Annotated in this window: 53 protein-coding genes (2 of these 53 only partly in view); 23 read left to right on the top strand and 30 right to left on the bottom strand. The window is 56.8% G+C overall.

Features of this window, described 5'->3' with window-relative positions; genetic code table 11:
- The 4 genes from artI to artJ form a co-directional block, all read left to right on the top strand.
- Nucleotides 1-703, top strand: partial view of an arginine ABC transporter substrate-binding protein ArtI gene (gene artI, locus K7B04_RS13230; protein ID WP_064548676.1) — the 3' portion only. The gene continues 29 nt to the left of window position 1, outside the view; only the last 703 of its 732 coding nucleotides appear in the window; the start codon falls outside the window, past its left edge; its stop codon occupies nt 701-703.
- A gap of 6 nt (nt 704-709) precedes the next feature.
- Nucleotides 710-1,426: an arginine ABC transporter permease ArtQ gene (gene artQ / locus K7B04_RS13225; RefSeq protein ID WP_064548674.1), complete on the top strand. Its 717-nt coding sequence runs from the start codon at nt 710-712 to the stop codon at nt 1,424-1,426.
- Entirely contained in the window at nt 1,426-2,094 is a 669-nt protein-coding gene (gene artM, locus K7B04_RS13220) for an arginine ABC transporter permease ArtM (protein ID WP_167576316.1), read from the top strand. Before artQ ends, artM begins: the two co-directional genes overlap by 1 nt.
- A gap of 174 nt (nt 2,095-2,268) precedes the next feature.
- Complete coding sequence (gene artJ, locus K7B04_RS13215; RefSeq protein WP_163446970.1) at nt 2,269-3,000, top strand: arginine ABC transporter substrate-binding protein ArtJ; 732 nt, start codon at nt 2,269-2,271, stop codon at nt 2,998-3,000.
- 45 nt (nt 3,001-3,045) lie between these two features.
- On the opposite strand, the gene K7B04_RS13210 is transcribed toward artJ, so the two are convergent.
- From K7B04_RS13210 to K7B04_RS13155, 12 genes are all read right to left on the bottom strand, one after another.
- The gene (locus K7B04_RS13210) at nt 3,046-4,518 is read right to left on the bottom strand and encodes an ATP-binding protein (RefSeq protein ID WP_167576317.1); all 1,473 of its coding nucleotides are present in this window, start codon (nt 4,516-4,518) and stop codon (nt 3,046-3,048) included.
- Entirely contained in the window at nt 4,515-5,237 is a 723-nt protein-coding gene (locus K7B04_RS13205) for a response regulator transcription factor (protein ID WP_167576318.1), read from the bottom strand. The genes K7B04_RS13210 and K7B04_RS13205 overlap by 4 nt, the downstream gene beginning before the upstream one ends.
- A gap of 225 nt (nt 5,238-5,462) precedes the next feature.
- Entirely contained in the window at nt 5,463-6,599 is a 1,137-nt protein-coding gene (rlmC, locus tag K7B04_RS13200) for a 23S rRNA (uracil(747)-C(5))-methyltransferase RlmC (RefSeq protein WP_223802222.1), read from the bottom strand.
- A 41-nt stretch (nt 6,600-6,640) separates the two neighbouring features.
- Nucleotides 6,641-7,129, bottom strand: coding sequence for a YbjO family protein (locus K7B04_RS13195; protein WP_223802221.1), 489 nt, complete (start codon nt 7,127-7,129; stop codon nt 6,641-6,643).
- Between the two features lie 60 nt (nt 7,130-7,189).
- Nucleotides 7,190-8,035 (bottom strand): putrescine ABC transporter permease PotI, encoded by an 846-nt coding sequence (potI, locus tag K7B04_RS13190; protein ID WP_064548659.1) that lies wholly within the window; start codon nt 8,033-8,035, stop codon nt 7,190-7,192.
- Entirely contained in the window at nt 8,032-8,985 is a 954-nt protein-coding gene (potH, locus tag K7B04_RS13185; RefSeq protein ID WP_064548656.1) for a putrescine ABC transporter permease PotH, read from the bottom strand. The genes potI and potH overlap by 4 nt, the downstream gene beginning before the upstream one ends.
- A gap of 9 nt (nt 8,986-8,994) precedes the next feature.
- Nucleotides 8,995-10,128, bottom strand: a complete 1,134-nt coding sequence (potG, locus tag K7B04_RS13180; RefSeq protein ID WP_163446979.1) for a putrescine ABC transporter ATP-binding subunit PotG — start codon at nt 10,126-10,128, stop codon at nt 8,995-8,997.
- Between the two features lie 123 nt (nt 10,129-10,251).
- Nucleotides 10,252-11,364: a spermidine/putrescine ABC transporter substrate-binding protein PotF gene (potF, locus tag K7B04_RS13175; protein ID WP_065355638.1), complete on the bottom strand. Its 1,113-nt coding sequence runs from the start codon at nt 11,362-11,364 to the stop codon at nt 10,252-10,254.
- A gap of 406 nt (nt 11,365-11,770) precedes the next feature.
- Nucleotides 11,771-12,250, bottom strand: coding sequence for a YbjN domain-containing protein (locus K7B04_RS13170; RefSeq protein WP_065355637.1), 480 nt, complete (start codon nt 12,248-12,250; stop codon nt 11,771-11,773).
- Between the two features lie 128 nt (nt 12,251-12,378).
- Complete coding sequence (rimK, locus tag K7B04_RS13165; RefSeq protein ID WP_163446981.1) at nt 12,379-13,281, bottom strand: 30S ribosomal protein S6--L-glutamate ligase; 903 nt, start codon at nt 13,279-13,281, stop codon at nt 12,379-12,381.
- Between the two features lie 132 nt (nt 13,282-13,413).
- Entirely contained in the window at nt 13,414-14,136 is a 723-nt protein-coding gene (nfsA, locus tag K7B04_RS13160; RefSeq protein WP_167576320.1) for an oxygen-insensitive NADPH nitroreductase, read from the bottom strand.
- Nucleotides 14,120-14,398, bottom strand: a complete 279-nt coding sequence (locus tag K7B04_RS13155; RefSeq protein WP_065355635.1) for a DUF1418 family protein — start codon at nt 14,396-14,398, stop codon at nt 14,120-14,122. The genes nfsA and K7B04_RS13155 overlap by 17 nt, the downstream gene beginning before the upstream one ends.
- A gap of 210 nt (nt 14,399-14,608) precedes the next feature.
- On the opposite strand from K7B04_RS13155, the gene K7B04_RS13150 reads away from it, so the two are divergent.
- Complete coding sequence (locus K7B04_RS13150; protein WP_064548642.1) at nt 14,609-14,872, top strand: GrxA family glutaredoxin; 264 nt, start codon at nt 14,609-14,611, stop codon at nt 14,870-14,872.
- Nucleotides 14,873-14,904: 32 nt separating this feature from the next.
- Here the strand turns inward: K7B04_RS13150 and K7B04_RS13145 are convergent, their stop codons facing one another.
- Nucleotides 14,905-15,291 (bottom strand): inner membrane protein YbjM, encoded by a 387-nt coding sequence (locus K7B04_RS13145; protein ID WP_163446985.1) that lies wholly within the window; start codon nt 15,289-15,291, stop codon nt 14,905-14,907.
- A gap of 274 nt (nt 15,292-15,565) precedes the next feature.
- Between K7B04_RS13145 and K7B04_RS13140 the strand changes: the two genes are divergently transcribed.
- Together K7B04_RS13140 and K7B04_RS13135 are read left to right on the top strand one after the other, a co-directional pair.
- Entirely contained in the window at nt 15,566-17,254 is a 1,689-nt protein-coding gene (locus tag K7B04_RS13140; RefSeq protein ID WP_163446987.1) for an aspartate:alanine antiporter, read from the top strand.
- Nucleotides 17,255-17,529: 275 nt separating this feature from the next.
- Nucleotides 17,530-18,327 (top strand): SDR family oxidoreductase, encoded by a 798-nt coding sequence (locus tag K7B04_RS13135; protein ID WP_223802220.1) that lies wholly within the window; start codon nt 17,530-17,532, stop codon nt 18,325-18,327.
- Here K7B04_RS13135 and K7B04_RS13130 read toward each other — a convergent pair.
- On the bottom strand, nt 18,324-18,875 hold the full coding sequence (locus K7B04_RS13130; protein ID WP_163446991.1) for a TetR family transcriptional regulator: 552 nt from the start codon (nt 18,873-18,875) through the stop codon (nt 18,324-18,326). The genes K7B04_RS13135 and K7B04_RS13130 overlap by 4 nt on opposite strands.
- An 81-nt stretch (nt 18,876-18,956) precedes the next feature.
- Between K7B04_RS13130 and K7B04_RS13125 the strand changes: the two genes are divergently transcribed.
- Both K7B04_RS13125 and K7B04_RS13120 read left to right on the top strand, forming a co-directional pair.
- Nucleotides 18,957-20,159: an MFS transporter gene (locus tag K7B04_RS13125; RefSeq protein WP_223802219.1), complete on the top strand. Its 1,203-nt coding sequence runs from the start codon at nt 18,957-18,959 to the stop codon at nt 20,157-20,159.
- On the top strand, nt 20,159-20,971 hold the full coding sequence (locus K7B04_RS13120) for a Cof-type HAD-IIB family hydrolase (protein WP_167576322.1): 813 nt from the start codon (nt 20,159-20,161) through the stop codon (nt 20,969-20,971). The genes K7B04_RS13125 and K7B04_RS13120 overlap by 1 nt, the downstream gene beginning before the upstream one ends.
- A 69-nt stretch (nt 20,972-21,040) precedes the next feature.
- Here K7B04_RS13120 and K7B04_RS13115 read toward each other — a convergent pair whose 3' ends face one another.
- Nucleotides 21,041-22,276, bottom strand: coding sequence for an MFS transporter (locus K7B04_RS13115; RefSeq protein WP_223802218.1), 1,236 nt, complete (start codon nt 22,274-22,276; stop codon nt 21,041-21,043).
- 267 nt (nt 22,277-22,543) lie between these two features.
- On the opposite strand from K7B04_RS13115, the gene ybjG reads away from it, so the two are divergent.
- Nucleotides 22,544-23,152: an undecaprenyl-diphosphate phosphatase gene (ybjG, locus tag K7B04_RS13110; protein ID WP_064548552.1), complete on the top strand. Its 609-nt coding sequence runs from the start codon at nt 22,544-22,546 to the stop codon at nt 23,150-23,152.
- Nucleotides 23,153-23,222: 70 nt separating this feature from the next.
- Complete coding sequence (deoR, locus tag K7B04_RS13105; RefSeq protein WP_065355616.1) at nt 23,223-23,981, top strand: DNA-binding transcriptional repressor DeoR; 759 nt, start codon at nt 23,223-23,225, stop codon at nt 23,979-23,981.
- A 7-nt stretch (nt 23,982-23,988) separates the two neighbouring features.
- Here deoR and dacC read toward each other — a convergent pair whose 3' ends face one another.
- Nucleotides 23,989-25,191, bottom strand: a complete 1,203-nt coding sequence (dacC, locus tag K7B04_RS13100; protein ID WP_163446999.1) for a serine-type D-Ala-D-Ala carboxypeptidase — start codon at nt 25,189-25,191, stop codon at nt 23,989-23,991.
- A 231-nt stretch (nt 25,192-25,422) separates the two neighbouring features.
- On the opposite strand from dacC, the gene K7B04_RS13095 reads away from it, so the two are divergent.
- Nucleotides 25,423-26,043, top strand: coding sequence for a glutathione S-transferase family protein (locus K7B04_RS13095; protein WP_223802217.1), 621 nt, complete (start codon nt 25,423-25,425; stop codon nt 26,041-26,043).
- Nucleotides 26,044-26,048: 5 nt separating this feature from the next.
- Here K7B04_RS13095 and K7B04_RS13090 read toward each other — a convergent pair whose 3' ends face one another.
- The gene (locus K7B04_RS13090; protein ID WP_223802216.1) at nt 26,049-27,059 is read right to left on the bottom strand and encodes a LacI family DNA-binding transcriptional regulator; all 1,011 of its coding nucleotides are present in this window, start codon (nt 27,057-27,059) and stop codon (nt 26,049-26,051) included.
- Nucleotides 27,060-27,204: 145 nt separating this feature from the next.
- Here K7B04_RS13090 and K7B04_RS13085 point away from each other — a divergent pair, with 145 nt between their 5' ends.
- Both K7B04_RS13085 and K7B04_RS13080 read left to right on the top strand, forming a co-directional pair.
- Nucleotides 27,205-28,284 carry a cellulase family glycosylhydrolase gene (locus K7B04_RS13085; protein ID WP_223802215.1) on the top strand — a complete coding sequence of 360 codons (1,080 nt, stop codon included), beginning with the start codon at nt 27,205-27,207 and terminating at the stop codon, nt 28,282-28,284.
- 24 nt (nt 28,285-28,308) lie between these two features.
- Nucleotides 28,309-29,595 carry an ABC transporter substrate-binding protein gene (locus tag K7B04_RS13080; protein ID WP_064548542.1) on the top strand — a complete coding sequence of 429 codons (1,287 nt, stop codon included), beginning with the start codon at nt 28,309-28,311 and terminating at the stop codon, nt 29,593-29,595.
- A 34-nt stretch (nt 29,596-29,629) separates the two neighbouring features.
- On the opposite strand, the gene K7B04_RS13075 is transcribed toward K7B04_RS13080, so the two are convergent.
- The gene (locus K7B04_RS13075; RefSeq protein ID WP_223802214.1) at nt 29,630-30,013 is read right to left on the bottom strand and encodes a biofilm formation regulator BssR; all 384 of its coding nucleotides are present in this window, start codon (nt 30,011-30,013) and stop codon (nt 29,630-29,632) included.
- A 241-nt stretch (nt 30,014-30,254) separates the two neighbouring features.
- Between K7B04_RS13075 and K7B04_RS13070 the strand changes: the two genes are divergently transcribed.
- Together K7B04_RS13070 and rimO are read left to right on the top strand one after the other, a co-directional pair.
- Nucleotides 30,255-31,403, top strand: a complete 1,149-nt coding sequence (locus K7B04_RS13070) for a lipase family protein (protein ID WP_223802213.1) — start codon at nt 30,255-30,257, stop codon at nt 31,401-31,403.
- A gap of 173 nt (nt 31,404-31,576) precedes the next feature.
- Entirely contained in the window at nt 31,577-32,884 is a 1,308-nt protein-coding gene (gene rimO, locus K7B04_RS13065) for a 30S ribosomal protein S12 methylthiotransferase RimO (protein WP_163447011.1), read from the top strand.
- Between the two features lie 44 nt (nt 32,885-32,928).
- Here rimO and K7B04_RS13060 read toward each other — a convergent pair whose 3' ends face one another.
- From K7B04_RS13060 to iaaA, 10 genes are all read right to left on the bottom strand, one after another.
- Nucleotides 32,929-34,821, bottom strand: coding sequence for a PTS sugar transporter subunit IIA (locus K7B04_RS13060; RefSeq protein ID WP_167576326.1), 1,893 nt, complete (start codon nt 34,819-34,821; stop codon nt 32,929-32,931).
- A 10-nt stretch (nt 34,822-34,831) separates the two neighbouring features.
- Complete coding sequence (mngB, locus tag K7B04_RS13055) at nt 34,832-37,465, bottom strand: mannosylglycerate hydrolase (protein ID WP_223802212.1); 2,634 nt, start codon at nt 37,463-37,465, stop codon at nt 34,832-34,834.
- 29 nt (nt 37,466-37,494) lie between these two features.
- Nucleotides 37,495-38,589, bottom strand: coding sequence for a PTS fructose transporter subunit IIC (locus K7B04_RS13050; RefSeq protein WP_223802211.1), 1,095 nt, complete (start codon nt 38,587-38,589; stop codon nt 37,495-37,497).
- 30 nt (nt 38,590-38,619) lie between these two features.
- Nucleotides 38,620-38,943, bottom strand: a complete 324-nt coding sequence (locus K7B04_RS13045) for a fructose PTS transporter subunit IIB (RefSeq protein ID WP_064548527.1) — start codon at nt 38,941-38,943, stop codon at nt 38,620-38,622.
- Nucleotides 38,940-39,401, bottom strand: a complete 462-nt coding sequence (locus K7B04_RS13040) for a fructose PTS transporter subunit IIA (protein ID WP_064548525.1) — start codon at nt 39,399-39,401, stop codon at nt 38,940-38,942. Before K7B04_RS13040 ends, K7B04_RS13045 begins: the two co-directional genes overlap by 4 nt.
- A 223-nt stretch (nt 39,402-39,624) precedes the next feature.
- Entirely contained in the window at nt 39,625-40,536 is a 912-nt protein-coding gene (gene gsiD, locus K7B04_RS13035) for a glutathione ABC transporter permease GsiD (protein ID WP_065355603.1), read from the bottom strand.
- Nucleotide 40,537: 1 nt separating this feature from the next.
- Entirely contained in the window at nt 40,538-41,458 is a 921-nt protein-coding gene (gene gsiC / locus K7B04_RS13030; protein ID WP_064548521.1) for a glutathione ABC transporter permease GsiC, read from the bottom strand.
- 52 nt (nt 41,459-41,510) lie between these two features.
- Complete coding sequence (gsiB, locus tag K7B04_RS13025) at nt 41,511-43,049, bottom strand: glutathione ABC transporter substrate-binding protein GsiB (protein WP_163447023.1); 1,539 nt, start codon at nt 43,047-43,049, stop codon at nt 41,511-41,513.
- A 23-nt stretch (nt 43,050-43,072) separates the two neighbouring features.
- Entirely contained in the window at nt 43,073-44,932 is a 1,860-nt protein-coding gene (gsiA, locus tag K7B04_RS13020) for a glutathione ABC transporter ATP-binding protein GsiA (RefSeq protein ID WP_163447025.1), read from the bottom strand.
- A gap of 11 nt (nt 44,933-44,943) precedes the next feature.
- Nucleotides 44,944-45,882: a beta-aspartyl-peptidase gene (gene iaaA, locus K7B04_RS13015; protein ID WP_163447027.1), complete on the bottom strand. Its 939-nt coding sequence runs from the start codon at nt 45,880-45,882 to the stop codon at nt 44,944-44,946.
- A gap of 178 nt (nt 45,883-46,060) precedes the next feature.
- On the opposite strand from iaaA, the gene moeA reads away from it, so the two are divergent.
- Nucleotides 46,061-47,296 carry a molybdopterin molybdotransferase MoeA gene (gene moeA, locus K7B04_RS13010; protein ID WP_167576333.1) on the top strand — a complete coding sequence of 412 codons (1,236 nt, stop codon included), beginning with the start codon at nt 46,061-46,063 and terminating at the stop codon, nt 47,294-47,296.
- Nucleotides 47,296-48,057: a molybdopterin-synthase adenylyltransferase MoeB gene (gene moeB / locus K7B04_RS13005; protein ID WP_163447031.1), complete on the top strand. Its 762-nt coding sequence runs from the start codon at nt 47,296-47,298 to the stop codon at nt 48,055-48,057. The genes moeA and moeB overlap by 1 nt, the downstream gene beginning before the upstream one ends.
- A gap of 735 nt (nt 48,058-48,792) precedes the next feature.
- Here moeB and fsa read toward each other — a convergent pair.
- Complete coding sequence (fsa, locus tag K7B04_RS13000; protein WP_163447033.1) at nt 48,793-49,455, bottom strand: fructose-6-phosphate aldolase; 663 nt, start codon at nt 49,453-49,455, stop codon at nt 48,793-48,795.
- A 133-nt stretch (nt 49,456-49,588) separates the two neighbouring features.
- On the opposite strand from fsa, the gene K7B04_RS12995 reads away from it, so the two are divergent.
- The 4 genes from K7B04_RS12995 to K7B04_RS12980 all read left to right on the top strand — a co-directional run bounded on the left by K7B04_RS12995 (nt 49,589) and on the right by K7B04_RS12980 (nt 55,443).
- Complete coding sequence (locus K7B04_RS12995) at nt 49,589-50,491, top strand: glycyl-radical enzyme activating protein (protein WP_223802210.1); 903 nt, start codon at nt 49,589-49,591, stop codon at nt 50,489-50,491.
- A gap of 5 nt (nt 50,492-50,496) precedes the next feature.
- On the top strand, nt 50,497-52,929 hold the full coding sequence (locus K7B04_RS12990; protein ID WP_167576337.1) for a formate C-acetyltransferase/glycerol dehydratase family glycyl radical enzyme: 2,433 nt from the start codon (nt 50,497-50,499) through the stop codon (nt 52,927-52,929).
- Nucleotides 52,930-53,156: 227 nt separating this feature from the next.
- The gene (locus K7B04_RS12985) at nt 53,157-53,966 is read left to right on the top strand and encodes a Cof-type HAD-IIB family hydrolase (RefSeq protein WP_223802209.1); all 810 of its coding nucleotides are present in this window, start codon (nt 53,157-53,159) and stop codon (nt 53,964-53,966) included.
- 211 nt (nt 53,967-54,177) lie between these two features.
- Entirely contained in the window at nt 54,178-55,443 is a 1,266-nt protein-coding gene (locus tag K7B04_RS12980) for a DUF1479 domain-containing protein (protein WP_223802208.1), read from the top strand.
- On the opposite strand, the gene K7B04_RS12975 is transcribed toward K7B04_RS12980, so the two are convergent.
- The gene (locus tag K7B04_RS12975; RefSeq protein WP_223802207.1) at nt 55,410-56,513 is read right to left on the bottom strand and encodes a LacI family DNA-binding transcriptional regulator; all 1,104 of its coding nucleotides are present in this window, start codon (nt 56,511-56,513) and stop codon (nt 55,410-55,412) included. The two genes, K7B04_RS12980 and K7B04_RS12975, sit on opposite strands and share 34 nt — an antisense overlap.
- Before the next feature lie 298 nt (nt 56,514-56,811).
- On the opposite strand from K7B04_RS12975, the gene K7B04_RS12970 reads away from it, so the two are divergent.
- On the top strand, nt 56,812-57,671 hold the 5' portion of the coding sequence (locus K7B04_RS12970) for an MFS transporter (protein WP_167576341.1). Its footprint extends 442 nt past the window's final position; the window shows 860 of its 1,302 coding nt (coding positions 1-860); the start codon lies at nt 56,812-56,814; its stop codon lies beyond the right edge, outside the window.

Below are 57,671 nucleotides of genomic sequence, written 5' to 3'. Positions count from 1 at the left end.
TGCTAGCGTTAGCCTCTCCGCTGGTGCTGCTCAAACCATCCGTTTCGCCACCGAAGCTTCTTATCCTCCGTTTGAGTCGATGGACGCTAACAACCAGATCGTCGGCTTCGACGTGGATCTGGCGAATGCGCTGTGTAAAGAGATCGACGCAACCTGTACCTTCAGCAACCAGTCTTTCGATAGCCTGATCCCAAGCCTGAAGTTCCGCCGCATCGACGCGGTCATGGCCGGTATGGATATCACGCCGGAACGTGAAAAGCAGGTGCTATTCACCACCCCGTATTACGACAATTCCGCGCTGTTCGTGGGCGTGAAAGGTAAATTTACCGGCGTCGACCAGCTGAAAGGCAAAAAAGTGGGCGTGCAGAACGGCACCACCCACCAGAAATTCATCATGGATAAACATCCGGAAATCACCACCGTGCCTTACGACAGCTACCAGAACGCAAAACTGGATCTGCAAAACGGTCGTATTGATGCCGTCTTCGGCGACACTGCGGTGGTCACCGAATGGCTGAAAGCGAACGATAAGCTGGCGGCCGTTGGCGACAAAGTCACCGATAAAGGCTACTTCGGTACCGGTCTGGGCATTGCCGTGCGTCAGGGCAACACCGAGCTGCAGCAGAAATTCAACGCTGCGCTGGAAAAAGTGAAGAAAGATGGCACTTACCAAACCATCTACGCGAAATGGTTCCAGAAGTAAGACTTGATGAACGAAATGTTTCCTTTAGCGAGCGCCGCCGGCATGACCGTCGGCCTTGCCATTTGTGCACTGATTATCGGGCTCGCGCTGGCGATGTTCTTTGCGGTATGGGAGTCGGTAAAATGGCGCCCGATCGCATGGATCGGCTCCGCGCTGGTCACGGTGCTACGCGGCCTGCCGGAAATTCTGGTGGTGCTGTTTATCTACTTCGGCTCTTCACAGCTGCTGCTGACGCTGTCCGATGGGTTTAGCATCAACCTCGGTTTCGTGCAGATTCCGGTGCAGATGCAGATTGAAAACTTTGACGTCAGCCCGTTCCTGTGCGGTGTGATTGCCCTCTCCCTGCTCTACGCCGCCTACGCCTCGCAAACCCTGCGCGGTGCGCTGAAAGCGGTGCCGGTAGGCCAGTGGGAGTCCGGCCAGGCGCTGGGGCTGTCGAAAAGCGCCATCTTCTTCCGCCTGGTGATGCCACAGATGTGGCGTCACGCGTTGCCGGGGCTGGGTAACCAGTGGCTGGTGCTGCTGAAGGATACCGCGCTGGTCTCGCTGATTAGCGTGAACGACCTGATGCTGCAAACCAAAAGCATTGCCACCCGTACCCAGGAGCCGTTTACCTGGTACATCGTGGCGGCAGCCATTTACCTGGTGATTACCCTGCTCAGCCAGTACATTCTCAAACGCATTGACCTGCGTACCACTCGCTTTGAACGGAGACCAGGCTGATGCTCGAGTATTTACCGGAACTGATGAAAGGGCTGCACACCAGCCTGACGCTGACCGTCGCCTCTATCGTGGTGGCGCTGGTGCTGGCGTTGATTTTCACCATCATTCTGACGCTGAAGACGCCGGTGCTGGTGTGGGTGGTTCGCGGCTACATTACGCTGTTTACCGGCACGCCGCTGCTGGTACAGATCTTCCTGATCTACTACGGCCCCGGCCAGTTCCCAACGCTGCAGAACTACCCGGTTCTGTGGCATTTGCTCTCGGAACCGTGGCTGTGTGCGCTGATTGCCCTGTCGCTGAACAGCGCCGCCTATACCACGCAGCTGTTCTTCGGGGCGATTCGCGCCATCCCGGAAGGCCAGTGGCAGTCGTGTAACGCGCTGGGAATGAGTAAGAAAGATACGCTGGCGATTCTGCTGCCTTACGCCTTTAAACGCGCGCTCTCCTCCTACTCCAACGAAGTGGTGCTGGTGTTCAAGAGTACCTCTCTGGCCTACACCATTACGCTGATGGAAGTGATGGGCCACGGGCAGCTGCTTTATGGCCGCACCTACGATGTGATGGTATTTGGTGCCGCCGGGCTGGTCTACCTCGTCGTCAACGGCCTGCTGACGCTGTTGATGCGTCTGATAGAACGTAAAGCGCTGGCCTTCGAGCGTCGCAACTGATTTTTGCATAACCATTAAAACAGAAAACGGATAAGCCTCTGGCCTATCCGTTTTTTTTCACCGCCAATAAAATATTTAATCAAATATATTGCATATAAATTCACATAATGGCATTGTAACTCCATGCCACACGCAGGGCAGCATTCTATAAGCGAGACAGACAGGAGCTCATCCATGAAAAAATTAGTATTGGCCGCCTTACTGGCCACCGTAACCTTCGGCGCTCAGGCCGCAGAAAAAATCAGCTTCGGCGTTTCCGCGACCTACCCGCCGTTTGAATCCATGGATGCCAACAACCAGATTGTCGGCTTCGATATCGATCTCGCCAACGCGCTGTGTAAGCAGATGCAGGCCGAATGTACCTTCACTAACCATGCGTTCGACAGCCTGATTCCGGCGCTGAAGTTCAAGAAATATGACGCGGTGATTTCCGGTATGGACATTACGCCGGAACGTAGCAAGCAGGTGGCCTTTACCGACGCCTACTACGCTAACTCCGCGCTGGTCATTGCTAAAAAAGGTGAGTTCAAAAGCTTTGACGATCTGAAAGGCAAGCGCATCGGTATGGAAAACGGTACCACCCATCAGAAATACTTGATGGACAAGCATCCGGAAGTCAAAACCGTGGCCTACGATAGCTACCAGAATGCGATTATCGACCTGAAAAATGGCCGTATCGACGGCGTGTTTGGCGACACCGCGGTGGTCAATGAGTGGCTGAAAACCAACCCGCAGCTGGGTACCGCGACCGAGAAAGTAACCGACCCGCAGTACTTCGGCATTGGCCTCGGCATTGCGGTACGTCCGGATAACAAAGCGCTGCTGGAAAAACTGAACGGCGCGTTGAAAGCGATTAAAGCCGACGGTACCTACCAGAAAATTAACGATAAGTGGTTTGCTGAGTAAGCCATCTTTATCCCGGTAAGCGCCCTGCTTACCGGGTTCATTACTCTACAGCGGCACGAAAAAGCGAAAACAGGCGCCCGCCGCCGCGTCGACCAGACGAATACTGCCGCCGTGCAGCTCCAGCATCCTGCGAACGATCAGCAATCCCAACCCACCGCGGTTTTCACGCGCACTCTGCGGGCTTAACGCGGAAGGACGCTGGAAAAGCTGTTCCCGCAAAGCCGCCTCGACGCCCGGCCCGCTGTCCGCCACCTCAACCTGCAGGCGTTCATTTTCCTGCCACACGCGCAGCATCACCGTGCCACCCGGCGGCGTATGACGCACGGCGTTATCCAGCAGATTCGTGACGACTCGTTCAATCATCGAAACGTCGGCATTCAGTAACGGCAGCGCGCGCGGGATCTCAACCTTCAGCGTAAGTCGGCGCGTCTCAATCGCCAGATCGAATTTTTGCGCCACATCCTGCAGCAGCTCACCGATGGCAAAAGGTTCCCGCTGCGGCTTGATGCCGCCGTGCTCCAGTTTTGCCAGCTCAAACAATTGCTGTGACAGATGGCGTACCTTTTGCCCCTGGCGCAGCGCAATCGCCAGATACTGACGATTATCCTCCGGCGTCAGGGTATCGGCCTTCAGCGAAAGCGTCTCCAGATACCCCAACAGCGAAGTCAGCGGCGTGCGCAGGTCGTGGGAGATATTGGCGATAAACTCGCGGCGCTGCCGATCGCTGTCAGAAAGCTGGTCCCACTGACCGGCAATTTTGCGCGCCAGCTCGATAAAGGTGTTGCGCAGAATCGCCACCTCGTTCGAGGAATCTCCCTCCAGCGGTTGCTGAGCGAGTTGCCGGATAGCGCTGATACTGTCCCGGTCCAGCCCCTCAACATCTGCGGTAAGCTGACGTACCGGGCGGGTGACCCAGTACCAGATCATCACCCCCGCCAGCAGGCCAAACAGCGCCACCAGCAGCAGCGACCAGACCACGGTGCTCCACAGCGTTTTCTGCCAGGCGCTCTCCGCCAGCGCGTTGAAATTTTCCCCTTCGAGGACGATATAAAGATAGCCGCGCAGATTGCCGTTTTGCATCACCGGTGCTGCGCTGAAGACCTTGCGTTTATTCAGATTGCGCGGGTCGTCGCCGTACACCGGCCAGGCAGCGCCGCTCAGGAAGGTTTTTACCGGTTCAATGTCGAGCTGCTGGCGCTTGATGTGTCCGGGCGGCGCCGCGTCGGCGATAATCGTGCCTTCGGGCGACAGAAGATAGAGCTCGACGCTGGGATTGAAGGTCATCAGCCGATCGAACAGCATTTTCAGAGTCTGACCATTCACCTCGCCGCGCGCTTCCAGCAGCGGCTCGCGGTTGACGATCTGCTGCGCCAGCCCGGAGGAGAGACGCTGCACCATCGCATTACCGTACTGGTTGCTGTTATACAGCTGTATGCTGCAAGCGGCGATCGCACACAGCAGCAGGATGGCGGTGAAGACCAGCGTCAGACGCTGGCTCAGGCTCAGCCGTCGATTCATGGTGCAGACTCCGGTTTGTCAGTGGCGAACTTATAGCCTTTTCCCCAGACGGTGAGGATGATCTCCGGCTCGGCCGGATCCTTCTCTATTTTGATCCGCAGGCGATTGATATGGGTGTTGACGGTGTGTTCATAGCCTTCGTGCTGATAGCCCCAGACGTTTTCCAACAGCGACAGGCGCGAGAAGACCTCGCCAGGATGGCGCGCAAACCAGTACAACAGGTCGAATTCTCGCGGCGTAAGCTCGATTGACTCCCCATGCAGTCGTACCTCGCGGGAGAGCGGATCGATAGTCAGACCATGGCTGGCAATCGCCCCGCTTTCCAGACGGATGCTTTGCCCCATCGCCTCCTGACGACGAAACAGCGCTTTGACACGGGCAACCAGTTCCAGCACTGAAAACGGTTTCGGCAGGTAATCGTCAGCCCCCGTCTCCAGCCCCAGCACGCGGTGCGTTTCGCTGGTGCGGGCGCTGATAATAATCACCGGCAAATAGCGCGTCATCTGCCGAATACGGCGACAGATCTCCAGTCCGTCAACGCCGGGTAGCATTAAGTCAAGAATCACCGCGTCCCACACGCATTGCTCAAGCTGCTGTAACGCTCGCGCACCGTCCGCCTCATGCACAATCTGATAGCCCTCATCCTGCAGATTCAGGCGCAACAGGGTTGCAATATCCTGGTCATCTTCCACCAGTAAGATTTTTTTTGCGTTATTCATGACGCTCCACCTACGCTTTTTTTCAAGCTTAACTCAGGCGAGCGTCACGAGTTATCACATTTTATTTAAACTTCCGGGAGTGAAGGCTTAACGCTTAGAGCCTATCCCAGTAGGCGTAATTGTTGAAGCCAGTTTGGGGCCGGACAGCGCGCAGAAACCGGAGCGTACACGTAGTACGTGAGGATTTCGAGCACTGCCCGGCCCCAAAATGGCGAATAAAATAGCCTAATGGGATAGGCTCTTAACCAGCAGCGTCAACACCTCATAGTGCGCGGTATGCGGGAACATATCGAACAGCTGTACTTTTTCGATCCGGTATCCCGGCAGGTGGGTAATGTCTTTTGCCATCGTCTGCGCGTTGCAGCTGGAGTAAATAATATACTGCGGCGCCATCTCGCTGAGATAGTCGCATAACGCTTTACCAATGCCCCGGCGCGGCGGGTTGACCAGCACCAGTTGCGGAATATCCGCCTGGGCGGTGGCAAATTGCGTGGAGTCCAGCGCCTGGAAATGCAGCTTATCCAACCCCAACTCTGCCGCCGACTGCTTCGCACAGGCAATGGCTTCCGGGGCAATCTCAATGCCGGTCAGGGTCATCTCCGGCGTCGCGCAGTGCAGGCCAAAGCCGCCCACGCCGCAGAACAGGTCCCACATGTGATTCACCGGCAGCGCCCGTACCCAGTCACGCGCGGTAGCGTATAACGCGCTGGCCACCGTTGGGTTGGTCTGGAAAAAGCTTTGCGGGCGGATCCACAGCGGCACGCCGTTAAAACGCTCCGCCAGCGCCTGCTGTTCGGTAAAGAAAATCTCCTGCTCGCCTTCCATAATCGCCATATGCACCGGCTGGATATTCGCGGTGATCACCTTCAACTGCGGCAGTTGCGCCTGTAGCCACGGCAGCGCGGCGCGCAGCTGTTCCAGCTTGGTTTCTGACCGCAGTACGAAGCGCAGCATCATCCCACCGTCGAGCTGGCTTTCCGTCAACAGTAAATACTTCAGTTCACCGCGCTTGCGCGCCACGTTGTACGGCGTTAGGCCCGCCCGGGCAATAAACGGCTTAAGCGCGGCGAACACCGGCGCGAACGACGGCGGATAAAGAGGACAATCGGTTAAATCTTCCGGCGTGCCGTCTCGATGCAACATGCCGAGCAGCGGGCGCTCTACGCTGCCGCTGACCACCATTTTGGCTTTATTGCGAAAAGCCTGCTCCGGCCCGCAGACGGGTGCGCACCAGTCGCCGACGGTAGAATCCGCCAGCAGCGTCTGGAGATCGGCCATTTTAGCGGCAAGCTGTTCGGCGATGGGCCGCTCAATCCACTGGCAGGAACGACAGCGGTCGGCATCATAAAGTGCGCACTGCATAGAAAAACCTTGAGACGAATGGGGCGTGGATTGTATCACCGTTATTGTAAGCGGAAAAATCGCCGGGAGGCGGCGGGGATGAAAAGCAGGCATAAAACCAGCAGATCCGGCATTTTTTGCATCACCAGCGAGCGGAAGATCTCGCGCTTCGATTCACCGGCAATGCTGAACAGCTCCGGGTAGCCATAACCCAGCGAGGCCGCCCACAGGTAGCTGGCGGCAATCACCTGCGTTAGCAGATAGACCCAGCGCGCCCAGTTGCGCCCTTTGACCAGCGAAAAGGCGCAGGCAATCTCGATAAACACCAGCACCAGACTGGAGAGAAACACCAGCGTCAGTGACCAGGTCTGGACGCTGCGATGAATAAATTCGCCTATCCCACTTAGCCCCAACAGGTTGAACACCATCAACAGGTCGAGACAGCGGATTAAAATAATGGCGAGCGCGGCCACCTGCACTAAAGCAGGAACATTCAGACGGGCGTGCGACCGACGGCTTCGAGTAAACAGTTCCAATGTATCGCCTTCCATGAAAACGATGCCGCGAAAGTTCGCGGCATCGACTGCATATCCGTATCGATTTTAAGTGGATTATCCGCGTCTTGCACGCTGGATATCACGTACCCGCTGTTTTTCCGCGCGCGCCATCAAATACCAGGCGATAAATCCGACAATTCCGACCACGCCAAGGATCAGCGACGCCAGAGCGTTAATCTCCGGATTCACCCCCATACGCACGCTGGAGAAGACCAGCATCGGCAAGGTCGTCGCTCCCGGGCCGGAGACGAAGCTGGCAATCACCAGATCGTCCAACGACAACGTAAAGGCCAGCAGCCAGCCGGAAACGACAGCCGGCATAATCATCGGCAGCGTAATCACGAAAAACACCTTCAGCGGCGTGGCGCCAAGATCCATCGCCGCCTCCTCAATGGAGCGATCCAGCTCGCGCAGTCGCGAGGAGATCACCACTGCCACGTAGGCGGTACAGAAGGTCACGTGCGCCAGCCAGATGGTCAGCATGCCGCGATCCGCCGGCCAACCGATGGCGTGCGCCAGGGCGACGAACAGCAGCAGCAGCGACAATCCGGTAATGACGTCCGGCATTACCAGCGGTGCGGTGATCATAAAGGCAAAACCATTGGCACCGCGGAAACGGCCAAAGCGAACCATCACCATCGCGGCAATGGTGCCAAGCACCGCCGCCGCCGTGGCGGCCGCTGCGGCAATGGTCAGGCTCAGCCCCACCGCGCTCATCATCGCATCGTCACGGAACAGCTCGCCGTACCAGCGCGTCGACCAGCCAGCCCACACGGTGACCAGCTTCGAGCTGTTAAACGAGTAGATCACCAGCATCAGCATCGGCGCGTACAGGAAGGTGAAGCCAAGCACCAGAATCAGGATCCGCCACGGTGAGCGGACGACCGGTAGATTGTTCATCCGTGGTCCCCCATCTGTTTTTGCTGATATTTATGGAACCACATGATCGGCACGATCAACAGCAGCAGCATGACGATCGCCACCGCCGAGGCCACCGGCCAGTCGCGGTTGTTGAAGAACTCCTGCCACAACACGCGGCCAATCATAATGCTGTCCGGGCCGCCGAGCAGTTCCGGGATCACAAACTCCCCTACCGCCGGAATAAACACCAGCATCGAACCGGCGATAATCCCCCCCTTAGTGAGCGGCACAATCACGCTGAAGAAGGTTTTCAGCGGGCGAGCGCCAAGATCCAGCGAGGCCTCAACCAACGAATAGTCAATGCGGGTCAGCGCGGTGTAAATAGGCAACACCATAAACGGCAGATAGGCGTAGACAATGCCGATGTAGACCGCGAGATTGGTGTGCAGAATAGTCAGAGGCTGATCGATTACCCCCAGCCACATCAGGAAATTATTCAACACGCCGTTGTTTTTCAGGATCCCCATCCACGCGTACACGCGGATCAGGAACGAGGTCCACGACGGCAGAATCACCAGCAGCAGCAGAATGTTTCGCGTTGACGGCTTGCTGTGCGCTACCGCCCACGCCAGCGGGTAACCAAGCAGCAGGCAGCAGATCGTCGAGATGGCGGCAACCTGTAACGACTGGAGATACGCTTCAAAATAGAGCGGATCGTCGGTCAATTGCAGGAAATTGCCAAAGTTCAGCGCGATCGTCAGCTGACCGTCGGCCCACTCCATCAGGTCGGTATACGGCGGGATCGCCCGCGCCATTTCCGCCAGACTGATTTTAAACACAATCAGGAACGGCAGCAGGAACAGCAGGATCAGCCACACATACGGCAGCGCGATCACCAGCTTGCGCCCGTGCTTCATGTTGACCCGCGCCAGCCACAGGGCGAAGCCGCCCGGTTTGTGCGGACGGGCCGGTGGTTCATACGTACTCATAGCCCCTCCTTAAACCGTCAACACCACGCAGCTATCGGCTTCCCAGCACAGACGAACTTCATCGCCCCAGGTCGGTAACCCTTTCTGGTAGCGGTGAGCATTCTGCAGCTGTGCGCTGATCATCTGGCCGCTTTTGAGGCGGACGTGATAAATGGAGAGATCGCCAAGGTAAGCAATATGCTCAACTTCCCCCACGGCGAAGTTGTAACCATCCGCTGGCGGATCTTCACAGAGCATGATTTTTTCCGGGCGCAACGCCACGTACACCGGCACGTTATCGACCACCGAGGCGTCCGCATCCACCTTCAATGGATGAACCAGCCCCGGAGACTCAATCACCAGCCCGTCTTCGTCGCGCGCTTTCAGCAGCCCTTCGAAAACGTTGACCGAGCCGATAAACTCGGCGCTGTAGCGGGTGGTCGGGTGTTCGTAAATTTCTTCCGGTTCGCCAATCTGTACGAACTTACCGCGGTTCATAATGGCAATGCGGCCCGCCATGGTCATGGCCTCTTCCTGGTCGTGGGTGACCATCACGCAGGTCGCGCCAACACGTTCAAGAATATCAACCACTTCCAGCTGCATCCGGTCACGCAGCTTTTTATCTAATGCGCCCATCGGTTCATCGAGCAGCAACAGTTTCGGACGTTTGGCGAGGCTTCGCGCCAGCGCCACACGCTGACGCTGGCCACCGGAAAGCTGGTGCGGCTTACGCTTCGCGAACTCCTGCATGTGCACCAGCGCCAACATCTCGGCGACGCGGGCGCTAATTTCCGCCTTCGGTAGCTTGTCCTGCTTAAGACCAAAGGCGATGTTTTGCTCGACGGTCATGTGCGGAAACAGCGCGTAGGACTGGAACATCATGTTAATCGGACGCAGATACGGCGGAACCTGCGCCAGATCGACGCCGTCCAGCACGATTTGCCCGGCGGTTGGCTGTTCAAAGCCCGCCAGCATGCGCAGCAGCGTCGATTTCCCACAGCCGGAAGCGCCCAGCAGCGCAAAAATTTCGCCTTTATAGATAGTGAGATTAACGTCATCCACGGCGTGCTGGCCGTCGAAGGATTTAGTCAGATTACGGATTTCCAGCAGCGGGGTGAGCGCTTTGCGGGTTTTCGCCTGTGGGCGGGGAATAGCGTCGTTCAATCTGGTGCTCTCCGGCAAAAAACGAATATCGATATGACCCGGTTGTCATATCAACCTCTGGACACCCGCCATGTGGTGGATGTCCAGATTGGGGCAGTTGCACTGCCCCGGTGCATAACGGCATTATTTCCCGCTTTTCACTTTGGTCCATGCGCGCGTTCTGACGCGGTCGATTTTTGGATCCTGGACTTTCAGCGTAAACAGCTTGGCGAAGACATCAGCCGGCGGGTAAATCGCCGGATTGTCGCGAATCTCCGCGCTCACCAGCGGCGTAGAAGCCTTGTTGCCATTGGCGTAGAACACATGGTCGCTAATATGCGCAATCACGTCAGGACGCATCAGGTAATCAAGGAATTGATAGGCTTCGTCTTTGTTTTTCGCATCGGCAGGCATTGCGAAGACGTCAAAGAATGCCAGCGCCCCCTCTTTCGGAATGAAGTAGGAGACGTTCACGCCGTTCTTCGCTTCTTTCGCACGGTTCGCCGCCTGCCACACGTCGCCTGCCCAGCCGATGGCCACGCAGATATCGCCGTTAGCCAGATCGTTAATGTACTGGGAGGAGTGGAAGTAGCGAATATTCGGACGCAGCTTCAGCAGCAGGTCGGTTGCCGGGCCGGTGTAATCATCCGCCTTGCTGCTGTTCGGATCTTTGCCCAGATAGTTCAGCACGGTGGCAAAGATCTCTTCCGGCGCATCAAGGAAGGAAACGCCGCAGCTCTTCAGCTTCTCGAGGTTCTCTGGCTTCATCACCAGATCCCAACTGTTCAGCGGCGCGTCTTTGCCCAGTACGGCTTTGACCTTATCAACGTTATAGCCAATACCGGTGGTCGCCCACAGGTAAGGCATGGCGTATTTATTCTCCGGGTCGTGCTTAGCGACCAGCTTCAGGACTTCCGGATCGAGATTTTTCCAGTTTGGCAGCTTGCTCTTATCGAGCGGCTGGAACACCCCCGCAGTGAGCTGGCGTTCCAGGAAGCTTGCCGACGGCACCACCAGGTCAAAACCTGTGCTTCCTGCCATCAGTTTCCCTTCCAGCACTTCGTTAGAGTCGAATACGTCGTACACGACTTTAATCCCGGTCTCTTTCTCGAAGTTCGCCACGGTATCCGGCGCGATATAGTCGGACCAGTTATAGACATGCAGCGTTTTTTGTTCTGCAGCGAGCACGCTTGCCGAGGCAGCCATCAGCGCCCCCGTCACCAGACCTGTTAACCATTTTTTATTTAAGGCGGCCATATCTCTTATCCTTCTCGTCGCCCGTTAACAAACGGACTAAATATACGCAATTTAGAGTATGCAGAAATCATGCATATTTTTTCGTACTGCATGAAAGAGAAGAGACCGGGCTCCCCTGCAGTCATTGCTCGCGCTATCGATGCAAAATTCTCGCCAACAATGAGTATTGCCAGCAATAATTAGGGGGTGCACCGATATGTCGCAAGAATAACTGTAGCCCGAGCCGGAGGCTATAGGTCAGCGTAAAAAACGCCTTTTATCAATTTTTTATGCAAGATCACTCTATCTGATAAGCCAAAAGAGCCAATCAGGTAGTGAAAGAATCTTTAAAATAAGGTTAAAAGCAGAATAAAAGCGTGTAATACGCAGCCACCATGGCAGTGACTGCGCTATTTAGCGGGGAGGATTAGTGAAGAAAATGGTATTGAACATCTTCCGGCGGCTGTTCTTCTTCTTCCGGCTTATACAGCAGCTGCTGGGCGGACGCCTCGAGGATGACCATCGAGACCTGCTCTTCGCTTTGCTGCACGAAAGCCGCAAACTGTTCGAAGCTGACCCCAACCGCAGCGGATAAAGACTGGCAAACCACCAGCTTTGGCAGATTATCATCCTGCATATCGAGAAACGCTTTCACGGTCAGCGAGCTGGCGTTAATCGCAGACAGATCTGCCCCCACCGCCAGCAGCGCAGACGGCTTAACCTCGGCCAGCGCCGAGAAGAGCACGACGTTATCAATGAGGTCAATTTTGGCATCGAAGACGCCATCAAAATTTTGCATATGCGGCAGGTGCAGCGCCTGACAGGTGTCACACTCAAAAAAGCTCATGCCTATTTCGTCGAGCCACTGACGTAACGTATCCAGACTCGGGACGACGAGAGAATCCATATTGCCTATGACCTCATGCGGTAAAGTAACATTTCATAAAACACAAACGACCGGGACAGGGCCCGGCCTGAGAACCAGATTGCCATATAGCTTACGCAAAAAAAGCGTCACATACCATGAAAGCCGCACTAGCCACCGATTTTCAGGCAAAATCCAGGGTGTGCCTGTTGCTCGATCCACGCGATCATTTTTCCGGCAATATCGATACCGGTAGTGGTTTCCACCCCTTCCAGCCCCGGCGAGGCGTTCACTTCCATCACCAGCGGTCCGCGCGCTGCGCGCAGGATATCCACACCGGCTACATCAAGGCCCAGGGTTTGAGCCGCCTTAATCGCAATCTCGCGCTCGGCGTGAGTAATGTCGGCCACCGTGGCGACACCGCCGCGATGCAGGTTGGAGCGAAAATCGCCCTCCTTCGCCCGGCGCTCAATCGCCGCCACCACCTGATTGCCCACCACCAGGCAGCGAATATCGCGCCCTTTGGCCTCTTTGATGTATTCCTGCACCAGGATATGCGCGTTCAGCCCGCGAAAGGCGTCAATCACGCTCTCCGCCGCCTGTCGCGTTTCGGCCAGCACCACGCCGATTCCCTGCGTCCCTTCCACCAGCTTGACCACCAGCGGCGCGCCGCCGACCATGTCGATAAGATCGCTGGTATCGTCCGGCGAATGGGCAATACCGGTCACCGGAAGGTCGATGCCCTGGCGCGCCAGCAGCTGGAGCGAACGCAGCTTATCGCGGGCGCGGGTAATCGCTACCGATTCGTTGAGCGGGTAGCTGCCCAACATTTCAAACTGACGCAGCGCCGCCATGCCGTAGTAAGTGATAGCCGAGCCGATACGCGGGATCACCGCGTCATAATGCGGCAGCTGGCGCCCTTTATAATGAATGGACGATGCCGACGGATTGATATTCATGTAGCACGAAAGCGGGTCGAGGATCTCGACGATGTGGCCACGGCGAAGGGCGGCCTCGCGCAGACGTTTGCACGAGTAGAGCGTTCCATCCCGGGATAAAATGGCGATTTTCACCCTTTACCTCTCCAAAAAGACCGTAAAAAAAGCCGACGTAGCATACCGCTTTCCCCTGGCCGAATGTATGCGCCCTGACAAAGATTCAGCCCGATAGCGTTGCGCTTATCGGGCCTCCGGGTAACGCATGCTTTAGCGTGTCGCCCAGCCCTGCTTGTGGAGATAGTCCAGAATAAACGGTCGACTTTCTTTCACCAACGTACGGCGAATATGGTCGCTCCAGGTATCGCGGCGCGCGTTGGTGCTGCGCGACAGATAATACTGCGCCAGCTGTTCGTCGTACTGCGCCAGCACTTCGCGATCCATCGGTTGGTAGTGGTTTTCATGCACCAACAGCGTGGCAGGTAGACGCGGCTTGAGATCCGGATGGCTTGCCGGCCAGCCCAGGCACAGACCAAACAGCGGCAGCACGTGCTTTGGCAGCGCCAGCAGCTCGGTCACGGTTTCGATGTTATTACGCAACCCGCCGATATACACGCCTCCCAGACCCAGCGATTCCGCCGCGGTCAGCGCGTTTTGCGCCATCAGCGCGGTATCCACCACGCCCAACAGCAGTTGTTCCGCCAGGCCCAGCTGCGCATCAGGAAAAATCTGTAGATGACGGTTAAAATCGGCGCAGAATACCCAGAATTCTGCCGCCTGCGCCACGTGCTGCTGCCCGCCGGTCAGGCCGACCAGCTGCTCGCGCATCGCCTTATCGGTAATGCGAATAATCGATGTACACTGCAAAAAGCTCGAGCTGGACGTTGCCTGGGCGCTGGCGATAATCGCCTGACGCTGATCGTCGCGAATCGGTTCGTCGGTGAATTGACGAATGGAGCGATGGTTAAGCAATACCTCAATGGTCGGTGTCATCTTTGTTTTCCTTTTTTCGCGACTGGCCAGGATTCATCAGCTGCGGCGCTACGGCGCGGGCTATGCCGAGAAATAGCACGCCAGCGGCAGGCAGCATCAGCGCAATTCCCACGAAGATCATCACCACCGCCGCCAGCGGGCTGGCGAACGGCGCGGGCAGCGTGACGTACTGATTCAGCGACAGCCATGCCACCGCCAGCACAATCATGCCGATGGTCTCCAGAATTAAAACGCTTTTCGGTAGTGCTCCCAGCGAACGCATGCCTCTCCTCCTGTGAACCTGTCGCGTATTTTGATAGCCAATTCAGCTCGAGTATAACGGTAAGCGGGGGAAAAATAATTAGCCAAACATAGCCTTGATGAATCAGAACAACAGGCAGAACCTTCTTTCCCCCGCGCGTCCGGCGCGGCATGATAAGCGCCATTCGCCGACAGGCACATTGATTATTCCGCTCGTTTGAGGAGAGACACTATGTTTACCGTAATTTTTGGTCGTCCGGGCTGCCCTTATTGCGTTCGTGCAAAAGAGCTGGCGGAGAAACTGACTCAGGAGCGCGACGATTTTAACTACCGTTACGTGGATATTCACGCAGAAGGCATCAGCAAAGCCGATCTGGAAAAAACGGTGGGTAAACCGGTTGAAACCGTGCCGCAGATTTTTGTCGATCAGAAACACATCGGCGGCTGCACCGATTTTGAAGCGTGGGCGAAAGAGAACCTGGGCCTGTTTGCCTGATTCGCTTAACGAGACGTGACACGACGCCCGCCCTACAGCGGGCGTTTGTTTTCCCGGCGTTTGTCGTGCAGCAACGAACTGACGAACAGATAGCACAGCGCGCCGAGCGCACACCAGAAGATAGCGCTGAACAACCACGCCAGCTCCTGCCAGAAAGAACCGTGATTCTCGAGAAACAGTCGCGTCAGCAGCAGGCACAGCGGTGCGGCAAGAATCGCCCCCACCAGCGGCAACATCACCCGACGACGCGGAGAGATAAAGCTGGACACGGCGCCTGGAATAATAAAAAACAGCAGGCCGAGTTCAGGATTTCCGGATGCGCGAAATGCGCCCTTGACGTGCAGGACGAGTGAAAAAAAGACCACTATAAAAAGTAAAAAGCAGCATATTATACCGACCCAACCGCGTTCAGTTTTCACACGCATCTCCTGAAAAATTCTCTATCAAACCCCATTCATCACCCTTACGGGCGCCCAGTCAGATAAAGTTTTTGGCTTTCCCTGCCAAAACACTTCGGTGCTAAAAGCGATTGTTGCTAGCCGTAGCTTTCAGGAACGATTAAACTACTGACCGCTATTTTCTGGTTATTTTTTGGGTACAGGATAGCATTAAGCCAACCATCGCCCTTGGTCAACAGTAGACCAAATAACCCTTTCTTTCAACACGTTACTGGTAAACGATAAGTTAGATTCCGTGAATATAAACGTCGCAGATTTGTTAAACGGGAATTACATCCTGTTATTATTCGTGGTATTAGCGCTGGGGCTTTGTCTTGGCAAATTACGTCTGGGCTCCATCCAACTTGGTAATTCCATTGGCGTTTTAGTCGTCTCCCTCTTATTAGGGCAGCAGCACTTTAGTATTAACACCGACGCGCTGAATTTAGGCTTTATGCTGTTTATTTTCTGCGTTGGTGTTGAAGCCGGACCCAACTTTTTTTCTATTTTCTTCCGCGACGGTAAAAATTATCTCATGCTGGGGTTAGTGATGGTCGGCAGCGCGCTGCTGATTGCGCTGGGCCTCGGTAAACTCTTCGGCTGGGATATCGGTCTGACCGCCGGTTTGCTTGCCGGTTCCATGACATCTACGCCGGTTCTGGTGGGCGCGGGAGATACTCTGCGCCACTCCGGCATGGAGAGCGCTCTGCTGGCGCAGGCGCAAGATCATCTGAGTCTTGGTTATGCCCTGACCTACCTGATTGGTCTGGTGAGCCTGATCGTCGCCGCCCGCTATATGCCGAAGTTCCAGCATCAGGATCTGCAAACCAGCGCCCAGCAGATCGCCCGCGAGCGCGGTCTTGACACCGACACCAATCGTAAAGTCTATCTGCCGGTGATCCGCGCCTACCGCGTGGGGCCAGAGCTGGTTGCATGGGCCGACGGCAAAAATCTGCGTGAACTGGGCATCTATCGCCAGACCGGCTGCTATATCGAACGTATCCGCCGCAACGGCATTCTGGCGAACCCGGACGGCGACGCTGTCCTGCAAATGGGTGATGAGATTTCGCTGGTTGGCTACCCGGATGCCCATGCGCGTCTGGACCCGAGCTTCCGTAACGGTAAAGAGGTGTTCGACCGCGATCTGCTGGACATGCGCATCGTTACCGAAGAGATCGTGGTGAAAAATCATAATGTGGTGGGTCGCCGTCTGGCGCAGCTGAAGCTGACCGACCACGGCTGCTTCCTCAACCGCGTCATCCGTAGCCAGATTGAAATGCCGATCGACGATAACATCGTCCTCAACAAAGGTGATGTGCTACAGGTGAGCGGCGACGCGCGCCGCGTGAAAACCGTCGCCGATCGTATCGGCTTCGTCTCCATCCACAGCCAGGTGACCGACCTGCTGGCCTTCTGCGCCTTCTTTATCATCGGCCTGATGATCGGCATGATCACCTTCCAGTTCAGCAACTTTAGCTTCGGCGTCGGCAACGCTGCCGGATTGCTGTTTGCGGGCATCATGCTTGGCTTCCTGCGTGCTAACCACCCCACCTTCGGCTATATCCCGCAGGGCGCGCTGAACATGGTGAAAGAGTTTGGTCTGATGGTGTTTATGGCGGGCGTCGGCTTAAGCGCTGGCGGCGGCATTGGCAACAGCCTCGGCGTGGTTGGCGGCCAGATGCTGGTTGCGGGACTGTTTGTCAGCCTGGTTCCGGTGGTTATCTGTTTCCTGTTCGGTGCTTACGTCCTGCGCATGAACCGCGCGCTGCTGTTCGGCGCCATTATGGGAGCGCGTACCTGTGCACCAGCAATGGAAATCATCAGCGACACCGCGCGCAGCAATATTCCGGCGCTGGGTTATGCGGGCACGTATGCGATCGCAAACGTGCTGTTAACCCTCGCCGGTACGCTCATTATCATCATCTGGCCAGGACTAGGCGGCTAGCCCTGACTGGGGGAAAACAAAGAAAAGAAAATTTTTTTGCGCAACGCAGAACTTTTCCTCAGGGTGCGAGTCTTAATTAGTGCCACTGCTTTTCTTTGATGTCCCCATTTTGTGGAGCCCATCAACCCCGCCATCTTTGGTTCAAGGTTGATGGGTTTTTTGTTGCCTGAAATCCAGTTAAACCAAACAAAATCAATACATTAAACTCGCTTCGCTTGCATCCCCTCCCCCCTATCCCATACTGATAGAACACGCACCGAACCATGAGGTGACCTATGTTATTAGCAGGCAAAGTCGCGATTATCTTCGGCGGCAGCGGTGCTATTGGCGGCGCGGTAGCGCATGCCATGGCCCGCGAGGGCGCGCTGGTGCATCTCGCGGCGCGCCATCAGGATAAGCTCGACGCGGTGGCCGAAAGCGTGCGCGCGCAGGGGGGCACTGTCAGCACCTTTACCGTTGACGTACTCGATGAACAGGCGACGCAGCGGCGCGTCGCGCAGCTGGCCGAGCAGGCTCACGGCATCGACGTGGTGGTAAACGCGACCGGCTTTATGCATGAGCAGGGAAAACATCTGGAGCGGCTGTCCCTTGCCGAGTTCAGACAGGGAATCGATCCGTTTCTGGCAGCCCAGTTTATTATCGCCAAATCGGCTGCCCCCTATCTGGGTGGACGCCGCCAGGGGGTGATGCTGACCGTCGTCGCCCCGGCAGCCGCGATGGCAATCCCAGGACACCTGGGACATATCGTGGGCTGTGCGGCAACGGAGGCGTTTATTAAAGCGCTGGCAAGCGAACTAGGCCCGCGCAACATCCGCGTGCTCGGCGTACGTTCACACGCGATTATCGGGGCCGTAGAAGCGGGCTCCTATACCGGCGAGATCTTTCGCCAGAAGGCGCAGGCAATGGAACTCACCGTCGACGAATGGCTGGGCGGCGCGGCGCAAGGCACCCTGCTTAAACAATTGCCTACGCTCGAGCAGGTCGCCGGAGTGATAACATTTTTGGCCGCTGACGCAGCCGGAGCCATGACCGCGACCATCGTCAACGTGACCGCTGGCGCGACGCTAAGCTAGCGCAGCTTCTCTCCGGCAATGCGCCCTACCATGCTGCGAATATCCTCGCGCGTCAGCGGCTGGCGATCGGTGACAAAATGCAGCGTCATGCCTTCGATAAAGGCGTCCAGCGCGCGGGCGGTCGTCGGGTCGAACCACTGCGCCAGCGTCTGCTGGCTGCGCTTCATCCAGTTCTGCATAATCGCTTTCATCGACGGCGTACTGCTCGCCAGCGCGTACAGCTGATACATCAGGGTCATGTTCTTCGGTGTTGTCACCTGGCTGCTGAAGATGATTTCAGCAACGGCATCACAGGCTTCCGTGGTGTTGGTCACATCGGCGAAGAACGCCGTATACTCTTCCGACATCCGATCGGTAAAGGTGCGAAACGCCTCGCCCAGCAGCGCTTCAATGCCGTCGAAATAATAGGTCATCGACCCCAACGGCACATCAGCGCAGGTGGCGATTTTACGGTGCGTGACCGCATTAATGCCGTGCGTGGCGATCGTTTCCAGCGTAGCGTCAACGATGCGCTCCCGGCGCTGCGGGTCATTCGGTCGGCGAGCCATAATTCTCCTCATGCAGATTATGTACAAATGTACACAGTCTTGTTAGTGTTGTCTGCACACTTTCCGACCCGACGCGAATGGATGACAACGTTAACTTCCCGTAAAGCCCTGCAACTGCGGATGTGGGCGCTCTTTATGTTCTTCTTTTTACCCGGTTTATTGATGGCCTCCTGGGCTACGCGTACGCCTGCGATCCGCGATATTTTATCGGTTTCTACTGCTGAAATGGGCATCGTGCTGTTTGGCCTGTCGATTGGTTCGATGAGCGGCATCCTTTGTTCGGCTTTTTTAGTGAAACGATTCGGGACCCGCGCGGTGATTCGCACCACTATGTCGTGCGCCATCTTTGGCATGATGATCCTCAGCCTGGCGCTGCACTTTGGCTCGGCGTGGATCTTCGCTATCGGCCTGGCCATCTTTGGCGCCAGCTTTGGCTCAGCGGAAGTGGCGATTAACGTTGAAGGCGCAGCGGTCGAGCGCGAAATGAAAAAAACCGTACTGCCAATGATGCACGGCTTTTACAGCTTCGGCACGCTGGTTGGCGCCGGCATCGGCATGGCGGTCACCGCCTTGGGTCTTCCTGCGATGTGGCATATTCTGCTGGCGGCGCTGGTGGGTATTGCCCCCATCGCCATTGCCATTAAGGCCATTCCCGACGGCACCGGCAAAAACGCCGCGGAAGATGCACAGCACCAGGAAAAAGGCGTGCCCTTCTGGCGTGATATGCAGCTGATGCTGATTGGCGTAGTGGTGCTGGCGATGGCGTTCGCCGAAGGCTCAGCCAACGACTGGCTACCGCTGCTGATGGTGGACGGTCATGGTTTTAGTCCCACCTCCGGCTCGCTCATTTACGCCGGCTTCACGCTGGGTATGACCGTCGGGCGCTTTACCGGCGGCTGGTTTATCGACCGCTACAGCCGCGTCAGCGTGGTGCGCGCCAGCGCGTTGATGGGGGCGCTCGGTATTGCGCTGATTATTTTTGTCGACAGCGCCTGGGTGGCCGGCGTGTCGGTTATTCTATGGGGACTGGGCGCGTCGCTTGGCTTCCCGCTCACGATTTCCGCCGCCAGCGATACCGGCCCGGATGCGCCAACTCGCGTCAGCGTTGTCGCCACCACTGGCTATCTGGCGTTTCTGGTCGGGCCGCCGCTGCTCGGCTTCCTCGGCGAACATTACGGTCTGCGTAGCGCGATGCTGGCCGTCCTGGCGCTGGTTCTGATTGCCGCTCTGGTGGCGAAAGCGGTGGCGAAACCCGAGCCCCGCGTTGTAATGGAGAGTCATTGATGAGCGTTAAACTGATCGCTGTCGACATGGATGGCACATTTTTAAACGACAAGAAAACCTATAACCGCGAACGCTTCCGCCAACAGTATGCGCGGATGAAAGAACAGCAGATTCGCTTTGTGGTCGCCAGCGGCAACCAGTACTACCAACTGGCGTCGTTCTTCCCGGAAATTGTCGATGAAATTGGCTTCGTTGCCGAGAATGGCGGCTGGGTCCGCGACGCCGGAGAGGACGTTTTCAACTGTTCAATGCCGCGCGACCATTTCCAGCAGATTGTGGCGTTCCTGCAAACGCGCCCGGAAATTGAGATTATCGCCTGCGGTAAACAGAGCGCCTACACGCTGAAGCACTATGACCCGCGCTTCCACGACATTGCGGTGCACTATTATCACCGTCTGGAGCTGGTGGAGAATTTCGATAACCTCGACGACACCATTCTCAAATTCGCCCTGAATATTCCGGACGATAAAGTGCCACAAATGCAGACACTGCTTGATGACAAGCTTGGTCATATGCTCACCGCCGTCACCACCGGTCACGGCAGTATCGACCTGATCATCCCCGGCGTGCACAAGGCACACGGCTTGAGTCTGCTGCAGGCGCGCTGGGGCATCCGTAACGAGGAAGTGGTGGCTTTTGGCGACAGCGGCAACGATATTGAGATGCTGAAGCAGGCTGGCTACGGTTTTGCGATGGCCAATGCGTCTGAAGCGGTGAAAGCGGTCGCGAATTATCGTGCGGCGCACAATAACGAAGAAGGCGTGCTGGAGATTATTGATAAGGTGCTCAACGGCGAAGCGCCGTTTGCCTGATTAAGATCCGGCTCGGTTATCGGGCCTACTGGTCGATTATCGATCGTAGGCCCGATAAGCTGCGTAGCGTTATTGCGGCTGTAAGCCGCTGCCGACCGTTTTATCCCGCAGGAACATCACCATCAGCCCCAGCCACAGCAAACCACCGGCCAGGTTGAACAGGCTGAATAAGCCAATTCCCCCCAACAGGTACATGTGTTTACTAAGCTCAATGCCGACGGTAAAGATCAGCATTTGCAGCATGCCCATCGCCGCGGAGACCGTACCTTTGCTCATCTCGCTGGCAAACAGCGTCAAACGCACCAGCCCGGCGTTCGCCAGACCAATCCCGAAGGCGTAGCAGCTTAATCCGGCGGTCATCCACAGATAGGCATGAGACGACACCACCGTCGCCGCAGCGGCCAGAATAAGGCCAAACATAATGGGATATCCCCCCGCGACGATCAGCGCGCGCACCGTGCGGCGCGAAGTCAGACGCGCCAGCACAAGGTTTCCGAGGATCAGCGCGCCGAAAATCGGCACCTGCAGCAGGCCGTATTCATAGCTGCTCGCGCCCTCACCGCTAATAATAATCACCGGCGACTGCGCGATCCACGCCAGCAGCGGCAGGCTGACAAAACCCGTCGCCAGCGCGCCCGCCACGAAGCGGCCATTTTTCAGCACTTCGCGATAATCTCGCCCCAGCTCTTTTAACGACAGCTTCTCGCCAATGCGCGTCGCCGTCTCCGGCATCTCCTTATGCAGCCCGATATAAGCCAGGGCTGCCAGCACCGCGAAGAGCACAAACATGCTCTCCCAACGGGCGACGTGGATCCACGCGGCCCCCACCAGTGGCCCCAGTAATGGCGCAATCAATGCGACGTTGGCCATCAAGGCGGTTATCTTGATACAGGTCGCCTCATCGTAAGACTCCTGAATCGCCGCATAACCCACCGCGCCAATAAAGCACAGACTCACACCCTGTAAAAAACGCAGGAAAGTGAACTGCTCAATATTTTGCACCAGCAGAGTCGCCAGACAGGTGACGATAAACCAGACCACGCCAGTGAGCATGACCGGACGGCGGCCAATGCGGTCCGATAGCGGCCCCAGCAGCCATTGCAGGAACATACCGCCGGCAAGGTAGGCGGTCATCGAGGTCGGCACCCATTCATCGCCAGCGTTGAATTCCTTCACCACTGCGAGCATGCCGGGCTGGATCATATCGTTGCCGATATAGGTAGAAAACTCATAGAGCACGAGGCAAAGCGGGAACAGAATCGCCTTGCGCCCTAAGCGTTTCCGGGAAGAAGATAAAGTGTCCATATGACTCGTATGCATTCTAAAAACGCGCAAGTTTAATCAATGCACGCTAGTGGTGATAGTCAATTATCACGCAGCTTAACAATTTCGCACAAATTGATGTTGTTAAGAGTTGTTAAGATTGGCTTAAGGTAGTTGGCACTATACTCTACGCCATGCGACAGGCCGCCTTAAATTACGTATAGCGAATCAGACAATGCCGCTTTACCCGCCAGAAACGACTTTTTAAGGTAGCTGTCATATAAACGTCATCTATTAAGCCGGAACGCTATGCTGGAAAACCTGAACCATTCGCTGTTTTTGCTCATCAATGCCACCCCTGCCTCGGCGGCGTGGGAAATTTCATTGGCGACATTCATCGCGCAGGATCTGATCCTGATCGTCCCTCTGCTGGCCGCCGCCATGTGGTTATGGGGTGAACGTAAGCAGGTGCATGCTCAGCGTCATCTGGTGATTAAAGTCGCGCTGGCGATTGCCGTTAGCCTTACGCTGTCGTGGACGATTGGTCAGCTATTCCCGCACGAGCGTCCGTTTGTCGAAAACGTCGGCCATACGTTCCTGCATCACGCGCCGGATAACTCCTTCCCGAGCGACCACGGCACGGTGATATTCACCTTCGCGCTGGCGTTCCTGTTCTGGCACCGCCTGTGGTCCGGGCTGGTGCTGATGGTCGTGGGGATGGCGATTGCCTGGTCCCGCGTCTATCTTGGCGTACACTGGCCGATGGATATGCTCGGCGGTTTCCTCAGCGGCCTCGTAGGTTGCATGGTCGCGCAAATGCTGTGGCACTCCATTGGCGCATTGGTTTACCCGCGCCTTCAGCAGCTGCACCGCATTATCTTCTCTGTTCCGATTCGTAAAGGCTGGGTGCGTGACTAGCACTTCGCTCGCAGGTAAAATAACGCGCTGAGCCCCGGCGACCTGCCGGGGCATGTCCACCAGAGGCACTATGGAAACACGACGCGACGAGCGAATTGGCCAACTGATTCAGGCACTGAAACGTAGCGATAAGCTGCATCTTAAAGAAGCGGCGGCGCTGCTTGGCGTTTCTGAAATGACGATTCGTCGCGATCTTAACAGCGAAAGCGGGCCGGTCGTGCTGCTGGGGGGCTACGTGGTGCTGGAACCGCGCAGCGTGCCGCACTATTTACTGAGCGACCAAAAAACCCGCCTGGTGGAAGAAAAAAAGCTGGCGGCACGCCATGCCGCAAAGCTGCTCAAGCCGCACCAGATGGCTTTTTTCGACTGCGGCACCACCACTCCGTGGATTATCGATGCCATTGATAACGATCTGCCTTTTACCGCCGTCTGCTACTCCCTCAACACTTTCCTCGCGCTACAAGACAAGCCCAACTGTCGGCCTATTCTTTGCGGCGGCGAGTTCCACGCCAGCAACGCTATTTTCAAACCGCTGAGCGAGCAGGATACGTTGTCGCACCTGTGCCCGGACATCGCCTTCTATTCCGCGGCGGGTATCGACATCGAGATGGGCGCAACCTGTTTTAATCTGGAAGAGCTGCCGGTGAAGCACTGGGCAATGCGCCAGGCGCGCTATCATGTGCTGGTAGCGGATCACAGCAAGTTTGGCAAAGTGCGCCCCGCCCGCATGGGCGATCTGACGCGCTTTGATGTGATTGCCAGCGACACCAGTCCGGATGAAGAACTGGTGGCGCTGGCGAAACAGCAGCAAATCTCGCTGCTGTATTAATCAGGCATTACGAGAACCAGCTGCCGAACCACTCGTGGAACTTCATCAGCACGAAGTCCATCATCCGGCTAAAGAACCCGCCCTCTTCGACCGCTTCCATGACGATCAGCGGGCGCTGTTCGATGGTTTTGTCGTTGAGTTTAAAATCAATGGTCCCCACCACCTGCCCTTTGGTCAGCGGCGCGGTCAGCTGCGGCTGAGTTAAGCTGTAGCTGGCCTTCAGGTTTTTCAGCTGGCCTTTCGGAATCGTCACCGAACCGGCTTCCCCGGCCCCCAGATTCACTTCGCTCTTATCGCCAAACCACACTCGCTGGCTGACAAAGGTCGCATCCGGCTTAATCGGGGTGACGGTTTCAAAGAAACGGAAACCCCAGGTCAACAATTTTTCCGACTCGTTAAACCGCACGCGATCGCTCTTGGTGCCCAGCACCACGGCAATCAGGCGCATATCGCCCTGGGTGGCCGATGACACCAGGTTGTAGCCCGCGCCGGCGGTCGTACCGGTTTTCACGCCGTCGACGTTGAGGTTGGTGCTCCACAGCAGGCGGTTACGGTTCGGCTGGCGGATATTGTTGAAGGTAAACTCTTTCTCTTTGTGTACCGCGTACTCTTCCGGCACATCGTGAATCATGGCTTTGGTCAGCAGCGCCATGTCGCGCGCGGTGCTGTACTGCCCCGGCGCATCCAGGCCGTGAACAGTTTTGAAGGTGGTATTTGTCAGGCCAATTTTCTGCGCATAGCCGTTCATCAGGCTCACAAAAGAGTCCTGACTGCCTGCAACGTAGTCGGCGATGGCGATGCTGGCATCGTTGCCCGACTGGATAATTACCCCTTTATTGAGGTTCTCGACGGAGACCTGCTCGCCCGGCTTGAGGAACATCACCGAGGATCCGCGCAGCGCCGGGTTGCCGGTGGCCCACGCATCACGGCCAATCGTGACCATATCGGTCAGCTTGATTTTGTTCGCCTTCAGCGCCTGGCCAACCACGTAGCTGGTCATGATTTTCGTCAGGCTGGCCGGGTCCAGCTTCTCATCGGCATTGCCTTCGGTCAGTACCTTACCGCTGGCATAGTCCATCAATATAAACGCGCGCGCGTCGATAGCCGGCGCATCGGGCATCTGCTCCGCCGCCTGCACCGCCGGTGCAATCAAAAGTAAAAGCGCAGAGCCTGCCATCAGGCTCCTGAAGGCGTTAGCGTTACACATCATAAAAACCACCCAAGTATCCATTCCCAAAACACGCCACGACAGTGCCGTGCTGCACCAGGCCGTGAGTAATAACGTAGAAACTCTCTTAAAGAAACAGTGAGTTGGTAAAGTTTTTTAAGTTTACGCAAGATCCCCAACTTGTGCTTAAAACCTGACATTTTTTTTGATCAAGATTGCGTAAGCGTTAACTTTGCCGCACATTGAACCTTCGCTAAAAAAACGGGAGTGGTTATGGTTACGCTGTGGGGACGAAATAATTCAACGAACGTGAAAAAAGTGCGCTGGACGCTGGCCGAACTCAACCTGCCCTACGAGCAGATTATGGCGGGTCAGGGCTTTGGCGTGAACCGCGACGCGGCCTATCTGGCGCTCAATCCGAACGGTCTGGTGCCGATGTTGAAAGACGGTGATGACGTGTTGTGGGAGTCCAATACTATTGTCCGCTACCTGGCGGCGCAGTACGGAACTGACAGCCTGTGGCAAGCCAGCCCCATTCAGCGCGCCAAAAGCGAAAAATGGATGGACTGGGCCAACGAGACCCTGTCCCCGGTGCATCGCAAAATCCTCATCGGGCTGGTAAGAACCCCAGCGGAACAGCGCAATATGGCGGAGATTGAAGCGGCCATTGAAGCCTGCGAGCCGCTGCTGGACATTCTGGAGGACACGCTGGCGAAACAGACCTGGCTCTCCGGCGAAGCGTTCGGCGTGGGCGATATCGCCGTCGCGCCGTTCGTCTATAACCTGCTGGAAACCGTCAAGACCTGGCAGCCACGCCCACACCTCGCGCGCTGGTATCAGCAGCTAGCCGAACGCCCGGCATTCCGCGACATCGTGATGATTCCCGTCAGCTGATTTTTTCAGGTGCGCTGGCTGCTGCCGCGCACCTGCAACTTGCCCACCAGCCGGATATGAGCGGCGGTATCGTCGCCATCGCAGAGATAGCTCACCGCCATTCGACCCAACTCGTTATAAGCGAGCTGCACGCTGGTCAGCGCCGGCGTCAACTGATGGGCAATCCGCTGATCGTCATAACCACACACCAGCACGTCCCCAGGAATCGACACATTCAACGTTGCCAGCGCCTGATAGCAACCGAGCGTCATCCAGTCGCTGGCGCAGAAGATGGCCTGCGGCGGCTGCGGCAGGCGCATCAGCTCCAGCGTGGCTTTAAACGTGGCATCCAGCGACCAGTCCGTTTGCTTGATTAACGCTTCATCCACCGTAATGCCCGCATGCTCAAGCGTCTGGCGATACCCTTCCAGGCGCAGCACGCTGGCATCCATCCACTCATCGCCCATGATGTGCGCGATGCGCGTCACCCCCTGCGCCAGCAGATGGTTGACGGTCTGGCAGGCGTTAGCCCGGTCATCCGGCAGGAAAGTCGGCAACAGCGGGCGGTTGGGATCGTACTGGTTCAGCAGCACCACCGGCTTGTTGATTAACGGTTCAAAGGGTGAAAAGTCGAAGACGCGCGTTACCGAGCTGGCGAGAATGACTCCCGCGCAGTTGCGCCGCTCCAACTGACGGATAATCTGCCCGGCCAGTTCCATATCGTCGCCGTAATCGTAAACGGTCAGCAACGTATCACGCTGCCATGCCGTGCTGCTGGCCTCGCTAATGGCATCAACAAAGGGATCGTAATTCGGCATACCGCTGAGCAGCAGCGCAATCTCCTCCTGCCCGTCCTTACGGTGCGGCACGATAATTTTTTGATAGCCCAACGCCTGCGCCGCGGCATACACCCGGTCGCGCGTGGCATCACTCAGGCGAATTGCCCGACTATTGTTGAGCACCAGCGAAACGGTCGCCTGAGAAACACCGGCTTCCCTGGCGATATCACTCATCGTTATCTTATTTTTTTTCTGCATGATTACTCCTTATCGCCGCCGACTATAGCACAGTTATCCCACATCTTTTTTGTGAACGCCCCAGCAGAATGACAGCCTTGTGATTGCGTATCCACCGTCAGTTAATAAATATTAGCTAATAATTATTAGCAACGGAGAAACAGAAATGCATTCACAATGGACCGAATCTCAGGCGCAAGCATGGTTTAAACAACACGGCTGGGCCTGTGGGTTTAACTATCTGCCGCGTAGCGCGGTGAACTGGACCGAAATGTGGCAGGCCGACACCTTCGATGCCGCCGTCATTGACCAGGAGCTGGGCTGGGCGCACGAATACGGCTATAACGCCCTGCGCACCAACCTGCCGTTTATCGTCTGGGAAGCGGATCGCGACGGCCTGCTGGCGCGCATCGACACCTTCCTGAGCCTCGCCGCGAAACACGATATCCAGGTCATGCTGACGCTGATGGACGACTGCGGCTTCTCCGGCGACGAGCCGTACCTCGGCCCACAAAAACCACCGCGCGAAGGCGTCCACAACAGCCAGGCTGCCGCCAGCCCTGGCCGCGCTATCGTGATGGATCCACAGCAGTGGCCGCGGGTTGAAGCCTACGTACGTGACGTGCTGACCCGTTTTAAAGACGACGCGCGCATCACCATCTGGGATCTCTACAACGAACCGGGCAACCGCGGCATCAACCTGTCGCCAACGGAATCAACCGAGTATGACGAAGCGCTGGAAAGCTACGCCCTGGAGCTGATGATCGCCACCTTTGGCTGGGCGCGCGACGTGGGGCCAACCCAGCCGCTGACCGTTGGCGCATGGCATATCGATCACGACAAGTACGGCACGCTGGAACATCCGATCGACGCTGCCGCAATGGATCTGTCAGACATCATCACCTACCACAACTACAACACCGCCGCCCGCCAGCTGAGCGTGCTGGAGAATCTGGTTCGCCGTAATCGTCCCGTACTGTGTACCGAGTGGCTGGCCCGCCATATGGACTGCGTCTTCAGCGAACAGCTACCGCTGTTCTGCGCCTTTGATACCGGCTGCTATCAGTGGGGGTTGGTACAGGGCCGCACGCAAACCTGGATCCCATGGACCAGCGTCAATAAAAACCACCCTGATCCGCAGTCGCTCTGGTTCCACGATGTGTTAACGCCAGAAGGTAAGCCGTGGTGCGAGCAGGAAATGCAGCTGGTGAAAGGTTTAACGACCTGGCGTCGGCAGCAGCGTTAATCTTATGACACGGAGGATTCATCCATGAAAAAGTCGATATTGTTCCTGCTTGCCTGCTGCAGTTTCGGCGCGATGCCCATCGCACACAGCGCCGATCAGGTGGAACTCCGTTTTGCCTGGTGGGGCGGCAAGGCCCGCAACCAGGCGACCCTGAAAGCGCTTGAAGCCTTTGAGGCCAAGTATCCCAATATCAAAGTAAAGGCGGAATACACCGGCTGGGACGGCTTCTACTCGCGTCTGACCACGCAGATCAACAGCAATACCGAGGCCGACGTTATCCAGACCAACTGGAACTGGCTGACGCTGCTGTCAAAAACCGGCGACGGTTTTTATGACCTCAATAAACTGGCGAAGCCTATTGGACTCGATCAGTTTTCTCCGGAGTCGCTGGCCAGCACCACAGTGAATGGCAAGGTCAACGCCATTCCGGTTTCCGCCAACGTGATGCTGTTTTACTACAACGCCGCCACGTGGAAAAAAGCCGGCGTTGCGTTACCCAAAACCTGGGACGAACTGCTGAAGGCCGGGCCGGTATTTAAAGAGAAGCTGGGTGATAACTACTATCCATTGATTCTCACGGAGCAGGATTCTCTACTGCTGCTGAACTCGTATGTCTATCAGGGCAACCAGAAACCGATGGTCGATGAGAAAGCCCGCAAGCTCGGCTGGAACCATGCCGATCTGGTCGAGGCTTTCACCTTCTATCGTAAGCTGGTTGACGCCCACGCGGTGCCGGACGCCCGTACCATGGCATCGTTTGGCAAAGGCGTGGCCTATGAGATGAAACCGTGGATCAACGGTGAATGGGGCGGCGTCTATAACTGGAACGTATTGTACACCGCCGAGTCGCAGAATCTGGCCAATCCGGCGGATCTGGTGATGGGGCCGTATCCGATGCGCGAAGGGGCAAAAGACGCCGGCCAGTTCCATAAAACGGCGCTGATGCTGTCTATCAGCAAAAACACGCGCCACCCGGAGGAAGCGGCAACGCTGATTAACTTCCTGATGAGCGAGAAAGAAGGCGTTATCCCTGTGGCGCTGGAGCGCGGCGTGCCGCTAAGCAAGTCAGGTGAAAAAATCCTGCGCGACGCGGGCCTGTTAACCGATGACGACCCGGTGATTTCCGGGCTACTGCAGTCCGCCTCGCTGCCGAATAAGTCGAAGGCGCTGCCGTATCTTGAAGATCCGCAGTTTGGCGCCTTGTTCAGCTCCGCGCTGCAAAGCATCGATTACGGTAAAGCCACGATCGACCAGGCCGCGACCAACTTTGAAGAGCAGGCTAACCGCATTTTACGTCGCATTATGCGCTAGCACGACGAGCAGGGGGACGAATGTCCCCCTGGTTTCAGGTTTCCACCACGGGAGTCCCTGCATCCAGCTTACGAATGCTTTTCGTCAACGCCGCCAGACAGCGATCGAGCGTTTCTACGTTAACCGCGATATACGAGGGGCAATCATAGCGCCCACTCATCAGGCAAACCGCAGCAGAGGCCATCGCCTCGCCCGCCTGCCGCATCATTTCCAATTCGTTCAGTGATGTGCAGCGCTTAAGCGCGACCGCGTTATCACGCAGCTCGCTGCACAATTCAAGCAGGTTAGTACGCAGATGATCGTTTTCACCGACTGACATATACCCCTTTGCCTTCCTCAGTTGCAAATAGGCATCAAGGTCAATTCGCGCGTTGATGAGCCTCCCCACCAGCTTGCGTTTCAGTTTGCTTTCCGTCATGCATTTACCTCCCTTGCCACCCATTGGCATTCTCATTATGAGATTACTTAACGTACAAAATGCTGCGCGATATCAACAATTCATCATTTGCAACATTTTTAACAACAAACCAACCTTGAACATCGTCGGGACTGGAAAAAGCCTCGACCGCCCTGCCCCTATATCAGACTGTCATTGATGCCGCGTTAACGCGTCGCCGACTACACTGTGACTATTCAGACGACAAAAAAGGATGTTGTGCATGTTATTTCAGGAAAGAGTAAGGGTGACGGCCTGTGCATTAATGCTGTTATCCGCAAGCGCCTCCCCGGTTATTGCCGCGCCGACGCAGGCCAAAGAGCATGAAAATACGGTCACTCTGGCCGCCGACCATGGGCTTAGCGAAGCCGCCCAGCAGTATCTGATGCATTACCCTTCCCGTAGTGGCGTTGACGGGCATTCGCCGCGCGTGGACTCCGCCGCGGTGTTTATTCCAAAAGGGAAAGCGCCGGAAGGCGGATGGCCCGTCGTGGTCTGGGCGCACGGCACCGTCGGCGTAGCCGGCCAATGCGCACCATCGCTCAATGAACGTACCGTCCGCGATAAACAGTACCTTAATACCTGGCTTTCGCTGGGCTACGCCATTGTGGCGCCGGACTATGCCGGTCTGGGTTCGGAAGGCGTACACCACTATCTCAATGCCCGTGGGGAAGCGTGGAGCATACTGGATGGCGTTCGCGCCGCGCTGCGCCAGTTTCCGCTGAAGAATGAACTGACTCTGGTCGGTCAATCACAAGGGGCTCACGCGGCATTTTCCAGCGCAGGATTCCAGCCTCAGTACGCGCCGGAACTGAACATCCGCGCCACGGTATTAACCGGCACACCGTATTTTGCGATCGGAACCACCGCTGCTGATATTCTGCCGCCAGCAAAAGGGGATAATCAGAACGCCGGAGATCCTAAGATTCCGTATATCTTCTATATCTACCTCGCCGCAGCAGACGCCGATCCCTCGCTGAAGCCAGAAGATTATTTCCAGGACAGCGCGCTGCCACTGTTGGAACAGGCGAAAAATCTCTGTATCACACCGCTGACGCAAAAAACCATGCAGGCCGGTCTCAATGCCAGCAATACGCTTAAACCCGCGATAGAAAGCCTGTTAAGCAATGGGATCAACACCATGTTGTATCCGACAATGCATATTCAGCACCCGGTATTTATCGGTATTGGCAGCGCGGATATCAACGTTCCCACCGCCATGCAGCTGCGCTTCGCCGATGCCGTTAAAGCCGCCGGCACGCAGGCAGAAGTGCATGTTTATGAAGGGCTTGACCACAGCGGTACCGTCAATCCATCGCTGCGCGATTCCGTGCCCTTCCTTATCCGGGCCGATGTGGCGAAAAAAGAGTAATACGTCACCAGGCGGAAGGCATAATGCAGGCGCTTTTCTGGCCTGCATTCGTGCTCACGAAGCGCATTATTAACATATCGTTTTCCTGACAATCAGATGACCATCGGATATAGCTGTAGCGTTGGGGCATGATGTATACTCCGCGTTTTCCTGAGCAATGATTCGTACATAAAATGAGCAAAATTGGTTTTGTATCTTTAGGCTGTCCGAAAAACCTGGTCGACTCCGAACGCATCCTGACCGAGCTGCGCACCGAAGGTTATGAGGTGGTGCCCACTTATGAGGGTGCCGATATGGTCATCGTCAATACCTGCGGCTTTATCGACAGCGCCGTCCAGGAATCCCTGGAAGCGATCGGTGAAGCGCTACAAGAAAACGGTAAGGTCATTGTGACCGGCTGCCTGGGCGCCAAAGAAGATCAAATTCGCGAAGTGCACCCGAAAGTGCTGGAAATCACTGGCCCACACAGCTACGAGCAGGTTCTGGAGCACGTACACCACTACGCGCCAAAACCACAGCACAACCCGTTCCTGAGCCTGGTGCCGGAACAGGGCGTTAAGCTGACGCCACGCCATTACGCCTATCTGAAGATATCCGAAGGCTGTAACCACCGCTGCGCGTTCTGCATCATTCCGTCGATGCGTGGCGATCTGGTGAGCCGTCCGATTGGCGAAGTGCTGGCTGAAGCAAAACGTCTGGTCGACGCTGGCGTGAAAGAGCTGCTGGTGATCTCTCAGGACACCTCAGCCTACGGGGTGGACGTGAAGCACCGTACCGGTTTCCACAACGGCGAGCCGGTGAAAACCAGCATGGAAAGCCTGTGTGAACAGCTGGCAAAACTCGGTGTCTGGGTGCGCCTGCACTATGTGTATCCGTATCCGCACGTTGACGACGTGATCCCGCTGATGGCGGAAGGCAAAATTCTGCCGTATCTCGATATTCCGCTACAGCATGCCAGCCCGCGTATCCTGAAGCTGATGAAACGTCCAGGCTCGGTAGACCGTCAGCTTGCGCGCATTAAACAGTGGCGTGAAATCTGCCCGGACCTGACTCTGCGCTCGACCTTTATCGTCGGTTTCCCGGGCGAAACGGAAGAAGATTTCCAGATGCTGCTCGACTTCCTGAAAGAGGCCCGCCTCGATCGCGTCGGCTGCTTCCAGTACAGCCCGGTTGACGGCGCCTCCGCGAACGATCTGCCGGATCAGGTGCCAGACGACGTGAAGGAAGACCGCTGGAACCGCTTCATGCAGCTGCAACAGCAGATTTCCGCCGAACGCCTGCAGGAAAAAGTCGGCCGTGAAATTCTGGTGATGATCGATGAAGTGGACGAAGAAGGCGCCATTGGCCGCAGCATGGCCGATGCCCCAGAAATCGACGGCGCGGTTTACCTGAACGGTGAAACGAAGGTGAAACCGGGCGACGTGGTGCGTGTGAAGGTAGAAAACGCCGACGAATATGACCTGTGGGGTAGCCGGGTTTAATCTCGCATGCCTTTCTCTTGACGGGGAAAGGCATTTTTCATGCGCTACAAAAAATACTTCTGCGACCGCGACATAAACGCGGGATAGCTGGCGCACTGACTCAGTACGTCAATCACGTCATCATCAAGAATGTTGGTTAAATAGTCATAAATCAGCATGCTATCGACAAACGCATCCTCGCTAATCGCCAGCATAAAGACCATCTTCACCATTTTCCCGGCGTCCCATTCAATACCGTTGGGGAATACCGCAACCGTCACCATGGTGCTCAACGCGACTAAGCCCAGCGGATGGGGGATGGCGATTTTATCATCCAGCAGCGTTGAGGCACGCTCCTCTCGTTCCAGCACTGACGCCAGATAGCGTTCATCCACCCGCCCCTGACGAACCAGTTGAGCGGACAGAAAGTGAATTAACGAAGCTTTATCATGCTGATGCTCGGTAAAAACAAAAAAATGCTCTGGCGAAAAATAGTTCACCATGGCGGTCGGCGTGGTCTCCGCATGCAGAAAGTACTTCATATTTTCCAGTTGCCAGCGCTCGGGCAGCGGCGGCAGATGAATCACCCGCCGGTTTTTCTCCGCCACCGTGACGAAACTAATAACCAGATTCTCATCAATGCTTTCTGCGGCATTGTATTGCTCAACCGAGATGTAACGCGCAATCGCCAGTTGCGGATACATACGGGTTATTTTCTGGCACACCAGTCTTGCCGATGCGCCCCCCTGTTCGCTGACCACCAGCGTGCTCAGAGTCGCCTCCTTAAGATGCGTCTCTTCCAGGATGGCGCCAATATGCATCACCAGATAGCCAATTTCGTCATCGCTGATACGCCCGGAGAAAAAATGTTCCAGTTCGCTGAATGCCGCAAGCGTCATTTCATAAATGAGCGGATAGTGCCGTTTAATCTGTTCTATCAATGGGTTAACGATGGTGATACCGTTGTTAACCCGAATGCGCATCGCTTTAATATGATTGAGCAGGCTGGAACGCGATGCTTCGTCATAGAACACATCGCAAAACCATGAGGCGCTCACATAGCTGAGAAAATGATTCATCACCGCGCACTCGGCGGCGCAGTTTTCCGACAAGTCGTCCCCCGCATGTGTACAAAACGCAGCAAGGTTCATCGCAATATAGTCGATTTCACTTTGTAGCCCCGACGCGCCCTCACCGCAGAGCAAAGCGAAGATCTCTGCTGCCGCCGTTTTTATCGTCGGTTCGCCGCCGTTGAACGTAAAGTCCAATAGCCAGCTGCCGCGCTGCATGCGTCCGGATGCGATCGCGCAAATCAGCGTAAAAAAGCGCAGGTTCACATCGCTAATTTGTCGCCCATGCGCCACGACATAGCGGCTGAGCGCCTGTTTGATATCCGCCACCTGTCCGCGATTGTCGAACAGCGCGGCGAACTCCTCCTCCGGCTCTCTGGCCCGCAGTAAATGATCGTAGATACAACGACGCAGCGCGATTTCACTGCCCTGTAGCTTATAGCGCTCGGCGCCCTCGCAGTTGACGGCGATATCGTAAAGGGCAAAGTGACGTTTGAGCAGCGTGATGTCGTTGCGCAGCGTATAGAGGCTGATAAACCACGTCGACTCCAACTGCTCCAGCGAAACATCTTTATCCTGGCGCAACAGCGCCGTGAGCAACGCGCTACGCCGCTCGCGGGTAGAGCGCGTCTCTTTCCATGGTTTTTGCGACTGTTCCAGCAGCCTGCGGTGGCCCGCCGGGTTATCCACCTGAATAGAAAACCCCACTTTACGATCGTAGATGAGACGATTACCGGCTTGCATGATGATTTCGCCCAGCGCCTTCAGATCGCTACGAATAGTGCGGGTAGAAACATGCATCGCGTTTGCCAACGACTGCTGCGTCACCGTCCCCTGGGCTATCTGGATAAAGATATCTCTGACTCGCTTATTGGTGAACAGTCTCATCTTTCCCTCTTCAGCCGATCTCGATATAGAGCGTCTGCACATCGTTTGGCTTCAGCATGCGTCTCTCCGGCGCTGGCGTTTGCTCATCCAGCAGCACGCAATGCGCGTTTTCCAACGCGGGAATCGCTACCGACGCCGCCAGATTTGGGTTATAGAAACGGCACACCAGCCCATTGCCGTTTTCCGCGCATTTGACCACGCTCAACTGGGCATCCTGCGGGCCATCAGGCAGCGCCAGCACGCTGTGCTCCAATGGATAAGTGCGCTTTTCATCACTCAGGCAAAAACGCAGGCGACCGTTGAGGAAATCGCTGTCCTGATACACCGGGAACGCAGTCAGTAGCGCTTTTGAGATCTGCGCGTGCCGGGCATCATCAAACCGCCCCTGATAAATACGCCAGCTAAAATTAAAGCGGAGCGTTCCCATCAGTTGGGCATCCGGCGTTGCCACGACCGTTTCACCCGATGCTCGCCCCGGACGATAGAGCAGATTGGTTTTTCCCATGTAACCGAAAGAGCGGAACAGGGTGACGGCAATGGTATCAAAACGATCGCCGACGACTTCATACTCGCGCACGCCGTTGGTGTGCAGAGTAAAACCGTGGCTATCATCATGCAGGTTAACGTAGCTCTGCATGGGCTCGATAGCGACAGGCTTCTCGTGCCAGCCTTCATCTTCCCATACCCGCAGCGCGTCGCTGAGCTGTACAGGGCGCGTGACCGCGCCAAACAGCTGATCGGCACAGGAGACATGAGCCAGAATATCGGTGGCAAAATGCACGCACAGGCGATGACTCCGCACCCGGTTTTCCACCTCGACGGTAAAGTGAATGAGCGTATCCTGTCGCAGCGTAATCTGCACCGTCACAGGCATGACGCCATCAAGCTCGCCACGAGCGCGCGCCTCAAGATCGACGGGTACCGGCATCCGATAGTTAAGGCTCAACGCCTGCCGTACATCGCTGCATTCCCGCGACACTGCGGTGAGATGTCCTTCCGAGGTCACGGTCAGATCTTCACGCGGCGGCGAATAGTTATAGGAGTCGCCGTCATCACCGTTCTCGACCAACAGCATTTGCCGCGCATAGCGCTTACCGCTGGCTTTATCAGCGATCGTCAGCAGGCCATTTTCTTCAACATCAACACGATAGTGTTCATTTTCAATAAATGGTCGCGTATCGCGCTGCCGCTGGCTCTCTCCGTCGGCGCTAAAATCCAGATGCCAACTTGTGTAACCCAAGGCAGGCAGCGCGCTGCTGTTTACCGTTACCTTGCTGCGGTAAACCTGCTGCGGTTTATGGTACGGTTTACCTGGGTTAAGCCGGATGGTCTGATTGAGCACATAATCGGTCAGTTCCGTCTGCTCTTCAATCACGTACGGCAGCGCGCGCCCTGTCGCATCACGCAGCGTAAAAGGCACGCCCGGCAGCCAGGCTTCAAAGGTTATCTGCGGCGTCGCCGCCACGGTCAGCGGATTAAATACCGTAAAACAATAATCGTGTTCGCGCGGCGTACGCATCGCAATCTGCCGGGTATGAAGCTCCAGCAGGTTGCTGGCGAGATCGCGCGCCTGCTTATAGCGGGCGGCAATATCCCGGTTCGTGTCGTCGCTATTGCAGCCGCCAATGCTGTCATGCGCGGCATTGAAAAACATCAGCTTCCAGATATCGGCCATCACCCGAGCCGGATACTCATGCCCCAGGCTACGGCCAATCGCCAGCACCGGCTCCAGCGTATTAACCAGCAGCGCTTCGATATCGTTATTCATCTGCTTCAGGTCAGCCCGGCACGAAAAGATGGTTTTATGTACCCTTGAGTGTTTCCCCTCCGTCAGCTCTCCCTTCAGGACGCGAACGTCTGCGCCCGCCTCCTGTTCCAATGCGGTAATAAAGTCGAGCGGGCTACTGATTTGGTAATGACGCTGGTTGTCGCAGGCGTTGAACTGACGCACCAGTTCCGGCAAATTCTCGCGGATCGGCGCCTGGTCGAAACCATGCGGATACAGCAGGTTGGCACGGGCGCTGCGCGCTTCAATTGGCGTCATTTTTTCGTTCAAAAATGTCGTCAGGCTATCCGGCGTTTCATCCAGCAGGCCGCCGTAGTGGTATCCCCAGGGCATCTGCACGGCAAACACCGTATCGCCGTTGTCGCCCTGCCAGCAGAATTCCGTCTCATGCAGCGTATTGTCGGCAATTCCGCGCCAGAACAGCGCATGGTGAATGCCGAACTGGCGGTATATTTGCGGCATATTGCCGCCCTGGCCAAAGCAGTCGGGCACATAACCCAGCGCCATGCAGCCACCCGCCTCTTTGGCGATTTTCATTCCGTACCACAGGTTACGCACCACGGACTCCTGGTGAATCACCAGCTGATCGGTTTGCGTGTACCACGGCCCGGTCAGCAGACGCTTCGCCGCGATCAGGGCACCGAGATGATCCTTATCTTCCGGCGCCCATTGCAGGTAGCTCTCAATTAAGGCGCTTTGCGCATCGAGGAGGTAACAGGAGAAATCGGGGTTATTCTCCAGCACGCGCAGCACATTCTTCACGTGATTTAACAAATAAATACGCGAACGTGACGAGGTAAAATACCACTCCTGATCCCAGTGAGTATGGCTGTAAACATGCACTACTTTCTCTTTCATCCCACCCTCCCTTCAGCGGCCTGAGCCGATTAATCAAACTTAATGTCAATCTCTTCGCTGACCGCTGGCGCAGCGGCGTTTTCCTCAGCTGATTCGTCGTTAAAATTCACCAGCAGATTGGCGCCGATGGCGATGACTGCGGTTCCTACCAGCGCGCCGAGAAAATAGGCCCACGGATGGCCGACGGTGAAACCACCGTACAGCCCGCCCAGCGGTGGCATGATCGGATAGGCTTTGAACAGCGCCACGGTCATTGCGCCCAGCGCACCGGCCAGTACGTTAATCGGGATAAGCCTTGCGGGGTTACGCAGGGTGAAGGGGATCGCGCCCTCGGAAATACCGAGAATGCCCATAATGACCGCGCCGTTACCGGCTTCTTTCAGCGTCTGGTTAAAGTTATGGGGGCGCAGGAATCGCGCGGCGGCATAGCCGAGCGGCGGGATAATAATGGCCACGTTGACCAGAATCGCAGGCAGGTAGACGCCGCTCAGGAACAGCACGTTGGCGGTACCCCAGGCGGCTTTGTTGACCGGCCCCCCAAGATCAAAACAGATCATTCCCCCAAGTACCGCCGCCAGCATGACGGTGCTGGTGCCATCCTCGGTCATCTGCTGTACCCAGCCCATCAGGGCGGCATTAATCCAGCTCAGCACATCGCCAAGCAACAGCAGCATGATCACCACCTGTAAACCCACGGTGATAAACGGCAGAATAATCAGCGGGACGGAGCTGGAGGCCGAGCCGGTAATACGAATTTTGCGCCCGACCCACTCCGACGAATAGCCCGCCAGCAGCCCGCCCAGCACCGCGCCAAGGAAGCCGGAGCCGGTCATCGATGCAATCAAGCCCGCGGTAAAACCGGCTGCCAGCCCTTTTTTCCCGGCGATCGAAAAGGCTACATACGCGCCAAGCACGTAGTTCATCAGGCCGATAATTTTGAAGCCCACATCCTGAGTCAGGTACAGCCAGTTCATTAACCCATCGCTTTTGGCAAAAGCGTCCAGGTTAGGCTCGCCGACAATCAGGCCAATAATCTTGGCCACGGCCACCATCAGTGAACCGGCAATAATGACCGGTAAAGCGTAGGAAATCCCGGTCATTAAATGGTTTTTTATGTCTATCATTATCTTTTTCATGACATCACCATCTCTGTTTTATTGATTGCGACGCGCCTCAACGGCCGAAACGCATTTGGTAATCACGTCGGCCGCATGGCTGACGCATTGCCCAATCTTGACCCGAATAATGGTTTTTCCCGCAAACCGTTCTTCTTCTTCAATGGCGCGGTCGGCGGCAATCAGTACAAAATCAGCGTCGGCAATATCCTGCTCCGAAAGGCGGTCCATAATGCCCAGCGCCCCCTGCTGCTCAATATTGACCCGATGCCCGAGACGCGCCCCCTCTTTTTCCAGCGATTTAGCGGCCATCGGCGTATGGGCCAGACCGGCAATACAGGAAGTCACTCCCACAATATTCATATCTGCTCCTTTATTTCGATGCGTGACTGCATAAAGTGAAACAACTCATCTTCATCGTTGGCGGCGAATAAATAGGCTCTGAATTCGTCTTCAACAATTTGGCTGGCAAGGCTATTGATGATTTTTAAATGCAAAAACTGCGCGCCGGATTCCGGCACCAGCAGGCCGAAAATAATCTGTACCGGCTGACCGTCGAGGCTTTCCCAGGGAATCGGCTGCTGCAGGCGGATAAAAATCACCCCGGCCCGGGAGACGTTGGCGGTTTTGGCGTGAGGAATGGCTATCTGGTTCTCAAAACCGGTGGAGTATTGCTTCTCTCGCTCCCACAGATCGGCTTCAATTTGCGCTGCGCTTTCGGCCCAGCCCTGCGCCACGGCATGGTGGGCCAAAAAACGGAAAATAGACTGCTTATCGGCGAAAGTCTGATTGAGAAAAATGTTGTCCCGAGCAATGAGCATTGACCTACCTCTCCATGCGTTTATTCCCGATTAGATTGCGTCAATACTAGGCTTTCTGGTGCACGCAAACTGAGCGCCGTTTTCCGCCCGCAGGAGGAAACGCGTTCTTTATCACGAGGGGAAAAAAGCGAGCGGAGTCAAAAAAATGCCGCGATTTGTGATGGGAAACAGGTTTGCCCCGGCGTCGCTATGCTCGGCCGGGCTACGGGAAGAAATAGAGAGATTACCCTTTCAGCTTCGGATCCAGCGCGTCGCGCAGCCCATCGCCCAGCAGGTTAAACGCCAGCACCGTCAGGAAAATGGCCAGCGCCGGGAAGACCGCAACGTGCGGTGCAATCACCATATCAGCACGCGCTTCATTGAGCATCGCCCCCCATTCCGGCGTTGGCGGCTGTGCCCCCAGGCCGAGGAACGACAGGCTGGCGGCAGAGATGATCGACACGCCAATACGCATGGTAAAATAGACCACAATCGACGATACGGTGCCCGGCAGAATATGCTGGAAAATGATCGCGCTGTCGCTGGCGCCAATGCTGCGCGCCGACTCAATAAAGGTCTGTTGCTTGAGAACCAGCGTATTGCCGCGCACCAGACGGGCAAATGCCGGAACGGAGAAAATCGCCACGGCGATGATCACGTTGGTCATGCCGCTGCCCATAATCGCCACCACCGCGATGGCCAGCAAAATACCAGGAAAGGCGAACAGCACGTCGCAGATACGCATGATGATGCGATCCCACCAACCTTCGTAGTAGCCCGCCACCAGCCCCAGCACGGTGCCGATAAGCGAACCCATCAGCACCGCGAAGACACCTGCAGTCAGCGAGATCTGCGCACCAACCAGCACACGACTGAAAATATCGCGCCCCAGCGAATCCACGCCGAACCAGTGAATCAGCGACGGCCCTTGATTTAGCCTGTCGTAGTCAAAATAGTTTTCCGCATCGAAAGGCGCAATCCACGGCGCGACCACCGCCACCACAATCAGCAGCAGAACAAAAATGCCCGAAGCCATTGCCACCGGTTGCTGGCGAAAGCGCCGCCAGAACTCCCGCCACGGCGTGCGCTGCGAGGCTGCCTGCATTACCGGCATGGCGCTCAGCACAGCCTGTCGACGCCAGTTGAATAATCGCACGTTATTTATACCTGATAGCCGGGTTAATGGCGGCGTAAAGCACGTCCACCACTAAGTTGATAAGAATAAACTCCAGCGAAAACAGCAGCACCTCGGCCTGAATCACCGGGTAGTCGCGCATTTCCACCGAATCGACCAGCAGGCGTCCCAGCCCCGGCCAGTTAAACACCTTTTCGACCACGATAGAGCCGCCGAGCAGAAAGCCAAACTGCAGCCCCATCATGGTGACCACCGGGATCATCGCGTTACGCAGCCCGTGTTTGAGCACCACCACCTTTTCGCTGACGCCTTTGGCGCGCGCGGTACGCATATAGTCCTCATTCAGCACGTCAACGAACGAGGCGCGGGTGAAGCGTGCCATTACCGAAGCGACGGCGGCGCCCAGCGTTAATGAAGGCAAAATATAGTGTCGCCAGCTGTCGGCGCCCACGGTCGGCAGCCAGCCCAGTTCGACGGAGAAAATCTGCATCAGCAGCATCCCGAGGGCAAAGGCCGGGAACGAAATACCGGTCACCGCCAGCGCCATGCCCAGGCGGTCCGGCCAGCGGTTGCGCCAGACGGCGGCGGCAATGCCCGCGCCCATGCCGAACAATACCGCCCAGCCCATGCTAGCGAGCGTCAGCCACAGCGTGGGGAAAAAGCGGCTGGCAATCTCTTCCGATACCGGACGACGGGAAACCATCGACGTGCCAAAATCGCCCTGCACGGCATGGCTAATGTAGTGCCAGAACTGCACGTACAGCGGCTGATCCAACCCCAGCTGTTGGCGCACCATGGCAATCACCTGCGCGTCTGCCTCCGGGCCAGCAATCAGCCGGGCCGGGTCGCCGGGCAGCATGTGGACAAACAAAAACACCAGCACCGCCACGATAAACAGCGTGGGGATCAGGCCGAGCAGGCGTTTAATCACATAGTTGAGCATGACTCTCCTTGCCGATGACTCCCTGCCCCTTCATGAGGCAGGGAAACGTCGCTTACTTCAAATCCGCGTCGTCAAAGCTAAACCCGGTATCCGGCATAATATAGAATCCGGTCAACGACTTGCTGTGCGCTGATACCAGTTTCTCCACCACCAGCGGCACCCACGGCGACTCTTTCCAGATAGTATCCTGAACCGCCTTATACAGCCGCGCTTTTTCGTTGCTGTCGGTGGTTTGCAGCGCGGCGCTGAGGTCTTTATCGACTTGAGGGTTGCCGTAGAACGCAGTGTTAAACTGCGTTGGCGGCCAGTTTGAGGAGGCAAACAGCGGCGACAGCGCCCAGTCGGCTTCACCGGTCGAGGCCGACCAGCCGGTGTAGAACATTCTCACACCGCTCTCTTTCTGCCCCTTGCCTTCCACTTCCGCCGCACGCTGCCCGGCGTCCATCGCGGTGACCTGCGCTTTAATGCCAATTTGCGCCAGCTGCTGCTGGGTAAACTGCAGCACCTTCTGCGCGGTGCTGTGATTATGCGATGACCACAGCGTGGTGCTAAAGCCGTTCGGGTAACCCGCCTCTTTCAGCAGTTCACGGGCTTTCGCCGGGTCGTACGGCCACGGTTGATATTGCGTTGCGTAGGCAATCGACGGCGGCACGACGCCGGTAGCCGGTGTCGCGTAACCCGCAAAGGCGACCTTGACCAGCGCCTGACGGTTAATCGCGTAGTTGATGGCTTCGCGTACCTTTGGGTTGTCGAACGGTTTTTGCGTCACGTTCATGCTGATGTAGCGCTGCATGATTGACGGGCTGGCCACCAGCTCAAGCTGGCTGTTTTTCGCCAGCAGCGCCGCCTGCTCGTAAGGGATCGGGAAGGCAAACTGCGCTTCACCGGTTTGCAGCATCGCCGCGCGGGTATTGTTGTCGACCACCGGACGCCAGGTAATGGAGTCCAGCTTCGGCAGCCCTTTTTGCCAGTAATTGGCGAACTTGCTGACCTTCACGAAGTCGGTCTGATTCCAGGTATCCAGCTGGTACGGCCCGGTCCCTACCGGATGGAAGCCAATCTCGTTACCGTATTTTTTCAGCGCCGCTGGCGAGATCATCGCCGTTGCCGGGTGGGCGAGAATATTGATAAACGCCGAGAACGGCTGCTTGAGGGTGATTTTCACCGTCTGCGGATCGACAACTTCGGTCTTATCAATGTTCTTGTACAGGTTATAGCGCTTGAGGTGGCTTTCTGGATTGCTGGCGCGATCGAGGTTGACCTTCACCGCCTCGGCGTTGAAATCAGTGCCATCCTGGAATTTGACGCCCTGGCGCAGCTTGACGGTATAGACCTTGCCATCGTCCGACACCGTGTAGCTTTCCGCCAGCACATTCTTCAGCTTCATCTCTTTATCCAGGCCGAACAGCCCCTGATAGAAGGATTTCGCCACCGCCTGCGACAGCGTGTCGTTAGCGTCATACGGGTCGAGGGTGGTGAAGTTGGAGCCTACCGCCACCACCACATCTTTGGCCGCGAACGAGGAAGCGGAGGCCAGCGCTGAAGCCACCCCCAGTGCAACCAGCCATTTACGTGAAACGCGTTGTGTCATGTTGTCCCCTGCCTATGGTTTTATTATCGATTTATCAGCGCACTGCTTGCCGGTTCGCGGGCCACATAGTGCCCCGGCGCCACCTGTTGCAAACTGATCGGTTCTACCTCTTCGCCCCGTCTGTAGATATTGCCCGGCAGCTCATCCGACAACAGCACGCGCTGCGGACGTTTGTGCGCCGGATCGGCCACCGGCACGGCGGCCAGCAGCTTGCGGGTATAAGGATGCTGCGGATTTTCAAAAATTGCGCGTCGCGGGCCAATCTCCACAATTCTCCCGCGGTACATCACCGCCACGCGATGGCTGATGCGTTCCACCACCGCCATATCATGGGAAATAAACAGAAAAGCGATGCCCATCTCCCGCTGCAACGACAGCAGCAGGTTGATAATCTGTGCGCGAATGGAAACATCGAGCGCCGACACCGATTCATCAGCAATCACCACCTTCGGTTGCAAGGCCAGTGCACGGGCAATGCAGATACGCTGCCGCTGGCCGCCAGAAAACTCGTGCGGATAACGCCAGGCGTGTTCCGGCTCCAATCCGACGCGCTGCAAAAGCCATTCAACTCGCTGCTGGAGCGCTTCGCCTTGCAGCACCCCGTGCACGCGCAGCGGCTCCATGATCGAAAAGCCAACCGTATGGCGCGGATCGAGTGAAGCGTAAGGGTCCTGGAAGATTATCTGAATATCGCGGCGCAGCGGCTGAAGCTGGTGAGCGGAGAGCAGATCGATACGCTCGCCGTTGAAGGTAATCGTGCCCTTCTGCGATTCCACTAACCGCAGCAGCGCGCGCCCGGTCGTGGATTTGCCACAGCCAGATTCGCCCACCAGCGCCAATGTTTCGCCGCCCCACAGGTCAAAGCTGACATTTTCCACCGCATGCACTTCACGGGTGACGCGGTTAAGCACGCCGCCGCGTAGCGGAAAGCGCGCCACCAGGTTACGCACCTGAAGAATCGGCTTGCCCTCCACCACCGTTTTTTGCTGCTGAGGCTCAATCTCCGGCGCGTTGAGTTCAGGGAAACTGCGCGGATAGTCGCTGCCGCGCATCGCCCCCAGCCGGGGAACCGCCGCCAGCAGACGACGGGTATACGGATGCTGCGGCGCGTTAAAGATAGCCTCAACGCTACCGGTCTCCACCACCTCCCCCTGATGCATCACCAGCACCCGGTCGGCGATTTCCGCGACGACGCCCATATCGTGGGTGATAAAAATCACCCCCATCGACATCTCTTGTTGCAGCACGTTGATAAGCTGGAGAATTTGCGCCTGAATCGTGACGTCCAGCGCGGTCGTCGGCTCATCGGCAATCAGCACCGCCGGGCGACATGACAGCGCCATCGCGATCATCACCCGCTGACGCATACCGCCGGAAAGCTGGTGCGGGTAGCGCGACAGCATGGTCTGCGCCTCAGGAATGCGCACTTTATCGAGCGTTTTTTTCGCCTCAATCAGCGCCTCTTCGCGGCCCAGCCCCTGATGCAGGCGGATAGACTCGGCAATCTGCTCGCCGATGGTGAACACCGGGTTAAGCGACGTCATCGGTTCCTGAAAAATCATCGCGATGTCGGCGCCGCGCACGCTGCGCATCTGCGCGGGCGTCTGTTCCTGCAGTTCGATCACTTCGCGATTGCGCCGCCGCAGCAGCATTTGGTCGCACTGCATCTGGCTGTTGGACTGTTCCAGCAGCCGCATCAGCGCCAGCGCCGTCACGGACTTGCCCGAACCAGACTCGCCGACAATCGCCAGCGTCTCTCCCCGGTTCAGATGAAAAGAGAGTTGATGCACGGCGCGCACGGACTGCTTGTCCTGGCGAAACGCGACGTTCAGATTCTGAATACTCAGCACCTGCGTGACATCAAGCTCGTCGGAATGCGGCACGGTGACTCCTTCTATTCGCGATAAATGCCAATCGTAGGCGTATCCCCGGCATAGGCCCAGGCGCGATACATCCCCTCGCTGTTAAACGGCAGCACGACGTTGCCCTCGCGATCGATAGCAATCAGACCACCGCTGCCGCCCAGCGCGGGCAGTTTTTCCATCACCACCCGTTCGCAGGCTTCCAGCAGGCTGAGATTGCCGTATTCCATTAGCGCGGCAATATCGTAAGCCGCCAGCGTGCGGATAAATACCTCGCCGGTGCCGGTACAGGAGACGGCTACGCTGGCGTTGTTGGCATAGCATCCCGCGCCGACCAGTGGGCTATCGCCCACCCGCCCTGGCAACTTGTTGGTCATGCCGCCGGTCGACGTCGCCGCGGCAAGATTGCCGTTGAGATCTAATGCCACCGCGCCGACGGTGCCCATCTTCTGCCGTTCATCAAGCGGCGCGTCGTGGTCGAGAATAAACTCGCCGTTGCTGCGAGCCTCGATAAGCTGCTGAAAACGCGCGTCGGTGGAGAACAGCGAATTCTCGACCAGCTCGACGCCCTGCGCCTGAGCAAAAGCCTCTGCCCCTTCGCCAATCAACATCACATGCGGGCTATTTTCCAGCACCAGCCTGGCCGCCAGTACCGGGTTACGCAGGCGCTTTACCCCAGCGACGGCGCCCGCCTGCAGCGAATTGCCGTCCATCACGCAGGCGTCAAGTTCATGCGTTTCATCAGCGGTAAACACCGAGCCGATCCCGGCGTTAAACAGCGGGCACTCCTCCAGCTGGCGAACCGCTTCGGTCACCGTATCCAGCGCGCTGGCACCGGACTCCAGCATCCCCTGCGCATGCTCGACAATGCCGGACAGCGCGGTGACATATTCGCGCTCTTTTTCCGCTGACATCTGCTGGCGGCTTATCGCCCCTGCTCCGCCATGAATCGCAATGACTGCCTTACCCATTCGTTATCCCTTACGTCATTTTATTTATAAATATCATTATAGTGACTCTGTTCCTATATCAATTTTGAATATAGAAAGAGCGTCCGGAAATGTCAGGGTACACCACAGGTGGCATACAGTCTGCGGGGGTTTTCTGCCATAATGTGCGGATTCGAACGTTTCCCGCAGGAGTTTACCCATGGATTTTACCGCCGGACTGATACCGCTTGATACCGCGCTCGCCCAGATGCTTGAGCAGATTAGCCCGCTTCGAGAAAGCGAGTCGGTGCCGCTGTTACAGGCCTTTGGCCGTATTACCGCAGGCGATGTCATCTCTCCATTGGACGTGCCGGGTTTTGATAATTCGGCGATGGATGGCTACGCGGTGCGCCTCGCCGACCTCGCGGCGCAAACGCCGCTGACGGTAGCGGGTAAAGCCTTTGCCGGGCAGCCGTTCCACGGCGAATGGCCTGCCGGAAGCTGCGTGCGCATTATGACCGGCGCGCCGATTCCCGCAGGCTGTGAAGCGGTAGTGATGCAGGAAGAGACCGAGCAGACCGACGCCGGTATCCGTTTCACCGCGCCGGTGAAGCCGGGGCAGAATATTCGCCGTCGCGGCGAAGACATCGCCAACGGCGCGGTGGTTTTCCCGGCGGGTACCCGCCTCACCGTCGCCGAGCTGCCAGTGCTGGCGTCTCTCGGCATTGCCGAGGTGAACGTGGTGCGTAAAGTGCGCGTCGCCCTGTTCTCCACCGGTGACGAACTCCAGCTACCGGGCCAGCCGTTGGGCGATGGGCAAATCTACGACACCAACCGCCTGGCGGTGCATCTGATGCTCGAACAGTTGGGCTGCGAGGTGATTAACCTCGGGATTATCCGCGATGACCCGGAACAGCTGCGCCAGACCTTTATTCAGGCCGACCAGCAGGCGGACGTGGTCATTAGCTCCGGCGGCGTTTCCGTTGGCGAAGCGGACTACACCAAAACGATTCTCGACGAGCTGGGTGAAATCAGCTTCTGGAAGCTCGCCATCAAACCGGGCAAGCCGTTCGCCTTCGGTAAGCTAAGTCACAGCTGGTTCTGCGGTCTGCCGGGTAACCCGGTCTCCGCGGCGCTCACCTTCTACCAACTGGTGCAGCCGTTGTTGGCCAAACTGAGTGCGGGCAGCAACGCCACGCAGGCTCCGCGCCTGCGCGTGCGAACTACCGATCGGCTGAAAAAATCCCCAGGCCGCCTCGACTTCCAGCGCGGCCTGCTGACCCGCGACGCCAACGGCGACCTTACCGTGTCCACTACCGGTCATCAGGGCTCGCACATTTTTAGCTCCTTCAGCCAAGGCAACTGCTTTATCGTACTGGAGCGTGAGCGCGGCCACGTCGAAGCTGGCGAATGGGTAGAGGTTGAGCCCTTTAACCATCTGCTGGGAGGTCTGTAATGGCCGCCGAACTCAGCGATGCCGAGATGCTGCGCTACAACCGGCAAATCATCCTGCGGGATTTTGATTTTGACGGCCAGGAGCAGTTAAAGGCCTCGCGTGTGCTGGTTGTCGGTCTGGGTGGGCTGGGCTGCGCGGCGGCGCAATATCTGGCCGCCGCGGGAGTTGGCCAACTCACTCTGCTTGATTTTGACACCGTGGCGCTCTCTAACCTGCAACGCCAGACGCTGCATAGCGACGCCACTATCGGTCAGCCCAAAGTCGACTCCGCCCGCGACGCGCTGGCGCGCATTAACCCACACGTCACGCTGGTGACCCACAACGCATTGCTGGAAGAGGCGGCGCTATGGGCGTTGATTGCGGAACATGATTTAGTGCTCGACTGTACCGATAACGTCACCATTCGTAACCAGCTGAATGTGGGCTGCTTCCGGCATAAAGTCCCGCTGGTTTCCGGCGCGGCGATTCGCATGGAAGGGCAAATTTCGGTGTTTACGTATCAGGAAGGCGAGCCGTGCTACCGCTGCCTGAGCCGTCTGTTCGGCGAGAATGCCCTCACCTGCGTGGAAGCGGGCGTGATGGCCCCGCTGGTTGGGGTGATTGGCGCCATGCAGGCGATGGAAGCGATTAAGGTGCTGACCCACTACGGTACGCCTGCGGCGGGGAAAATCGTGATGTATGACGCGATGCGCTGCCAGTTCCGCGAGATGAAGCTGATGCGTAGCCCGACGTGCGAGGTGTGCGGGTCGGGAGCTGCGTAGCCCCTCATCCATGCCCTCAACAGCCTCATACACAAATCCCGGAAGCAGTTATCAGCCAGGGTGAGATATATTTGGATACATCACTCTGTTGCGCTCCTTTCAGCTCTCGCCACATAAATTGCGCGGGCGCAGGGAGCGCGCAAGGGGCGGCCAGTCGCCGCCGCCCCCTGCCCCCCCCGGGCTCTGGCGGCAAAATCGCCGCTGCGCGGTTCCCTCAGCTTATCCCTTTCGGCTTTCGGGTCGGGCGCGAGGTAACATCCCTGTAAAGCCGCGCCCTCAGCCCACATCCCTGTGGGCTGACCCGGCCTTCAGGGAACGCTTCGGCGATTTAGACGCCACCAACACCAATGCGGTCTTTTAGTTAACAGCAAAAACCAGAGCTACTGAAACCGATGAGTCCCCGCTGGAAATCGGCGAGCCGGAGAATGGAAGGCAAGGTCAGGACGCCATGGATGGCGGACTGAGGCGAACCGAGACAGGATGTCGAGTTTCGCCGTGCCGCAGGCTGGAGTTCGTAGGCGAGCGCAGTGCGAAGCACCGATTTCCCTGCGGGGCCGCGGGGATTGTCAAGGGGGGCGCGGCCGCCCCCCTTGGCCCGTTCACCGGTGATAGAACGTCATATTCCACCCAACGTAAAGTGAACGGAACACTTCCCCTTACTGACAGATATTCGGTCCTGTCCTACATTTGTGTGTAAGTGACTGGAAGGTACCGATCGTGCCAATAGAGAAAGTATTACAGCGACGTACGACCAAACGCCGTTTGCCAGTCCTGCTCAAACTTCGCCACTGCGGCATCCACCGCCGGATAGCTGATCAGCTGCTGCGCGACGTCCAGCGGCAAGGTAATCGACTGGCAGCCTGACAGCAGGCAGTCCAGCGCCTGACGCGGAGTCTTAAAGCTCGCCGCCAGTACTTTCGACTGTGGCGCATGCAGAGTCAGCAGATCCTGTAATTCACACACCGTCTGAATACCATTTCCTCCCTGCGCATCGACGCGGTTAACGTAAGGCGCGACATATTCGGCCCCCGCCAGCGCCGACAGCAGACCCTGCGCTGCGCCGTAAACGGCGGTGCCCAGCGTCGGAATTCCCTCTTCTTTGAGCAATTTAATGGCCGCCAGCCCTTCCGCCGTCACCGGCACTTTGACCACCAGGTCCGGAATAATCGCCCGCAGCTTATGCGCGTCCGCCACCATGCCGTCGGCGGTTGTCGCCATCACCTGGGCAAATAAACGGCCTTTACCGCCCATCGCTTCCAGCAGTTCCGGCAACAGCACATCCAGCGGTTTTTTACCTGCCGCCACAATGCTTGGGTTGGTAGTCACGCCCGCCAGCGGGAAAACACGCGCCAGCTTTTTAACTGCCGCCACGTCAGAGGTGTCGAGATAGAGTTCCATGATGATTCCTTAAACCGTGATGTTTAGCATGGAATAACCTTACCACAGCAAAACCTCTTCTTAAGTTGACGCACATCAAGATAACTTTCATTCGAAAGTATTTTAATCTTTATACGAAAGATGAGGGCAGCATATGATTTTCAACATTCAGCGCTATTCCACCCACGATGGCCCCGGTATCCGTACCGTGGTTTTCCTGAAAGGCTGTTCACTCGGCTGTCGCTGGTGCCAGAACCCGGAGAGCCGCGCGCACAAACAGGATCTGTTGTTCGATCCGCGCCTGTGTCTCGACGGTTGCGATCTTTGCCAACAGGCCGCACCATCGGTCATTGAACGTGCGCTTAACGGTCTGGTTATTCATCGGGAAAAGCTCGATCAAACGCAGCTTGATGCGCTGACCGACTGCTGCCCGACTCAGGCGCTGACCGTCTGCGGCGAAGAGAAAAGCACCGAAGAAATTATGACCACCGTGCTGCGCGATAAACCGTTTTACGATCGCAGCGGCGGCGGTATGACGCTCTCCGGCGGCGAACCGTTTATGAACCCGGAACTGGCGCTGGAACTGTTGAAAAGCGCCCATGATCAGGGCATCCACACGGCGGTAGAAACCTGCCTGCATGTGCCATGGCGCTACCTGGAGCCCGCGTTGCCCTATATCGACCTGTTCCTCGCTGACCTGAAGCACGTAGACGAAGCACGCTTCAAGCAGTGGACCGACGGTTCGGCCAAACGCGTGCTCGACAACCTGAAACGTCTCGCCGCCGCCGGAAAACAGATAACCCTACGCGTACCGCTGATTCAGGGCTTTAATGCCGATGAAAACTCCATCAAAGCGATTGCTGATTTTGCCGCCGACGAGATGCCGGGCGTGCGCGATATTCATTTTCTGCCGTATCACACGTTGGGTATCAACAAATATACCCTGCTCGGCCTTCCCTACTTTGCACCCGACAAGCCGCTGAACGACCCGGCGCTGCTGGATTTTGCCCAGCAGTACGCCCGCGAAAAAGGGTTAACGGCGACACTACGAGGATAAAAACCATGACCACTCTGACTCTCGACAAACTGACCGACCGCATCAAAGCTCACAAAACCGCGCTGGTACATATTGTTAAGCCGCCGGTCTGCACCGAACGCGCACGCCACTATACCGAAGCGTACCAGCAGCATCTGGATAAACCGATTCCGGTACGCCGCGCGCTGGCGCTGGCCCACCATCTGGCGGAACGCACCATCTGGATTAAACATGACGAACTGATCGTCGGTAACCAGGCAAGCGAAGTGCGCGCCGCGCCCATTTTCCCGGAATATACCGTCAGCTGGATTGAAAAAGAGATCGACGACCTGGCCGACCGCCCCGGCGCCGGATTTGCGGTGAGCGAAGAGAACAAACGAGTACTGCATGAAGTGTGCCCGTGGTGGCGTGGCCAGACCGTACAGGACCGCTGCTACGGCATGTTTACCGATGAACAGAAAGCGCTGCTGGCCACCGGCATTATTAAAGCCGAAGGTAATATGACCTCCGGCGACGCCCACCTGGCGGTGAACTACCCGCTGCTGCTGGAAAAAGGCCTCGATGGCATGCGCGCCAAAGTCGCCGAGCGTCGTACCCGCATTAACCTGACCGTACTGGAAGACCTGCACGGTGAGCAGTTCCTGAAAGCCATTGATATCGTACTGGAAGCTGTGAGCCTGCACATTGTGCGTTTCGCCGAGCTGGCGCGCAAAATGGCCGCCGAAGAGTCTCGCGAAAACCGCCGCGACGAGTTGCTGGCGATCGCCGAAAACTGCGATGTGATTGCCCATCAGCCGCCGAAAACCTTCTGGCAGGCGCTGCAGTTGTGCTACTTCATCCAGCTGATTCTGCAAATTGAGTCCAACGGTCACTCGGTGTCATTCGCCCGTATGGACCAGTATCTGTATCCGTACTACCGCCGCGACGTTGAGCTGGAACAGTCGTTGGATCGCGAACACGCTATCGAGCTGCTGCACAGCTGCTGGTTGAAGCTGCTGGAAGTGAACAAAATTCGCTCCGGCTCGCACTCCAAGGCCTCTGCCGGTAGCCCGCTGTATCAGAACGTGACCATCGGCGGCCAGAAGCTGGTCAACGGCGAAGCGCAGGACGCGGTCAACCCGCTCTCTTACGCGATTCTGGAATCCTGTGGCCGCCTGCGTTCCACACAGCCAAACCTGAGCGTGCGCTATCACGCCGGGATGAGCAACGACTTCCTCGACGCCTGCGTGCAGGTCATTCGCTGCGGCTTTGGCATGCCGGCATTCAACAACGATGAGATCGTGATTCCAGAATTTATCAAACTGGGCGTTGAACCTCAGGATGCCTATGATTATGCGGCTATCGGCTGTATTGAAACCGCCGTTGGCGGTAAATGGGGCTACCGCTGCACCGGGATGAGCTTTATCAACTTTGCCCGCGTGATGCTGGCCGCGATGGAAGGCGGTCGCGATGCCACCAGCGGCCAGGTCTTCCTGCCACAGGAACACGCGCTGTCGCAGGGTAACTTCGCCAACTTCGAGCAGATGCTGGCCGACTGGGATAGCCAGATTCGTTACTACACCCGTAAATCCATTGAGATTGAATACGTGGTCGACACCATGCTGGAAGAGAACGTGCACGATATTCTGTGCTCGGCGCTGGTTGACGACTGCATTGAGCGGGCGAAAAGCATTAAACAGGGCGGCGCGAAGTACGACTGGGTTTCCGGCCTGCAGGTGGGGATCGCCAACCTCGGCAACAGTCTGGCGGCAGTGAAAAAACTGGTCTTCGATCAGGGGCTGATTGGTCAGCAGGAGCTGGCAAAAGCGCTGGCGGAAGACTACGAAGGGCTGACCCACGAGCAGCTACGTCAGCGTTTGATTAACGGCGCGCCGAAGTACGGCAACGATGATGACAGCGTCGACGCCCTGTTGGCCCGCGCCTATCAGACCTATATCGACGAACTGAAGCAGTATCACAACCCACGTTACGGTCGCGGCCCGATCGGCGGCAACTATTACGCGGGCACGTCTTCCATTTCAGCGAACGTCCCGTTTGGCGCGCAGACCATGGCAACCCCGGACGGCCGTAAAGCGAAAACCCCGCTTGCTGAAGGCGCCAGCCCGGCTTCCGGTACCGACCATCTTGGCCCAACGGCGGTGATTAGCTCCGTCGGGAAGCTGCCGACCTCGGCGATTCTCGGCGGCGTGCTGCTGAACCAGAAGCTGAACCCGGCGACGCTGGAAAACGAAAGCGACAAGCAAAAGCTGATGGCGCTGCTGCGTACCTTCTTCGAAGTGCACAAAGGCTGGCATATTCAGTACAACATCGTGTCGCGCGAAACGCTGCTGGAAGCGAAAAAACATCCGGATCAGTACCGTGATTTGGTGGTGCGCGTAGCGGGGTATTCGGCGTTCTTTACCGCGCTGTCGCCGGATGCGCAGGACGATATTATTGCGCGTACTGAGCATACGCTGTAAGTCGGCGCATTTCCCTCTCACCCTAACCCTCTTCCCTCAGGGGAGAGGGAACCGATCGGCGCCGTTGGACCCTCACCCCGGCCCTCTCCCTTCCAGGGAGAGGGCCGGGGTGAGGGTCCAACGCGCACAGCGACCCACCGCCTTTCTTTCAAATGAAATAAATTTGTGCTTTATCTCACATTGTAATTAAATTGTTTCTGGCCGAAGTTACACCAGGAGCATCCCGTATGACCGTTAAAGTTATCGTCACCGATATGGACGGAACTTTTCTTAATGACGCCAAGACCTACGACCGTTCGCGGTTTCTGGCGCAGTTTGAACAGCTTCAAGCACGTGGTATTGAGTTCGTTGTCGCCAGCGGCAACCAGTATTACCAGCTGATTACCTTCTTCCCTGAAATTCGGGATCGCATCTCTTTTGTCGCGGAAAACGGCGCGCTGGTGTACGAGCACGGGCAGCAGCTTTTCCACGGTGAGCTCACGAAACATGAGTATCAGACGGTGATTGGCGAACTGCTGAAAGACCCGCAGATGTATTTCGTCGCCTGCGGTCTGGAAAGTGCTTATATCAGCGACAGCGCGCCAGATGCGCTGGTCGAACTGATGTCCAAACACTACTACCGCTTAAAGCGCGTGGCGAACTTCCACGACGTCGACGATAAGATGTTCAAATTCTCCCTGAACCTCCCGGACAGCGATATCCCCGATCTGATTGATAAGCTGCACGTCTCCCTCGACGGCATTATGAAGCCCGTCACCAGCGGCTTCGGCTTTGTCGATCTCATCATTCCCGGCATGCACAAAGCCAACGGCATCAGTCGCCTGCTGAAGCGCTGGCAGCTTTCGCCGCAGCAGTGCGTGGCGATTGGCGATAGCGGCAACGACGCCGAAATGCTCAAGCTGGTGAAATATTCCTTCGCCATGGGCAACGCGGTCGACAGCATTAAGGCCATTGCGGACTACCGGACCGACGACAACAACCACGACGGTGCGCTGAACGTCATTCAGTCCGTGCTGGACGGCACCGCCCCCTTCTAATTCTCTTCCTTTGTAGGCCTGATAAGCGCAGCGCCATCAGGCGCCTCCGTGCACATTGGCGGATGGCGTCGTTGCCTTATCTGGCCTACGTATTCATCTTCCTTTCCCTTCGTGATCTAACGCAAGAATTTAAACTTGCATTAACTTTATTTTAACTTAAAGTATCACCTGTAATGCATTTTACTTTCGAATGAAAGATTGCGAGGTTGATATGACGATTACCTTTACCCACGAAACGCTCCCTGCCGACCCGAAAGCGGCCATTCGCCAGATGAAACAAACGCTACGCGCGCAGATTGGCGACGTCCAGGCGGTGTTCGACCGCCTGAGCGCCACCATTGAAGCGCGGGTTGCGGAAATTAACGCCCTGAAGGCGCAGGGACAGCCGGTGTGGCCAATCATTCCCTTTGCCGATCTGGCGGCGGGCAACATTAGCGAAGCCACCCGCGCCGAGGTGAAGCGCCGCGGATGTGCGGTGATTAAAGGTCACTTCCCGCGTGAACAAGCGCTGGCTTGGGATCGTTCAATGCTCGACTACCTCGATCGCAACCATTTCGATGACGTATATAAGGGGCCGGGCGATAGCTTTTTCGGTTCACTTGATGCCTCACGTCCGGAAATCTACCCGATTTACTGGTCGCAGGCGCAAATGCAGGCGCGTCAGAGTGAAGAGATGGCGCAGGCCCAATCGTTCCTCAACCGCCTCTGGAAAGTGGAAAGCGAGGGTAAGCAGTGGTTTAACCCGGATATCAGCGTCATTTATCCGGACCGTATCCGCCGCCGCCCACCGGGCACCACCTCCAAAGGGCTCGGAGCACATACCGATTCTGGCGCGCTAGAACGCTGGCTACTTCCGGCTTATCAACAGGTGTTCGCCAGCGTCTTTAACGGTAACGTCGAGCAGTACGATCCGTGGAACGCCGCGCACCGTACTGACGTGGAAGAGTACACTGTCGATAACACCACCAAATGCTCGGTGTTCCGCACCTTCCAGGGCTGGACGGCGCTGTCGGACATGATCCCGGATCAGGGGCTGCTGCACGTGGTGCCTATTCCGGAAGCGATGGCCTATGTGCTGCTGCGTCCGCTGCTTGACGACGTACCGGAGGATGAACTCTGCGGCGTAGCGCCAGGGAAAGTGCTGCCGATCTCCGAAAAATGGCACCCGTTGCTGATAAGCGCACTGACCTCTATTCCGGCGCTGGAGGCCGGTGATTCGGTGTGGTGGCACTGCGACGTGATCCACTCGGTGGCGCCGGTGGAGAATCAGCAGGGCTGGGGGAACGTGATGTACATCCCCGCCGCGCCAATGTGCGAAAAAAACCTCGCTTACGCCCACAAGGTGAAAGCGGCATTAGAACGCGGCGCATCGCCGGGCGACTTCCCGCGTGAAGACTACGAAGCCGACTGGCAGGGCCGCTTTACGCTCGCGGACCTCAATATTCACGGTAAACGTGCGCTGGGCATCGACGTCTGATTATCGTACAACCCCTCCCGTTCAACGGCGGTGTGCCCTTTTCCGGGGCGCACCCGCCGCACCGATTCCCGAACCGCCAGCCGCCCATGTAGCAGTAACGATCCTACCGGCGCGTCGGGACGAATCAGCCGCTGTTGCAGCATCTGCACCGCCTCAACGCCCAGTTCGTCGCGCGGCACATGAACCGCGGTGAGCGGCACGTCCTCAATGGCCGCCAGGTTGAAGCCATCGATACTCATGACCGAGACGTCCTGCGGCACCCGCAGCCCGCGCTGACGCAGGGCGTTAACGGTCCCTGCCGCCATAAAATCACCGCCCACCAGGAAGGCCGTCGGCAATGGCCGGCCATCGAGCGCATCCAGCCACGCGCCAACCTTTTCCTCGGCAACTTTGGCGCTAAAGCTGCTGATATTCAGCAGGTCGCGCTCGTGCTGAAACTCAAGGTTGTGCTGACGCCACGCCTCTTTAATGCCAGCCAGTCGCTGTTCCATGGTGTAACGGCGCAGACACATGACGTTCATGACCTCCCGATGGCCCATTTCAAACAGGTAACGCGCGGCGAAAGCGCCAATCATCCGATGATCCGGCGCAATGGCCGGCAGACGCATGCGTTCATCGCGGCAGTTAATCAACACACAGGGCTTCGCGAGATCGGCGGCAAGATCGTGAATATGCGGATCGTCAATGCCCAGCAGAATGGCCGCCTGCGTCTCCGCTTCGTTCATGCGCGACAAAAACAACGTAGGATCGCTGTCGTTCTCTTCCAGCGCGCAGTAGCGCAAACGCACCTCGTGTGGCGAGAGCGCTTTACTGATGCTCTGGATCACACGGTAGTAAAAGATGTCGGACCGCTCATCGAACGCCCGCGGCGGCGCAAAGACAATCAGGCTATTGAGCAACATCCTTCCTGCCGCCATACCGTCCATCACCCCAAGCTCACGCGCGCAGGTCAACACCTGCTCGCGGGCGCGAGCGCTGGTATTCGCTTTACCCGCCAGCACGCGCGAAACGGTGCTGGCAGACAGCCCGGTTCGGGCAGCAATCTCGGCGATTTTCAGCTTCTTTTCCATTTTGTGATCTGTCTCTAATTCGAAAATGAAAGAATTTTCATGACAAAAATGCCTTATTTGGCAAGGCATGAAAGACCTATACGTAATGTATATCAGTCATTCATGAAAAAACGTGCACAAAACCCGCTTTTCCCAACCTTTCATGTCTTCTAAGGTGAATTGGTAGAACAACTTCCATACAAGAACGGTGGAAGTGAACAACAATAAAATTGATAAATATCAAAATCTTACCAAAAGTGGTGTGACAACTCCCCACGTAGTTGCCCACCGTTTCTGACATCATCCTGTGGAGATCCCTATGAGTCAGGGCATCAATAATGAAATAACAACCAGCAAAACTCGCCGCGTTGTCAAAAATCTGCGCTGGTGGATGCTGGTGCTTTTTTTACTCGGCGTCACCGTCAACTACATCACCCGTAACTCGCTGGGGATCCTGGCACCAGAGCTGAAAGACAGCCTCGGGATCACTACCGAGCAATATTCCTGGATCGTCGGCGCTTTCCAGATCGCCTATACCCTCTTCCAGCCATTGTGCGGCTGGCTGATTGACGTTATTGGCCTGAAGCTGGGCTTTATGATCTGCGCCAGCCTGTGGGCACTGGCCTGTTTACTGCACGCCGGTGCCGGTAATTGGCTGCATCTGGCGCTGCTGCGCTTCTTTATGGGCGGCGCGGAAGCAGCGGCTACCCCGGCCAACGCCAAAACCATCGGCGAGTGGTTCCCGAAATCGGAACGCCCGGTAGCAGCGGGTTGGGCTGGCGTGGGTTTCTCGATTGGCGCGATGCTGGCACCGCCAATCATCTATTTTGCCCACGCCTCTTTTGGCTGGCAGGGCGCGTTCATGTTTACCGGTATTCTGGCGCTCGCATGGGTCGTACTGTGGTGGGCGTTCTACCACAACCCGGATAAACACCCGAACCTGGGCAAAGCCGAGCTGGACTATATCCGTCAGGATAACGAAGCGCCGCCGGTGAAGCTGCCATTCCTGACCGCGCTGAAAACCGTGGGTAAAAACAAACGCTTCTACGGTATCGCTATCCCGGCCTTTATGGCAGAACCGGCATGGGCCGTGTTTAGCTTCTGGATGCCGCTCTATTTTGCCAAGCAGTACAACATGGATCTCAAGCAGATCGCCCTGTTCGCCTGGCTGCCCTTCCT

This window comes from Kluyvera sp. CRP (assembly GCF_019930565.1).
Lineage (GTDB): Bacteria > Pseudomonadota > Gammaproteobacteria > Enterobacterales > Enterobacteriaceae > Kluyvera > Kluyvera georgiana_A.
The sequence above is the reverse complement of the archived record's forward strand: the minus strand, read 5'-3'. Positions and strand labels throughout refer to the sequence as shown.

What these genes read in the sequence shown, in the direction of transcription:
- artQ (WP_064548674.1), top strand. Translation starts at nt 710, where the DNA reads ATGAACGAAATGTTTCCTTTAGCGAGCGCCGCCGGCATGACCGTCGGC.
- artM (WP_167576316.1), top strand. Translation starts at nt 1,426, where the DNA reads ATGCTCGAGTATTTACCGGAACTGATGAAAGGGCTGCACACCAGCCTG.
- artJ (WP_163446970.1), top strand. Translation starts at nt 2,269, where the DNA reads ATGAAAAAATTAGTATTGGCCGCCTTACTGGCCACCGTAACCTTCGGC.
- K7B04_RS13210 (WP_167576317.1), bottom strand. Translation starts at nt 4,518, where the DNA reads ATGAATCGACGGCTGAGCCTGAGCCAGCGTCTGACGCTGGTCTTCACC.
- K7B04_RS13205 (WP_167576318.1), bottom strand. Translation starts at nt 5,237, where the DNA reads ATGAATAACGCAAAAAAAATCTTACTGGTGGAAGATGACCAGGATATT.
- rlmC (WP_223802222.1), bottom strand. Translation starts at nt 6,599, where the DNA reads ATGCAGTGCGCACTTTATGATGCCGACCGCTGTCGTTCCTGCCAGTGG.
- K7B04_RS13195 (WP_223802221.1), bottom strand. Translation starts at nt 7,129, where the DNA reads ATGGAAGGCGATACATTGGAACTGTTTACTCGAAGCCGTCGGTCGCAC.
- potI (WP_064548659.1), bottom strand. Translation starts at nt 8,035, where the DNA reads ATGAACAATCTACCGGTCGTCCGCTCACCGTGGCGGATCCTGATTCTG.
- potH (WP_064548656.1), bottom strand. Translation starts at nt 8,985, where the DNA reads ATGAGTACGTATGAACCACCGGCCCGTCCGCACAAACCGGGCGGCTTC.
- potF (WP_065355638.1), bottom strand. Translation starts at nt 11,364, where the DNA reads ATGGCCGCCTTAAATAAAAAATGGTTAACAGGTCTGGTGACGGGGGCG.
- K7B04_RS13170 (WP_065355637.1), bottom strand. Translation starts at nt 12,250, where the DNA reads ATGGATTCTCTCGTCGTCCCGAGTCTGGATACGTTACGTCAGTGGCTC.
- nfsA (WP_167576320.1), bottom strand. Translation starts at nt 14,136, where the DNA reads ATGACACCGACCATTGAGGTATTGCTTAACCATCGCTCCATTCGTCAA.
- K7B04_RS13155 (WP_065355635.1), bottom strand. Translation starts at nt 14,398, where the DNA reads ATGCGTTCGCTGGGAGCACTACCGAAAAGCGTTTTAATTCTGGAGACC.
- K7B04_RS13150 (WP_064548642.1), top strand. Translation starts at nt 14,609, where the DNA reads ATGTTTACCGTAATTTTTGGTCGTCCGGGCTGCCCTTATTGCGTTCGT.
- K7B04_RS13135 (WP_223802220.1), top strand. Translation starts at nt 17,530, where the DNA reads ATGTTATTAGCAGGCAAAGTCGCGATTATCTTCGGCGGCAGCGGTGCT.
- K7B04_RS13130 (WP_163446991.1), bottom strand. Translation starts at nt 18,875, where the DNA reads ATGGCTCGCCGACCGAATGACCCGCAGCGCCGGGAGCGCATCGTTGAC.
- K7B04_RS13125 (WP_223802219.1), top strand. Translation starts at nt 18,957, where the DNA reads ATGACAACGTTAACTTCCCGTAAAGCCCTGCAACTGCGGATGTGGGCG.
- K7B04_RS13120 (WP_167576322.1), top strand. Translation starts at nt 20,159, where the DNA reads ATGAGCGTTAAACTGATCGCTGTCGACATGGATGGCACATTTTTAAAC.
- K7B04_RS13115 (WP_223802218.1), bottom strand. Translation starts at nt 22,276, where the DNA reads ATGGACACTTTATCTTCTTCCCGGAAACGCTTAGGGCGCAAGGCGATT.
- ybjG (WP_064548552.1), top strand. Translation starts at nt 22,544, where the DNA reads ATGCTGGAAAACCTGAACCATTCGCTGTTTTTGCTCATCAATGCCACC.
- deoR (WP_065355616.1), top strand. Translation starts at nt 23,223, where the DNA reads ATGGAAACACGACGCGACGAGCGAATTGGCCAACTGATTCAGGCACTG.
- dacC (WP_163446999.1), bottom strand. Translation starts at nt 25,191, where the DNA reads ATGATGTGTAACGCTAACGCCTTCAGGAGCCTGATGGCAGGCTCTGCG.
- K7B04_RS13095 (WP_223802217.1), top strand. Translation starts at nt 25,423, where the DNA reads ATGGTTACGCTGTGGGGACGAAATAATTCAACGAACGTGAAAAAAGTG.
- K7B04_RS13090 (WP_223802216.1), bottom strand. Translation starts at nt 27,059, where the DNA reads ATGCAGAAAAAAAATAAGATAACGATGAGTGATATCGCCAGGGAAGCC.
- K7B04_RS13085 (WP_223802215.1), top strand. Translation starts at nt 27,205, where the DNA reads ATGCATTCACAATGGACCGAATCTCAGGCGCAAGCATGGTTTAAACAA.
- K7B04_RS13080 (WP_064548542.1), top strand. Translation starts at nt 28,309, where the DNA reads ATGAAAAAGTCGATATTGTTCCTGCTTGCCTGCTGCAGTTTCGGCGCG.
- K7B04_RS13075 (WP_223802214.1), bottom strand. Translation starts at nt 30,013, where the DNA reads ATGACGGAAAGCAAACTGAAACGCAAGCTGGTGGGGAGGCTCATCAAC.
- K7B04_RS13070 (WP_223802213.1), top strand. Translation starts at nt 30,255, where the DNA reads ATGTTATTTCAGGAAAGAGTAAGGGTGACGGCCTGTGCATTAATGCTG.
- rimO (WP_163447011.1), top strand. Translation starts at nt 31,577, where the DNA reads ATGAGCAAAATTGGTTTTGTATCTTTAGGCTGTCCGAAAAACCTGGTC.
- K7B04_RS13060 (WP_167576326.1), bottom strand. Translation starts at nt 34,821, where the DNA reads ATGAGACTGTTCACCAATAAGCGAGTCAGAGATATCTTTATCCAGATA.
- mngB (WP_223802212.1), bottom strand. Translation starts at nt 37,465, where the DNA reads ATGAAAGAGAAAGTAGTGCATGTTTACAGCCATACTCACTGGGATCAG.
- K7B04_RS13050 (WP_223802211.1), bottom strand. Translation starts at nt 38,589, where the DNA reads ATGATAGACATAAAAAACCATTTAATGACCGGGATTTCCTACGCTTTA.
- K7B04_RS13045 (WP_064548527.1), bottom strand. Translation starts at nt 38,943, where the DNA reads ATGAATATTGTGGGAGTGACTTCCTGTATTGCCGGTCTGGCCCATACG.
- K7B04_RS13040 (WP_064548525.1), bottom strand. Translation starts at nt 39,401, where the DNA reads ATGCTCATTGCTCGGGACAACATTTTTCTCAATCAGACTTTCGCCGAT.
- gsiC (WP_064548521.1), bottom strand. Translation starts at nt 41,458, where the DNA reads ATGCTCAACTATGTGATTAAACGCCTGCTCGGCCTGATCCCCACGCTG.
- gsiB (WP_163447023.1), bottom strand. Translation starts at nt 43,049, where the DNA reads ATGACACAACGCGTTTCACGTAAATGGCTGGTTGCACTGGGGGTGGCT.
- iaaA (WP_163447027.1), bottom strand. Translation starts at nt 45,882, where the DNA reads ATGGGTAAGGCAGTCATTGCGATTCATGGCGGAGCAGGGGCGATAAGC.
- moeA (WP_167576333.1), top strand. Translation starts at nt 46,061, where the DNA reads ATGGATTTTACCGCCGGACTGATACCGCTTGATACCGCGCTCGCCCAG.
- moeB (WP_163447031.1), top strand. Translation starts at nt 47,296, where the DNA reads ATGGCCGCCGAACTCAGCGATGCCGAGATGCTGCGCTACAACCGGCAA.
- fsa (WP_163447033.1), bottom strand. Translation starts at nt 49,455, where the DNA reads ATGGAACTCTATCTCGACACCTCTGACGTGGCGGCAGTTAAAAAGCTG.
- K7B04_RS12995 (WP_223802210.1), top strand. Translation starts at nt 49,589, where the DNA reads ATGATTTTCAACATTCAGCGCTATTCCACCCACGATGGCCCCGGTATC.
- K7B04_RS12990 (WP_167576337.1), top strand. Translation starts at nt 50,497, where the DNA reads ATGACCACTCTGACTCTCGACAAACTGACCGACCGCATCAAAGCTCAC.
- K7B04_RS12985 (WP_223802209.1), top strand. Translation starts at nt 53,157, where the DNA reads ATGACCGTTAAAGTTATCGTCACCGATATGGACGGAACTTTTCTTAAT.
- K7B04_RS12980 (WP_223802208.1), top strand. Translation starts at nt 54,178, where the DNA reads ATGACGATTACCTTTACCCACGAAACGCTCCCTGCCGACCCGAAAGCG.
- K7B04_RS12975 (WP_223802207.1), bottom strand. Translation starts at nt 56,513, where the DNA reads ATGGAAAAGAAGCTGAAAATCGCCGAGATTGCTGCCCGAACCGGGCTG.